Origin of the sequence: Butyrivibrio sp. CB08 (assembly GCF_003625485.1) — a bacterium.
GTDB lineage: Bacteria > Bacillota > Clostridia > Lachnospirales > Lachnospiraceae > Butyrivibrio.
Genome location: NZ_RAIR01000006.1, coordinates 173,015 through 218,349, shown reverse-complemented (window position 1 = coordinate 218,349; position 45,335 = coordinate 173,015). Strand labels below are relative to the sequence as shown.

Here is a 45,335-nt window from a genome sequence, read left to right as displayed (position 1 = left end):
TTAAAAAAAGCCCTAAAACAGGCAGTTTTAGGGAATCCATTCTCGTTACATTGTATTATTGCTTGCCTTCACACGTCAGTTATAGATGGATCATCGATAAGGCTCTGCAAAACGTCAAGTTTCCTTATGGAATGATAGACGTTCATCCGAAGACTCTTTTTATCGCTGACTGACATGGCTTTGTTCTTAAGAAGCCGTGTCATATTAGAATCTATCAGTTCAAAGAGCTCCTCGTCATTTATCTCCCTGGAAAAATCAAGACCTCCTACAACCTCCGCCTTGATCTGGGCCCTGACGCTGTCTACGTTATGCTCCAAGACCAAGTACCCCCTGGCCCTTCTCGATCAGCTCTCTTACATATCTCTTGTAGGAAGCTCCGCCCTTTTCATCCGGGAATAAGCACTTTATGGTCTTACTTAACACATCCTCGTAGCCGTTTTCACAAAGCACCCTGTTGTACTTACCCATCCGATACTGATCTGCGGAATTATTTCTGTTGATGGTGTACAGCACATCGCACATATTAAGTATCTCAAAGAATCCATCAGGATAATCCTTAAGGTCCAGGATCACATATTCATATCCAGCTTCCTCAGCCAAAAGAGCTATCAGATCTCTCACCTTATCTGCTCCCATCTCCTTGATCTGCATGGCAGTTTTTGCTGGTGCAATGTAATCAAGTCCGTATTTTCTGACTTTTATCTTCTCAAGATAGATACAGAACTTATCCCTCTCGCAGTCTGCGTAGTACATCATATCTGAAATATCCTGCAGTGCCTCGCTGTCAAAAGACTTTGTCAGAGCCGAGAAACTTTCAAAGCTGATAAGTATCGCTTTCCCATTTTTGGAAAGCTGCTCCCCCATCTGAACTGCCAGGGTGGTCTGCCCGCTTCCTGAAAGCGGTGTATAAAGTCCGATGACCTTACATACATTTCCCTCATGTTTTATCCCAAGATCAGGAAATCTCTCAGGCCTTTCCATGCAGACCTCCAGGATCTTTTCCAGAACCTTGCCAGCCGGCAGGAACTTGCTCATGTGAAAAAAGCCATCCTCCTGATCCCATCTGGAGGGTCCTTTAAAATCTTCCTCCTCAAGGATCATAACTGATCCGCACCTTTTCCTGATCAGATCTTCACTGTCCTGTATTGCAAGGCTTGAAGCCACTAGAAGAGAAACCTCTTCGCTTTCCAAAAAGCTATTAAATTCTTCCTCCACCGAGAAGGTCTGTATCTCAAAGGCCAGCTTTAAATGCTCCCTTAGATACTCAGAAAGTCTCATAGAATAAATTTCGCTTTGGTCAAAAATGGCAAGAATATTGCCCATCATAGAACACCTCCAATAACGAATAAGACGGATATTAGTGCTGGTACTGCAAAATGAATAGTCTTTTGTTTATTTTTCTTGAGAATGATCACCGCGACTGATATTACACCTGCGATAAGAAATGATACGAGGATACATGAAAGCGTATCGCTTAAAGATAAGAAAGATGCTGCTGACATAAAGAGCTTCACATCTCCGGCTGCAATGCCTTTTAGAAAATAGACTGGAAGCAGGATAAGAAGTGCTGCCCCCATGGCCGACAAAGATTGAAATAACCTGTCAGGCCCCTGAATTATTGATGAGATAACGCCGGTGGCCATAGCTGGAACTACCCAGGCGTTAAATATCCTGTCCTTGAAAAGATCCGTGAACACGGCTCCAGTCAAAAACAATATTAAGATTGCGACTATATAGATCTACCCCTTTCAATAGTGATTGTCGAGCTCGCAAAAAGAATCTAACACGAGGTTTTTTCTTTGTAAACCCCCTTAAATTCTGACAATTTCAAAATCTTAAGAATTAAAATGCCCCTCTTTTTCAACCCAATTTTCCATCCAAAACAATAAAAGAGCGGGAAGTAACTTTTCCCGCTCTTTGCTAATCCGATAATTTCTATTCACAATACTTCTTATTTTTGAAGAAAAATTAATATCTTAAGATTTTCTTAAGCCATCAGTCCTCTGTTCATGGAAACTGCTGTGATATCCTCGTTAAGAGCATATCTTCCGTAGGTAAGACCTGCGTAAACCTTCTGGGTGTTGTCCATGATAGACTCTGACTCGTCATATTTTTCAAGCTCTACATAAGCCTCATGGAGGGACTCAAAGTTCTTTTTCACCTTCCATACTCTGTGGATATTGCCAGTAGCATAGGCTCCAGAGAGCTCTTTCTTAGAGAAGATATAGATCTTGTGTAAGTTTCTTGCCAGCTCATATTCCATATTCAGGGAATGGATCAGTTCGTCGATGCAGTTCTGGGCATTCCTGATACTCTTTTCCGCATCATCTCTCGTACCAACTGCAAATGCATCTATGGCCTCATCAAGATAATCCATTACCATCTCGTACAAAATGGTGATCAGCTGAGTTTTATTGGCCTGAGTGATCTTAAGGGTAAATTCCTGTTTCTTTTCAAGTGTCATAACTTATTCCTCTCTCGAAACGCTCACGTTAACTGCAAATTACTGAAGGAGCTGAAGAACCTGTGATGGTCTTTCATTGGCCTGAGCCATCATTGAGATTCCAGCCTGGGAGAGAACCTGCTGTGTTGAGTAGGTTGTCATCTCCTCTGCCATATCAACGTCCATGATTCTTGAGTAAGCTGCTGTCATGTTCTCAACTGTGATGTCAAGGTTGCTTACTGTGTGCTCAAGTCTGTTCTGATAAGCACCAAGGCTTGATCTGATGGTGCTGATCTTTGTGATGGCGTTCTTTATGCTCTCAATTCCCTCTTGTGCACCAGTAACGTTTGCAAAATCAAGGTTATAAAGTCCGAGAGTAGAAAGTGAGATCTTAGGGATCCTGATATCAAGAGTCTGTCCCTCGTTGGCACCAACCTGCATGGTCATTGCGCCTTTTCCTGTGAGCTCGAGGTTAAGTGTTCCGTTGAAGGTCTCGTCTATCTGAATCTGGATCTCTTTTCCTGTATTGTCCTTAAGTGTTAATATGTCCTCGTTGATAGTAGCCTGCATACCATTTGTCATGTATCTTTCTGTTGTTCCATCAGGGAGAACTCTATTGATCTCGATGCCTGATTCGCTGCCTTCCTCAAAGAAGATACCCTTCTTATCAACACCTGTTGTTCCAATAAGGTTCAGGTACTTAACATCTATTCCTGTGATCTGGTAGGTTCCTGCTGCTACATTGTCAGAGTATGTAAGAACACTGATGTTAGGGTTTGTAACTGCTGTTGCAACGTTCTCTCCTACTGTAGCGTATCCGCGTAGGTCAAATGAACCATCGAGAATGCTCTGGCCATTGAACTGAGTTGTGTTGGCCATTCTCTCAAGCTCCTCTTTAAGCTGTGTAACCTCTGACTGGATCGCTTCTCTGTCGCTGTCAGTAAGGGTTCCAGTGCTGGCCTTGATCGCAAGCTCGTTCATTCTCTGAAGAACCTCATGGATCTCAGACAGACTTCCGTCTGCCACCTGAACGATTGAAATAGCATCGTTTGATGTGTCGTTGGCTACTCCAAGACCTTCGATCTGTGAATTCATTCTTCTGGACATTGCAAGGCCTGAAGGATTGTCCTTGGCATTTGCAATCTTAAGACCACTGGACAGTCTCTGAAGAGACTCTGAAAGAAGCTTGTCATTCTTCTGAAGAGCGTTGTTTGCAATCATCGCAGATACGTTATAATTTACTTTCATGCCTACCTCGTTTCTTTTTGATGTGTGATCACAAAGCCTCAATAAAGGCTTTTGCCATAGTTAAAAGTGTTTTTGTGTCAGTCTGTTTTGCTTGTTCGCCTTCCATGGCTTTGTTAACCACACCTACCGAAGCAGGTACGTTCTGCGCGTTGTAGAGAATCGCGATGTTTTCCTCGCTGACAACTACATCCTGTAGCTTGTCTGAAATTCTCTCACACAGTCTGGTTCTAACAGTTTCCAGATATTCTGACTCCCACTGGTTCTTACCATTGGTGGTTGTGAGCATTCCCTGGATGCTTTCCTCTTCAACAAAGAGTCTTAAGGTCAGCAGTCCGTACTCATCAGTCTGAACACTGGCGTCCATCCTTGATTTCTGACTTTCGTCGCTATTAAGTGTTACGTTCATTGAGACAACCTGTCCATCGATCTCAACCGGCACTTCATAGCTGTCATTCTCTGCATTCTTTGTCATAACAGATATCTGTTTCTGTAAAAGAGCTATCGCCCTGACATCAATGTAGGTGTCATCAGCATTCATTAGCTCTCTAGATAAATTATCGGACATTCTCTCCAAAATCTTTACATAGCCGTCCTGATAATCGTCTTCTGATAGAGAATCCGCAAGAAGATGCCTCTCTTCGAAGTCTTCCGTCTTCTTCCAGATGTTTCCGCTTCTGCGATCTCTCTTTTCCGAGATATAAGCTTCTAAATTGTTGTAAGTAAGCTCGATGCCCGCCTGGGTCATCTCTTTTGCTGCAGGCTCTGCTGCCTTACTGGAAACAGTCTGCCTGATCTCCTGCATCTGCTGCCTTACAAACTCTTTTTCCAGTTCCCCATCTATATCAGCTCTCTTAAGGTCATCAGCGAGCTCTGGCAAAAGAGTATTATCCGTCACTTTAGTCTGCATCAGCTTTTCAGGTTCAAGGTTCTCATATACTGTCTCAGCCTTTGACCTGTAGTACCTGAAGGCTGTTTCTATCTGCTCATCGATCCTTGGTGAGTAGTCTCTTTCTTTTACTGAAAGACCGCCAAAGTCATCATCCACCTTGTAGTCCATGCCTCTTCTTGAGGCCTTCTGATTTCTTGTGGCATTTAAGAGATTTCCTATGGTCATCTCCTGATCAGTCTTTAAAAGAGATCCGATTGCCTGATAGTCACTGGTCTTCAATGTATGGAACAGTCTGTATATACCAATGAAAGATGTTCTCTGCTCCTGTGTGATCTCACCCTTGTGCTCGAGCTTGTATAAGAACTTTGCGTATCTCTCTTCGCTCTTGCCCTTATCCTGCTCTCCTGACTGTGAGTTCTGATCCAGGTTCTGTGAGAGCTCTTCAATAGTCATTGAAAGAGGGTTCTTGCCCTGTCTGATAAGGTCAAATACTGCGCCGGGCTTAAGTCTCTCAAGAGTACTCTGAAGCTTGCTATCCCAGCTTCTTACCTTCTCAAAGTTCTCTTCATTTATCTCCATCCTGTTGTAGCCAAGGATTCTTACTGTTCTTCTGTTTTCATCATTGAGCTCCTGCCCAAGGTCATCGAGGATGTCATCCACATTTCTAAATGCCTTTTTGATGCTGTCCCCAAGGTCTGCTCTTGGAGCAGTCATGAGCTTTTCGTAGCCCTCGCCTGCTGCCTTGAAGCTCGCAATCTTGGCTTCTGCAACCTGGCTGATCTTAAACAGTGATGCATCCTTGAGATCATCAGCCATGGCTCCTACTACGTCCGCAGGGCCATTTGCAATAACTGAAACTCTTGTAAGAGTCATTCTTGCAACGAATCCAGCGTTTGAAGGTTTAACATCTGTTATCTCATCCACAGCTTTTCCTGTTACTTCTTCGCCTGTAGCTGAGAGGATGTTTTTAAGTCTCTCGATAAGATCTTCCATTGGAGCTGTATCAATGGAAAAGCCGCTGTCTAAAAGGGCCTTGTTTGCCTGAACTGTCATCTGAAGTCTTACTTCTTCAAGGTGAAGTCTTGCAGATACAAGTCTCTCGTCGTTTTCTGCAACTGCTGAATAACTTAAAGAAAAGCTTGTTGTAAGGTTTCTTATATTGATAAGTCTTCCTGCTGCTATGGTGTCCTTAATATCGTCATCACTGATGTTTTCTACTTTATCAAGGATCTCTGCTGCCTTCTGAAGGTTGGATGTAGGATCTTCTACATCTCCTTTGATAGCTTTTTTGCCATCAGCTATGGCTGCAGCTGCTGCCTTTGCTCCAAGTTCCTCAGTAATAGGGAAGTTTACACTCTTGATGTTCTTTACAAGCTCAAGGTTCTTTCCTGTAAGAGGGATTCCCTGAGATACCATCCAAAGGGATTCTTCCTTTAAGTTTTTATCCTTAGGGTCAAGACCCTCTTCTTCAATTATCTTTTCTATCTGTGGCTCAAGGGCCTTTGCATCGATGTTCTCTGCCTTCTGTGCGTAGTAGCCGCCTGCCTCCTGGGCATAGAAGCCATTACCAGAGACATTAAGTCCGTTGGTACTGTGCGCTGCAAAGTAGATGTTCTCTATTGTTGGCGCCATGTTATTGAGCACCATGAACTTGACTGCTGCATCATCAAGCTCTTTGATGTCAGCAATCTGCTCATAGGCAAGAGTGGCTGCCTTTGCATTTTCCTGAGTCAGTGGAATGTCATTCTCTTGAAAGCTCTTTTTAAGAGCATTGGCTAAAGAGTCGCTTCCAGTGATCTTTCTTAGCTTATCAATGCTAAGATCATCATTGTATCCGGCAACTACTTCGCCCGACTGAAGAAGAACGCTCTTGATCTTATCAACGATAGTCACAGCTTCTTTGCTGTTAACATCCTTAAGATCAAAACCGTCCTCAAGAGCCTTGCCATAATCCTCCTCGGACATGGTGTTGGCCATAAGTGACATGAAATTGTGCTCCGCGAAAACATCCTTGTTTTCAGCCATTGAGCTGATATCATCTATAGTTCTCTGGTGGTCTGCATAGGCGTTGTTGGTAAAGCCTGTTGCATCAATATCCAGAGCATAGCTGTTATTATTTGTCTGAATCTGCTTTGTCTGTCCTGATACTGCCCTTCCCAAAGCCTCCGTGCTTGAAAGGATCTGATCCCCACTGGTCTTCTGACCAGTAATAGTCTGGAAGTTTATATTCATCATGCGCCTCGCTAAAAAAATAGAAGGTAACGGATCATATCCATCACCTTCTATTTCGGCACGAGGTTATTTTTTCTTTAGCTTAGGAGTCTGGAAGACGAAAACCTCAGCTCCATAGGGCGGCAGATCAAAGGTTATACTGTAATCCTTGTAATCGCAAAGCCCCTTTATGGACTTGATCTTAGGTGGGATATTGCTTCCCGGTCCTCCGAATCTCTCCTCAGCGCTGTCGAGGATATGGGTGTAGGTTCCCTCAAATGGAACTCCTACCATAAAGCCCTTTCTCTCAACAGGTGTCATATTCAAAACAAATAAGATGTTGTCCTTGCCATTAGAAGCACGTCTGTAGAAACTGTAGGTGCTTCGGCCCTTGTCGTCGGCATTGATCCACTCAAATCCGCCCCAATCATTGTCAACTTCGTGAAGAGCCGGATACTTGTTGTAAATCTCAAGAAGATTTCCAACATAGGATTTCATGCCCATGTTAAGGTCGTTGTCTAAGAGGAACCAGTCGAGCTCTCTCTTTTCGCTCCACTCTCTCTCCTGACCAAAGTCCTGTCCCATGAACAGAAGCTTCTTGCCAGAGTGACCAAACATGTATGTGTAGCCAACACGAAGGTTAGCATACTTATCTACCTTATAGCCTGGCATCTTCTCAACCATGGAACACTTAAGATGAACCACCTCATCGTGAGACAGTGGCAGGATATAATTCTCGGAATCATTGTAGCTCATGGCAAAGGTCATCATATAATGAGCTCCCTGCCTGAAGTATGGATCCAGCTTCATATATTCACAGAAGTCATGCATCCATCCCATGTTCCACTTAAAGGTAAAGCCAAGACCGTCATCCTCAGGTTTAGCTGTAACCTTTGGCCATGCTGTTGATTCCTCAGCTATTGTAAGGATCTGAGGATATGTTCCTCTTACTACGCTGTTAAAGTGCTTAAAGAACTCGATTGCATCAAGGTTCTTGTTGTCACCGAATTTATTAGGTACCCACTGGCCGTCCTTCTTGCCATAGTCAAGATAGAGCATAGATGCAACAGCATCAACTCTAAGGCCATCAATGTGGAACTTGCGGATCCAGTAAAGAGCATTGGCGATAAGGAAGTTCTTAACCTCTGGCTTTTCAAGGTTAAAGATCCTTGTTCCCCAGTCTGGGTGCTCGCCCTTTCTTGGGTCTGGATGCTCATAGATACAGGTTCCGTCAAAGGTTGCAAGACCAAACTCGTCTGGGCAGAAGTGAGCTGGTACCCAGTCGAGGATTACTCCGATTCCATTTTTGTGAAGCTTGTTCACAAGATACATGAAGTCCTTAGGCTCTCCGTATCTGGAAGTTGGAGCATAGTATCCTGTTACCTGATAACCCCATGAACCATCGAAAGGATGCTCAGCAATTCCGATGAGCTCGATGTGGGTATATTTCATATCCTTTAAGTACTCGACGATCCTGTCCGCAAACTGTCTGTAGGTGTAGAATCCGTCCTCAGTTCCGTCAGGATGTTTCATCCAGGATCCGATGTGACACTCATAGATTGCTATTGGAAGCTTCTGAACATCCTTGTCCTTTAAGTTGTCGTACCATTTGCTGTCAGTCCATTTAAAGCCTGACAGGTCAGTTGTTCTTGAAGCATTGCCTGGACGAAGCTCAGCAAAGTTTGCATAAGGATCTGCCTTGTAGAGCTTACGTCCATCCTGGGTTGTGATGAGGTACTTATAGAGCTCCCCAATCCCTACTCCAGGAATAAAGAGTGTCCAGATGTTGCCAGTCTTGGTCCTTACCATCTGGTGGGCATTCTCATCCCATCCATTGAAGTCTCCAACTACATGGACATCTGCTGCATTTGGTGCCCAAACAGCAAAGAAATAGCCCTTCTTGCCCTTTTCTTCTGATGGATGTGCGCCAAGTTTATCGTAAATATCGTAGTGTGTTCCCTGACCAAATAGATACTCGTCGTCTTCAGAAATAAATACCTTATGATTCATGTTGCCCCCTGCGTTAAGAAATTTTAATCATGCATAAAGTCTTTTTCTCTTAATATAATCATATCATTTTCGTCGTATCTTTTGTGAACTAATACATCTACAAAATGACCAACAGATCTCTTTTCAGCAAAATAGATAGCGTCGTCCACAATATCTTTTACCTCAGATACTGTTACATCGTGGTCAAGAGTCTGTCTCTCTGAAATTCTTGTGTGAAGAGCAAGGATTCCCAGGTTGTCGATGGAGAATTCCTTCTCAAGGGCGTACTGTCTTGCGTATGCGACAAGAGAGTCGTCATCAAGAGCTTCAATATCAACTCTTACGTTGAAGCTCTGCTTAAGGGAAGGATTCTTATCAAGGAATCTGTCCATATCTTCCTTGGTATCTTCCATAACAAGGACAAGTCCCTTGTTCTCTTCCTGAAGGATCTTAAGAAGTTCGCTGACTGTCTCCTGTGTAAGATCTGCTGCCCTCTGAATGATAAGAGCGCCGTTTGCAAGCTTGTCAAAGATGCCTGCTGTGCTCTTCTTGTTGAGGGTGTTGGCTGTTATCTTTGCAACCTTACCACTGAAGTTGGAATCAGATGCCTGCATGGCTTTGATAAGGCCCTTTGCCAGGTTAACTGTTCCTGCGCCCTCTTCACCTGTAACGATGGCATTTCCAGAGAATGGATCCATGCTGAGGTTGTCGATGGCGTTGATGATCTGTCTTCTTGACTTCTTGTGGTGGATATATGGTCCAAAGAGCTCCTTCTCTTCAGGAGTCATGGTTCTTACACGCTCCTCAAGCTCTCTGTTGCCCATGTGTCTCTTGCCTGATGGCTTCTTAGCTGGCTCTGCAGGTTTCTTGGAAGGTGCTTCTGACTTAGGAGGCTCAGGCTTTTTCTCTTCTTCCTCGTCATCCTCGTCCTCTTCGTCATCCTCGTCTTCATCATCTTCTGACTCAGACTCTTCCTCTGCCTTAGGAGCCTCTTCTGCTGGAGTCTCTTCTGCTGAGGCTTCTTCTGCAGGAGTTTCTGATTCTGTCTCTGCTGCCTCTTCTGGTTCTTCCTTGCCAGATTCTGGCTCTTCTTCAGATGCAGCTTCAGCCTCTGGCTCCTCAGCTTCCTGAACTTCAGGCTCGGCCTCGGGTGCCTGTGCTTCTGGCTCTTCCTGCTCAGAAACAGCCTCTTCTACCTCTTCTACTGGAAGCTCAGTTGTTCCTGCTTCCTCATCATTGAAGAACTCTTCGTCCTCTGGATACTCCTCAGAAGGCTCGATGTTCTCTTTTTCAATAACCTCTGCAACTGCCTGGTTGATAACGTCTTCTCTCTTGACGTTCCAGTTGCCTCTGCCTGATGCCTTCTCGTAGCTTTCCTTCTTGATGGCATCGTTGATGGCTTTTTCTATCTTTTCCTGAAGTCCTGCCTTGGTCTTCTCATCGAAGTCCGCGAACATGTCTCCAGTCTCTTCTGCTACTCTCTTCTTAACTCTGTCAAACTGCTTCTGCTGCTGGTCCTTCTTGAACTGCTCCCAGTTATCAAGGTACTCAGCAATACTGATCTGACCTGTGATCTGCTTCTCAACCTCTGGCTCAGGCTCAACTGCAAGACTTATCTGGCCGTCATACTCCTGGGCAAGCATAGTCTCAAAGTGACTGTGCATCTGATAGTTGGCATTTGGATGGATTACAGCTCCAGGAACCTCATCCTCAAGAGGCTTTTCCTCGTAGACAAAAGGCTGCTTGGTAACAGGAGCGCTCTCTGCTGGCTCCTCTACAGCTTCCTCTTCTGTCTCCTCTGCTTCCTCTTCGGGCTCTTCCTGCTCTGGCTTTTTCTCTTCGCCAAGGATAGGTCCATTTCCGCCGTACTTTATCTCGATGCCCATCTTAGGGTCGGTATCAAAGAAGACTTCCTGCATTCCGCCAACTTCCTCTGAAGGCTCTTTTTCCTCAAAGGTTTCTTCCTCGGGATCGGTATCTTCTGTAAGCTCCTCAGGGATCTCGTCTGTATCCTCGAAGATCTCCTCAGTGATGGGCGCAACTGCCTGCTCAGGCTCTACCTGCTGGGCTACTGGCTGCGCTGGTGCATCTTCAAAAGCCTCGTCCCCAATAACTTCGCGAAGGCTCTGTGCCAGGGACTCCTGAAGGTTAATGGTGTTGTATGTACTAACGTCAACTGAAGGCTCTTTTATCTCGCTGATATGAGGGTAAACGATCTCATCAAAGTCTCTCTCTGCTGGCTCTTCCTGTGCAGGTTCCTCCTGGTTCTCAGGATTGTCCACAGCAAAAGAGACTTCGCCAGGCACAAACTCTCTTGTCTGACCAAGATCCTCTTCTTCATCTTCTGTTGCTTTCTGGGTGTAGGCCGCGATGACATCATCTGTGATAGGAGGCATCTCTTTTGTGGGCTGCTTGATCTCAACAGTTCTTGTCTCGTCCTTGCCCACCTCGTCCTTCTCAGAAACGATGGAAGCATCTACCATTCCGCCATGGCTCTGCTTGTATCTGACGTAGCGGTCCTGCTGCTCTGGAGAAAGTGGCTCGTGAAGGGCCTTGAGCTCCAGCGCCTTCATGACATATCTGCCCTCTCCAAACCACAGGAACATCTCATCACATTCCTCGATGCACTCTGTAGTAAGACCTACTCTATGATAGAGGTAAGCAAGCTCGTAAGCCCACTTCTCTCTGTAGTCGTGCTTTTTAAACTCCTCAAGTACTGCGATCCTCTCTTCAAGGCTGACTTCCTGGGCCTCGTAGAGCTTGTACTGAAGGATATATCTGCCTGTATCCCTTGGAGCGATCCTTACAAATTCCTTGTAGTATTCCACCGCCTGAACAAACTCGCCCATCTTGATGGCAAGCTCGCACAGAGAGTAAACTATTGGCCTTCCAGTGGGATGCCTGTCATAAGCCATCAGAAGGATGTCCTTACTCTCCTGAAGACGTCTGTTTATCTTGTACAGATCACTGATGGTGCACAGGGTTGTAACGTTCCTGACACGCTTCCAGTCTATGGTGTCTGCTATTTTAACCGCTTCGGCATATCTGCCTTCCCCAATCAAAGCTTTTATTTCATCAGCTCGGATTTTATACTCGACCTTATCCAAAATATACTCCTCTTTGGTGCAACAAATACTATATCTAGTGCTAGTTTAACATAGGGCTCTATCTTTGTAAAATATCTGAAAGCTCTGCAAACTGCTCAAGAGTAAGTATTTCTCCCCTTGCTTTTTCATCCACTCCCATTTTAACTAACGCTTCCTGGACCTGATCTCTGGAAACCCCAAGAGAAGGGTTGTTAGAAAGCGAGTTAGACAGCGTTTTCCTCCTCTGGTTAAAAGAGGTCCTGACTATCTCAAACAGATACTTCTCATCCTTAACTGTTACCCTGGGCTCAGTGTATCTCACCAGGTTCACCACCGCAGATCCAACCCCCGGCTGCGGGATAAAGCTGCTTGGTGGAACGTCCATCACGGTGTTGGCCTCTGCGTAATATCCAACTGCCAGTGACAGCGATCCGTAGTCCTTGTTGCCTGGGCCAGCTGCCATTCTGTCCGCCACCTCTTTTTGCACCATGACTGTAATGCTCTCAATCTTGGCGCCGCTCTCAAAGAGCTTCATTATAATAGGTGTCGTAATATAATATGGAAGATTTGCAACGACCTTGATGGGCTTGCCACCATTTTCAGCAACTATGGTGTCCAGATCCACCTTAAGGATATCTTCGTTGATAACTGTGACGTTTCTGTACTCAGACAAGGTATCCGCAAGAACCGGAATAAGGGTCTTGTCTATCTCCACCGCCATGACCTTGCCTGCTGCCTCGCACAGATACTGGGTAAGGCTTCCGATTCCGGGACCTATCTCCAGTACGCAGTCGTTTTCTGTCACTCCTGCTGCCTCAACAATTCCCTCCAGCACGTGACTATCTATAAGGAAGTTTTGTCCAAACTTCTTTTTGGCACTCATGTTGTACTTGGCGAGCACCTCCTTGGTGCGGGCCGCATTTCCTAAATATGCCATACATTCTCCAATCTGTTTATGAAAAAGAGCTTACTTAAGCCTGTACATTTCTCTGGCGTTTCGCTCTGTTATCTCTATAACTTCTTCTTCGCTTATTCCCTTGATCTGCGCCATGGCAGTAACCACATATGGCAGGTTTAAAGAACTGTTGCGCTTTCCTCTATTGGGCTCCGGTGCAAGATACGGACAGTCAGTCTCCAAAATGATCCTCTCAATAGGGATCTCAGAGACCACTTCCTTCATCTTCTTGCCATTCTTAAAGGTAAGAACACCTCCAACTCCGATGTAGAAGCCCATCTTGACACACTCTGCTGCGACCTCTTTGGAATAGGAAAAGCAGTGTACTACGCCTCCAAGCTCACCCGCCTTGTTGTCCCTTAGAATATCCACGGTATCAGCCGCTGCATCCCTTGAGTGGATAACAACTGGAAGTCCTACCTCTCTTGCCAGATCAAGCTGCCTTACAAACCATTTCTTCTGTGTCTCGTGGTCTGGCTCTGGCCAGTAGTAGTCAAGTCCGATCTCTCCAATAGCTACGCACTTGGGGTCACTGCTCATCTGCCTTATCTGATCGAAATTATCGTCACTTAGCTCAGCACTGTCGCTTGGATGCACTCCAACTGCCCCATAAACAAAGTCATATTTATGTGCCAGCTCCAAAGTGGTCTGTGAGGACCTCAAATTGGCGCCTATATTTACTATTGTTCCAATTCCATTCTCCTTCATTGATAAAAGAAGGGAATCTCTGTCTATATCAAACTGCTCGTCATCATAGTGAGCATGGGTATCAAAAATCATGTAAAATCCTCTTGTTTCCTACAAGTTTCCCCATATAATTTACCATAAATCATCCCCGCTGAAAACGCATAGAAACAAGAGATTTAAAAAAAATTGAAAAATTTTTAAAAAAGTGCTTGCATTATTCTTCATGCCGTAGTAAGATATCACTTGTCGTTAAGACACGGCAACAAGCCGCAATAACGAATGCACCGCTAGCTCAGTTGGTAGAGCACCTGACTCTTAATCAGGTTGTCCAGGGTTCGAGACCCTGGCGGTGCACGCCGAGTACTGTTTTCGTGAGTATATCTCATGGGGATGGTACTTTTTCTTTTCGCGTTAAAGTGAGCCACGCAAGATAAAAGAGATAACAAAGTGTCCGTGAGGTGCTTGCACATCTAAGGGCAATTTGTTATCTCTTCTAATTTATGCGGCGAACGCCGCGTAAATGAGGAATGCGCAGCATTCCGAATCTGGCGTGGTGCCGATCTTTGCAATCCGAGTCTGTCGGCACTTCTCATTTACTGTAAACCATGCCGCCAGACTCGAAATTGGCTTCGCCAATTCCTCGTTGTCGCGGCGTTCGCCGTATGAATAAAAAAATAGGTATCAGTTCGTGAGCAAGCTCCCGCTGATACCTATTATTTTATTCGCATGGTTCACTTTGACGCGCACGTCTCCGGATGCTCCAGCATCTCCTGCATTGTGTGCCATCCAAGCACCGCACATTTTACTCTTGCTGGCATGTGAGCCACATCCTGAAGGGCAGCTGCCTCATCAAGAGCCTCAAGGCTCTCCTCATCAGTGATCTCTCCCTTTATCATTCCCATAAAGGTTCCAGCAAGCTTGATAGCCTCATCCTTGTTCTTACCAATGATCTGATCCACCATCATATCCACAGAAGCCTGTGAAATGGCGCATCCAGATCCCTCGTATCCTGCATCTGTGATGACTCCATCTGTAACCTTAAGGCTAAGTGTAATGTCATCTCCGCAGCTTGGGTTAACTCCCCTCATCACAAGATCAGGAGAATCTATGCTCTTTTTATGTACCGGATGAAGGTTGTGTTCATTAACGATTTCTCTGTACAGCTGCTTAAGCTCCATATCCCATTACCTCCCTGACCTTGAAAAGTCTGTCCAAAAATACCTTAACTTCCTCTTCAGTGTTGTAGAAGTACACACTGGCTCTGGCAGTTGATCCTGCACCAATGAACTGCATAAGTGGCTGTGCACAGTGATGTCCTGCCCTTATACATACCTTATCATCATTAAGGACAGAAGCCAAGTCATGAGGATGAACTCCATCCATGGTAAATGTAACTATTCCGCAGTGTTTCTTGGGATCCTTTGATCCGTATATCTTAATATAAGGAAGCTTACTCATTCCCTCCATCAAAAGAGCTGTGAGCTTCTGCTCCTGCTCCTCGATAGCCTCAAATCCGATTTCCTGAATGTACTTAATAGCAGCCTCAAGTCCAACTGCATCTCCGGCGTTTACTGTTCCTGCCTCGAACTTGTGAGGAACCTCAGCGTAGGTCGCATCTTCCCTTGTGACGTACTCGATCATCTCGCCGCCTCTAAGGAATGGCTCCATGTTCTCTAAAAGCTCCATCTTGCCATAAAGCGCTCCTATTCCCATAGGTGCCAGCATCTTGTGTCCTGAAAGGGCAAAAAAGTCGCATCCGATAGCCTGTACATCTACAGCCATATGCGGTGCAGCCTGAGCGCCATCAACAAGTACAACAGCGCCTTTAGAGTGAGCGTACTCCGTGATCTCTTTTACAGGATTAGTAATGCCCATTACGTTTGAAACGTAGCCAATTGCAACGATCTTAGTCTTGTCTGTGATCTTGGATGTGTACTCCTCCCTGGAAATAACACCCTCTTCATCTGGCTCAAGGTAAATGAGCTTTGCGCCATTCTTTTTGGCAACCATCTGCCAGGGAAGCATGTTGCTGTGGTGCTCCATAACAGTGATGACGATCTCGTCGCCCTCTTTAACGTTATCAAGGCCATAGCTGTATGCCACAAGGTTGATGGACTCTGTGGTGTTTCTTGTAAAGATGATCTCCTCAGGAGCCTTGGCACCAATAAAGTCTGCCACTGTCTTTCTTGCGCTCTCGTAGCGCTCTGTTGCCTCCATGCTCCAGTCATACAGACCTCTTAAAGGATTGGCATTGGCTGTTTTGTAAAAGTTCGAAACAGCATCCAGCACCTGCCTTGGTCTCTGGCTGGTAGCAGCATTATCAAAATAAACGTACTCGCCGGAATTTAAGATATCAAAGTCCTGACGGCACTGTGCAAGTGTCTTCATAAGATCTCCTTAAAAAATCATACTATCTGCTGAATATAATACAGAACCAGCTGCTTGATGGCTGGATCTGGGATAAGTCTTGCAACGCTCTCGAGGCGGGCCTTGATCATGATGCGCTTAGCCTCTTCCTCATCAATTCCTCTGCACTGCATGTAGAATAGAAGGTCTTCACCAAGCTGTCCGATAGTAGCTCCGTGTCTTCCTTCCACGTCCTCTTCCTGGCAAAGGATAACTGGCATGGTGCGGTTTACAACATCCTCTGAAAGAAGAAGTGCATCCTCCTGCTCATCGCCAACAGATCCTGAGCTTCCGGTCTTAAAGTCCAGAGTATCTCTAAGAGTCTTCTGGGCTGTTCCCATGAGAACTCCCTTAAACTGCATGGAGGCATCTGTCTTTTTTCCTCTCTGATCAGCCACATAGTTCATATCAAGCTTGTGGTCGTCTCTTGAGAGGTATCCAAGGTTACTGTAAAAGCTAGCTTCTTTCTCGGAAAGGTTGATGTAAGCGCCGTTAAATATCTCTTTTCCTCCAAGCTCTAACGCTGTGAGGTTGATCCTGCCACTCTTTAAGCAGGCTCCGCCAATATCATCAAAGTGAACGAATCCATCTCCAAGGATCTGAACCTTTACAAGGTTGATGGTTGCACCATCTTCAGCAAGGAGTCTGGTGCTGACACCAAGAAATCCGCCTGCCGCTTTCTCAGAAGTGTAAGCCATGACAACTGTAACCTCTGATCCCTTTTTAGCGTGGATGACCTGGCTGTTAATACCGCCAAATCCATCTGTAAGGTCCTGGCGAAGAACGATAGGCTCTTCTACTTTGGCGTCCTCATCTACTGTGTAGACATCGCAGGTTCCACCGATCTCGGAAAAGAGCTTGTCCACATCCGCGCCCATTCCTGTGCGGATTGCCTGGCTCTCGTCCCTTGCTGCTGTCTCGCAGTTGGGGCTTACCATAGTCTCTTTTAAAGAAAGGATCCTGTCCTTATTTGCTCTGAAAACTTCTCCAGCCTCTTCAAAAGGAACATTTTCCTTAAGAGTTACTCCAGCAGGAACTGCCTTGGCCTTTGGAGCGTCCCCAGTCTGTAAATTTATATCTTTTATCTCAAGTCTGCCATCGTTAACATGAAGGAAATTGTAAGTGGTAACTGGCAGAACGTTGACTTTCATGTTTAAATCCTTACTCATCATCTGTCCTCTTATCAGCCATTTCCGCTCATCTCGAGCTTGATCAGGTTGTTCATCTCAACTGCGTATTCAAGTGGAAGCTCCTTGGATACAGGATTAGCAAAGCCGCTTACGATCATGGCCTTGGCATCCTCTTCGCTGATTCCACGTGACATAAGGTAGAAGATAGCCTCATCACTGATCCTTCCGATCTTAGCCTCGTGTCCAACATCTGCATCGCTGGTCCTTATATCCATTCCAGGAATTGTGTCTGCCCTTGAGATGCTGTCCAGCATCAGAGAGTCACAGGATACTGAAGCCTTAGCCTTCTTGGCTGTGCTCTGGATAGTAACGCTACTTCTGTAGGTTCCAATTCCGCCATCCTTGGAAATTGACTTGGTGTTGATAACAGAAGTTGTTCTCTCTCCCTGGTGAACTACCTTGGCGCCTGTATCAAGGTTCTGTCCCTTGCCCGCAAAGGTGATTCCTGTAAACTCCATCTTGGAGCCTGCACCCTTAAGGATTGTCATAGGATACAGGTATGATGTATGGGAGCCAAAAGAGCCTGATACCCATTCCATGATACCGTTCTCCTCAACAAGTGCTCTCTTGGTGTTGAGGTTGTACATGTTTTTGGACCAGTTCTCAATGGTTGAATAACGAAGTCTTGCATTCTTGGCAACGTAAAGCTCAACGCATCCAGCATGGAGGTTAGCTACATTGTACTTAGGAGCTGAGCATCCCTCGATAAAGTGAAGGTCAGCGCCCTCGTCAACAATGATAAGCGTGTGCTCAAACTGTCCTGCGCCTGCAGCGTTTAATCTAAAGTATGACTGAAGAGGGATCTCAACCTTAACGTTCTTTGGAACATAAACGAAGGATCCGCCTGACCATACTGCACCGTGAAGGGCTGCAAACTTGTGGTCTGTAGGAGGAACAAGCTTCATGAAGTGAGACTTTATCATGTCTGCATACTCACTTCTAAGTGCGCTCTCAAGGTCTGTGTAGACAACGCCCTGAGCTGCAACCTCATCCTTAACGTTGTGGTAAACAAGCTCGGAGTCGTACTGGGCTCCAACGCCTGCAAGAGATTCTCTCTCGGCCTGTGGGATTCCAAGTTTCTCGAAGGTGTTCTTGATATCCTCAGGAACGTCCTCCCACTTGCCCTTCATGTCAGACTTATGTCTAACATAGGAAGAGATCTTATCCATATCAAGGCCTTCAATGCTTGGTCCCCAGTTTGGCATCTGGATCTCGTTGTAGAGCTTTAAGCACTCAAGTCTGAAATCCCTCATCCACTCAGGGTCATTCTTTTCCTCGGAAACCTTAAGAACAGTCTCTCTGGTAAGGCCTTCTTCCATTCTGTAGAAGTCTTTTTCGTTTTCTATATCTTTAAAATCGTATAAGCTGTGGTCAATATCTGCCACAATCTGCTTGTTGTCGCTCATATTAATCCTCTTTTAAAAATCTCTCAAAACCATGCTCATTGATCTCATCAACAAGTGTTCCGTCACCAGTGTGAACAATCTCTCCCTTAACAAGGACGTGAGTGTAATCAACGTGAAGTGACTCTAAGATCTTGGTGCTGTGAGTAATAATAAGAAGAGCGCCGTCTTTCTTTTTCTGATACTCCTCGATACCCTTGGATACTGTGCGGACTGCGTCTACATCAAGACCTGAATCAGTCTCATCAAGGATCGCGAACTTAGGGTTCATCATAAGAAGCTGAAGGATCTCAGCCTTCTTTTTCTCACCACCTGAAAAACCTACGTTAAGATCTCTGTCTGCGTAGGACTCATCCATAGAAAGAACTTCCATTGAAGCCTTAAGGGATTTCTGGAACTGAAGAAGCTTAACAGGTGCTCCTGTCAGAGAATGGTAAGCGTTTCTGATAAAACTTCCCATTGAGATACCTGGTACTTCATATGGATTCTGGAAAGATAAGAACATTCCTGCCTTGGCTCTCTTATCAGCAGAAAGATCAGTGACATCTTCTCCTTCAAAGAGGATCTTACCGCCTGTTACGCAGTAGTGTGGGTTTCCCATAAGGGTAAATCCAAGAGTTGATTTACCTGCGCCGTTTGGTCCCATAAGTACATGGGTCTCACCTGGCTTGATATCAAGATTGATATTATGGAGAATAGGAAGTTCATTATCGATAGAAACTGATAAATCCTTTACCTGTAACAAAGACTGCTCTGACATGTGTATTTCCTTTCTTTATAAAAAACATTACTATTAACACGCAAAAACTGGCGCTGCTAACTTTTCCTAGCAACTTGGTAGGAAAATGATAGCACCGCACATTATACTTGTCAATCGGCTTAGATTTTGGCACGTAGCCTTTTTTGCCACAAGCCAAAGAAAAGTTTACCATAAAAGCCCTTGACATACCATATAAAGTTAAGTAAAATAACATCTTGTCAGCACCATGCGGGTGTAGTTCAATGGTAGAACACCAGCCTTCCAAGCTGGATACGTGGGTTCGATTCCCATCACCCGCTTAATGCTTATTTTTTTGCCCATTTTCCAAATGCAAATGATTTGCATTTGCAATTACCAAGGAGGACATTTCAATGGAACTGGTTTTAGATATAGTACTGGATGCAGTCATCGACTCAGTTAAGATACTGCCATTCCTTTTTGTGACATATTTACTTATGGAATATTTGGAGCACAAGACCGCTGAGTTCACAGAGTCTGTTGTCCAGAAGACTGAGCACTTTGGACCTCTCCTTGGAGGCCTTATTGGAGCATTTCCTCAGTGCGGATTTTCAGCTGCAGCTTCAAACCTGTACGCAGGACGTGTCATTACCCTTGGAACTCTGATCGCCATCTACCTTTCAACTTCCGACGAGATGATACCTCTTTTGATATCTGAGCAGTTCCCTGTAGCAACCATGGTGAAGATCCTTGCTCTCAAGGCCTTTGTCGGTATTATCGCTGGTTTTGCCATCGACCTTATTGTTCACGCCCATCACAAAGCAAAGGGCAAGGCCATCGACGACCCTGTCCGCATCAGCGAGCTCTGTGAAAAAGAGCACTGCCACTGCGATGACGACGAGGACACATCATTTAAGGGCATTGCCAAGTCAGCCTTTGTTCATACCTTCCACATTTTCCTGTTTGTACTTGGCCTGACCCTTATCCTCAACACTGCTATCGAGCTCATCGGAGAAGAGCACCTCTCCATGCTCCTTAAGACCAATCCTATCATTAGCCACATCCTTGCTGGCCTTATAGGACTTATTCCAAACTGTGCACCTTCAGTTCTTATAACAACTCTCTACATGGATTCCATGATCACCTTGGGAACCATGATGTCCGGACTTTTTGTTGGTGCAGGTATCGGCCTTCTTGTTCTCTTTAGAGTTAATCCTGAAAAGAAAGAGAACATCAACATCGCAGTTTTACTGTTTGTAATTGGTACTGTAGCAGGAATGATCGTAGATCTTTTAGGAATTTCTTTTTAATTATCTGAGGTAAAAGAGATGAACAGCAAAATCCACGCAAGTTCATTTGATGAAGTTATTGATAAATTTTTTCCGGAAAGCATAAAAAAAACGAGACAGAGAGTAGACATTTTGAAAGTCCTCTGCTCTGCCTCCCAGCCTCTTTCGGCTGCTGAGATCTTTGACATCCTCGGTAAGAGCGATGAAAAAGAAAAATATGCTTTTTCTACTGTTTACAGAAACCTCCTGGCTTTTGAAAAGGCAGGCGTTGTGATAAAGACCGTGCTGTCCACTGAGGACAACGCTGTATATGAGCTCAAAAGAGAGACTCACAAACACTACGCTGTGTGCCTTAACTGCCACACCAAGATTCCGATCAAAGCCTGTCCTCTTCACGATATCGCTGGTGATATCAAGGAATCAATCCCTGACTTCCAGGTTACAGGACATCAGCTTGAGATCTATGGCTACTGCACAAAATGCAGACAGTTAATGGGACAAAACAGCTGATCCCTCTCCGGTAGCAGGGTCGTAAGTAAGCTCAACAGGAGTGTTTTCCTTGCTGATACCCTTTAAGCTGTCGCAGGTAAGAATGTGGTCTGTACCAGCTTCATCAGCAACGATAAACTCCCAGCTACTGCTATCAGCGTAGATATCAAGAGCAGCTCCCATGAGAGTGTATCCGTCACCCAGGAGCACTCCATCGCCAATGAAGTTATCGCTGTAGCTGTCCTGAGTAAGATCATGAAGTACAATCTTTGACAGGTTTAATCCTGTCTTATTTACAAAGTACACTGTCAGTTCAGTGTGCTTTTCTTTTTCTACTTTAACTTCTGTCTCTGTCTTTAACGTATCAGAAAGATTTCCCTGAATGCCCTGGTATTTCTCGGTGAGCTCATTTATCCCAGGAAGGATCTCATCGATCTTTTTATCATTCATCTTGGAAAAGTCCATGGCCTCTATCTGGGCTTCTTTTTCGGAGAGCTCATCAAGAGCGCTCTTCTGGGACTCATCTGTTATATTAAGATAGGTCTCCTCCGCTCCGGTCTTGGCTTCCACAAGAAGATTTCTTGCAGTCTCAGCCTCAGCCAGCTTCTCATCTGAAGGTCCGCAGGCTGTGAACGCAAGCGCCATGGCTGCTATAAGTATTGGTATAAGGATCTTTTTTCTAGTCATTTCTATCTCCAAAATCTTAATCTAACAAGGTCTAATTATACGGGTTCTCGCTGTAATAGTCTAGAAGAAGCCCAACCACATGGCTGTAGCTGGCCTTTCCGCTTGATATTCCGTTGGCCTTAAGGTTCGTATCTATAAAGGTGTCTGCTGCCTTCTTAACCGTTTCCGTGTCAAGGATAGCTCTTTTCTCAACTTCCTCCCAGGCCTCGTCTGTAAGGAACTGGCTGTCGTAGCGAACTCTCTTTGATATTGCCACGTGACTTTTGTATTCCTCTTCAGATACCGACTTGTAGAAGTCATTGTTCACATAGGCCAAAACTCCCAGATATCCACTGTAGTTAAAGATCTCATCCTCAGATTTTACGCACCCAAGAAAGCCCAGGAAATTCGCCTCGTCCTCATAGATGTATCCGTGGGTGTGGGACAGCTCGTGGCACATGGTAAATGGCTTGTTCATGATGTACATCTCTTTGTTGATGTTGGCCTCCATGGAGAAAGGGAAATAGTACCCCTGCATATACTGCTGGCTCATAAACCCTGAAAAAGTCAGCTCCTTGGGGGTAACATAGAATCCTCCAAGCCTGTCATAGCTGCCTTCAAGGTTTTTCATGGATGCTTTTGCCATCTCCTTCATGTCACCTTCGTAGACAACATTTCCCTTTTTATCTCTTGGCATCTCTTCAGCCATTTTATTGCATTTAGTTACCAGGAAGTCCCTTAAGGCTGCAAGCTCCTCAACGGTGTAGTCATCTCTATGGTTTTCAGCCACCGCAACCTGGCTGCAGTGGTACAGGATAAAGCAGTTTAAAGTCATAAGAAGGACCACAAAGGACAGGAATACCGCCATGATTTTGCCAAACACTTTGGAAAAAGAGCTATCTCTTTTCCCAAATGCAGATCTGATGCCGGAAATGAGCCATAATACCAGGTACGCCAAAAGTGCCAGAACAAGCAAGAAGCATACGATCAGCATAATCTCCCCTACGGAAAAGGGCGCTCTGCTGGTTAATCTTCCGTACTTTTCCATGATCACCATGAATATTTTCTTAGTATAAAGATCAGAAAACCCTGTGCTTATCCAGGCTGCCACGTTTAATGCTGCGCTCACACCAAGCATTATGCCCACAAGGAATCCTGTTATGCTAAACTTTTTCACCGATCACGCGCTTTCCACCAAATGCCAAGATAGCCATTGTTCTTAGGATTTGGTACAATTAATTTAGTCATTTCAATTATAAACCACAAGGAGAATGGATATGAAGCTTCTTTTGGCCGATGATGAAAAAGAGCTGTCGAATGCTCTTATCGCGATCCTAAAACACAGCAACTACACTGTTGATGCAGTATATAACGGAACCGATGCTTTGGACTACGCCCTTACGGGGGACTATGACGGAATTATCCTGGACATCATGATGCCTGGTATGGACGGAATGGAGGTCCTAAAAAACATAAGAGCCAAGGGTCTCTCAACTCCAGTACTGTTCCTTACCGCCAAAACTGAGGTCGAGGACAGGATAAAGGGTCTTGACCTAGGTGCTGACGATTATCTTCCAAAGCCCTTTGACATGGGTGAGCTTCTTGCAAGGGTAAGAGCCATGCTGCGTAGAAAAGAGGATTTTGCTCCCGCAGACCTCACCTGCGGAAACCTGACGCTTAACAGATCCGGTTATGAGCTCGTAACTCCAGGTCACGAGAGCATCCACCTCTCCGGAAGAGAATTTCAGATGATGGAGATGCTTATGACTTCTCCCGGAAGGATAATCTCCGTTGATTCCTTCATGGACCGCATCTGGGCTGACGGCGAAGCTGACGTCAATGTTGTCTGGGTTTATATCTCTAGCCTTCGCAAGAAACTATCATCCCTTGAAGCCACCTGCGAGATCAAGGCCTCAAGAGGTGTTGGATACTCAATAAACGAGCTCTCTTCTTAAAAAGAGGAACCTTACATGGTAAATAAACTTCGAAAAAAGTTCGTAATAACCGCTACTTTATCCCTTCTTCTGGTGCTGGCCATAATGATCGCAGTAATAAACCTGGTCAACATATTCCAGATGGTGAATGACGCGGACAATCTTCTTAATATCCTTACAACCAACGACGGATATTTCCCGGGACAGATAAAAGACGACTTTATGCCCCGCGATAACGGTGGACCTCAGGGCTTTGACCGTTCAAGAGATCCCTTCAGAAACCCGGTTGATCCTTTCGCCTTTGACTTTCTTAACAATGCAAGATCCGCTGAAATGCCCTATATGGCCAGATATTTCTGGGTAAGATTTGATCAGTCAGGAACTGTATCTGAGATAAATACCAGAAACATCATCTTCATCTCAGAGGAAAACGCCAGAGAATATGCCACTTCCGTCTATAACAGCGGACGGGAAAAGGGCTTTTATCACTCCTACAGATTTAAGACCGGGAAAAACGCTGATGGCAGCACCATCGTAGTCTTTACGGACCTTAGCTCCCAGATAATAAACGTCTACAAGCTCCTTGGGCAGACACTTCTTATCGGTGCCTTTGCTCTGCTTGCTATGTTCATCCTGGTATTTCTCTTTTCAGGTCAGGCAGTTGCTCCTGTCGTGGAATCCCTTGAAAAACAAAAACGCTTCATCACTGATGCGGGCCACGAACTTAAGACTCCTCTGGCTGTCATCTCAGCAAACGTGGACGTCTTGGAGCTTGAATCAGGAAAGAGCGAGTGGACAGGCAGCATCAAGAACCAGGTCAAGAGGATGAACTCCCTTGTTAAAAACATGCTCACTTTATCCCGCATGGATGAAGAGCGCATGCACGTTGTATTTTCAGACTTTGACATGAGCGCCGCAGTAAAAGAGACTTCTCAGTCCTTCGAAGCCATCGCTGAATCAAAAGACAAGAAGTACCAGATGGATATCGAAGATGGCATCCACTTAACCGGAGACAAAAACTCCATTACCCAGCTGACTTCGCTTCTTTTGGACAACGCCATGAAGTACTCTTCAGATAATGGCAGCATAAATGTATCTCTTTCAAAGAACAAAAACATCGTTCTTGAAGTATCAAACACCTGCGACTGCATTCCGGAAGGGAATCTTGACAGACTCTTTGACAGGTTCTATCGGGCAGATTCTTCAAGAAGCAGAGAAACCGGGGGCTACGGAATAGGCCTTTCTGTAGCAAGAGCCATAGCCAATTCCCACGGCGGCGAGATCACAGCTCTTCGGGACGGCGACCACATGATCCGCTTTGTAGTCACTCTTCCAAAGGTACTTCCAAAGAATCTTCAGAAGGCAAACGGCAAATAACTTAATACATCTCAGAGGAAAAATATTATCGATATATGGTATGATATAGGTAGTAGAAACATCCATTTCAGGAGGTGTTTATGTACAAAATTGGGGACAAGGTTATCATTTTGGATTACAGTGGAAAACCGCTGGATCCAGCAGTAGTTGCTGAAATCGAGGATGTATACGGTCAGGACCGGGTAAGGCTTCATCTTCCTGACAACGCATGCTGTCTCGAGTTCACAGACAAGCTTAAAAAGATCGATGAAGGGCAGTACAAAGACCTTCTTCACAGCGTAAGAAAGAGAGAGAGACCTCTGGCTGTGGATCTTCAGCTTGACATCAGGAAGTTTGCCAGCAAACATCCGCGCAGAAGGAAGGACGAGATTTTCCATGTGTTCAATCAGGACAAACACTATGTGTCCATCTTAAATGCCTACGCTGGCCGTGTTCAGATGTATGGGGAAGAAAATATAAGCGAACGCTTCCTGTACGAGTACAAAGATGCAAAGGCTGGTCTTGTAAGGACCAGATCCTTCTTCCACGAGCTGGATGACACCATCCCTGTTCCGGATTTTAATTCATGACCTCTTTTTGAGAGAGGCAGATGGCAAGCGCCAGGAACAGATATGGGGTAGATATCACCAGATCAAAGGAAACAAAACTGTTAATTAAATAAGACGATAAAATAAGTGCGCTGATAACCCTGGCGTGCTTATTTTTTTGCGCCAGGATCTCTTTTGCCAAAAGAGCTATAAGCAGAATATAGGAAAACAGTCCAAAGAGACCTCTCTCAATAAGAATTGTAAGAGGCGCGCAGTGCGCGTTTGTGAGGATATTCCCACCAAATATGTTTAAAAGGGAATCCGCAGTCTCCAGGTCAGAGTATGCGTAAACGCTATAGCAGTCCTGCCCTGCTCCAAAGAGCATCCTTACAGGGTCCATCCTGCCAAACATATCAATACTCATGCTGTAGATAAGTCCCCTGCCATTTCCCATTTTATAGTCAAAAGAGATAAGGACATAATATGCTGCAGTAAGAAGAAGCAAAGCCACGATAAAACCTGCGATATAGCGATAGGTCTTTTCCAAAAAGCTAAAACCCACGGCCTCAAACAGATGTGAGATACAGAAGATGAAAAACACGAAGGCCATAAGGATAAGTCCCACGTGCATGTTACAGACAGTCAGAGGGAGATTCTCAGTATAGGAATAGCTCTTTTCATAATTCATATAGAGAATGCAGGCACTTTCCATGGACAGGCCAAGGATAAACACAAGTGCCAGATACTTCCTGAAACTTTGCCTCTCTCCAATTGAGAAGAACAACAGGACAACGAAGCTTGCTGCAACCACCAGCGTCGCGCTATCGCTCCCCTGAAGCATAAGTGCCGTAAGTGTCACCAGAACGTATACTGCGCACAGGAAAAACTGCCTGGAAAAGAGGTCTCTTGTATAGCACAGTCCTATCCCAAGGGGGACAAATACAGAGAAATACCCCACAAGCCAGTTGATATTTCCGATGGTTGCAAGAAATGCAGGATCTCTCCCATAGATTTCAAAGGGATAAATTGAAAATCGGTTGGCGATAGACAGGATCGCCTCAAGAAATGGCGTTATCATCACTGCTGCAAGGACATAGCCACTTATCTTTTCGCCGTCATAGAACACATAGAAAAAGAAGACCATAAGAAGGATAGAGACAAGTCCAAATCTCCAACCGGAAAGGCCAAGAAAGCTGATCTTCTTGTCCATTGAATAGATGAAGGTCAGGATATTAGAAAATAGAAATACACATAATCCGTAAGATAGGTGGGATGGGAGCTTATCCGTCTGAATAAACTTCCTGTTCTGGACAAGCAAAAAAAGAAGAGCAAAGAAAAGGCCTATAACCATAAAGGCTATTCCTTTTCTCTCTCCCAGCTGGTAGTACCCACGCTCCATATACAGGGGCAGGACTGCACTTATTATGATCAGATATCCATATTTCAGATACTTAGCCAAAGTCTTTTCTCCCCTACATTGGAAGCATATCTTTTATTGCCGGATTGTCCGGAGTTATCTCATATTCCACGTATTTCTTTGTCCCAGGATGTTTGATGCCATATTTATATGCAGCAAGGCACACATTTTTAATGCCCATTTCTTCAGAAAGGGCTTTGCTGTCAGCTGTACCGTACTTGTCATCACCAAGGATAGGATGGCCAAGACTTGCCAGCTGCACGCGGATCTGGTGAAAGCGCCCTGTTAAAAGGTGCACTCTAAGCAGCGACACTCCGTCATTTTCTGCTACCACCTGATACTCAAGCTTTGCCTCTTTTACATCTCCGCCAATGAGCCTTACCTTTTCCCCGTTTTCAAGGGTAACAGCGCCTTCGTCAAAAGAGTCTTTTACACCTTCAGAGATAACCTGGGCAAGACCAGTATCCTCGCGCCTTATAACGAACCCTGTTACCTCCCCTTCCTTTTCTGGAAAAAGGCCCTGGCAAAGGGCATAGTAATACTTTGTGGCGTTTCTTTTTTTGATCTGGTCAGCCAGGTCTGATGCGGCTTTCTTGTTTTTGGCAAGAACGATGACACCCTCAACAGCCTGATCAAGTCTGTTTATAGTAGCAACATAGGGCGGCAAATTTCTTTGCCGCCCTTTATCAACCTCTCTATTCTTGCGGGCAAGGTAATTCCTTGCTGCGCTTATCAGATCAAGTCTTCCTGCTCTTGCCCCTTCAGTTGCCATTCCAGCAGCCTTGTGGCATACAAGAATGTCCTGATCCTCATATATTACTCTGATAGAACCTAGCATATCACACCTTAAATCTGTAACCTACGCCCCAGATTGTCTCAATGTACTGTGGATTAGAGGTATCATACTCGATCTTCTCACGGATCTTCTTGATATGTACAGTAACTGTAGCGATATCGCCGATGGAATCCATGTTCCAGATCTTTCTAAAGAGCTCTTCCTTGGTAAATACGTGGTTTGGATTCTCTGCAAGGAAAGTAAGAAGATCGAACTCCTTGGTTGTGAAGCTCTTCTCCTGATCGTCTACATAAACTCGTCTTGCAGTCTTGTCGATCTTAAGACCACGGATCTCTACGAAGTCATTGTTCTCATGACCTGATCCAACAAGTCTTGAGTATCTTGCCATGTGAGCCTTAACTCTTGCTACAAGCTCAGATGGGCTGAATGGCTTTGTGATGTAGTCATCAGCACCAAGACCAAGACCTCTGATCTTATCAATGTCATCCTTCTTGGCTGATACCATAAGGATCGGCACGTCTTTCTTTTCCCTGATATGTTTGCAGACTTCGAATCCGTCCATTCCTGGGAGCATAAGATCCAGGATAATAAGATCAAACTCTTCTGCAAGGGCTGTTGCAAGACCTGCGTCTCCAGTGTTCTCAATCTTTACTTCAAAGTCGCTAAGTTCGAGATAATCTTTCTCAAGGTCAGCGATCGCCTCTTCATCCTCAACAATAAGTATTCTGCTCATACACCCTCTCTGCCTTTCATTAAGATTCATGTTCTACCGTAACTGTGTCAGATCCATCTGCATAATCGATAAACTTCCTCAGTACGAAATGCATGCAGGTTCCTTCACCTTCATGGCTGGTAGCCCAGATATATCCGCCATGATCTTCAATGATCTTTTTAACAATGGAAAGACCAATTCCGCTTCCACCCTGCTTGGAGTTTCTGGAGGAGTCTGTCCTGTAGAACCTGTCGAAGATATTTGGAATGTCCTTCTGGGCAATTCCTCTACCGTTGTCCTCAAGCTCTACTCTGACTGAGTCGATCTCATCCAGTATGCGGATATCTATCTCTCCTGTGCCATCATCTCTTCCGAGATACTTAACACTATTGCTCACCACGTTGTTGACAACCCTCTTGATCTGCTCTGGATCAGCAACAATCTGGGTGTCAGGTGTTGTAAGATTCGAATAGTTGAGCTTGATGCCTCTGCTCTCAAGGTCTGCACCAATCTCCTCTATACAATCGCCGAAATAATCAGCTACGTTAAGCTTAACAAAGTTATATGGAATTCTGTTGTTATCAATGCTGGAATACAGTGTAAGCTCATTAATCAGGTTGTTCATATCATTGGCTTTACTGTTAATGATCTTAATGTATTTCATCTGCTTGTCAGGATTGTCCGCAACGCCCTCGATAAGACCCTGTGAATATCCCTTGATGGCAGTGATAGGAGTTTTAAGGTCGTGAGAAATGTTGCTGATAAGCTCTTTGTTCTGCTTTTCCCTCTCGATCTTCTCCTCGGCGGATTCCTTAAGGCGGAGTCTCATGTCCTCATAGTTTCGGTACATGGCTCCGATCTCGCCTTTTTCCTTAACATCTGTTGGAAGGATGTAATCAAAGTTACCATCCTTGATGTGCTGCATGGCCACATTGAGCTCGTCTATAGGTTTAAAGAAACTTCGGCCGATCCACATGGTCAGCAGTACGCTGGTAAGTGCCAATATAAGAATTATAGCTATCGCCATGTAAATAAGGAGATTAGTTGTAAGTGCTGTTCGAATGCTGGAGATAAAGTAAAGACTTCCTCTTGCGCCGTCAGAAAAAACGAAATCTATCTGCCTCACAAGATGCCTTGATGGGGTATAGTAAATTCCCTCTATACCATTACCATAGCCTGGAAGCTCGGCAATGACTGCCTTAGCCCTGTCTCTGTTGGCCACATAATAAATGTCATTACCTTTTTTAACAATGATAAAGGAGTACTTGGAAGCAATCTGTGAATCCAGCTCCTCTAAATACTCTTCCTTTTCCAAAATAAACGGATCAATGAACATATTGATGGCAATTTCTTTTACCAGATCATCAGTCATCTCCGCAAAGGTTCCACCGGGATCAGACACCATTCCATAGTCAACCATGGTAGAGAATTGCTCCACCTGCTGCTGGCGAACAAGATATCGACCCAAAGCCAGGTATGTACCAAAGGATAAGATAAGCGGAATGACTACGATTGCCAATGATGTTATCAAGAGTTTCGTACGGAATCGCATTGTGTCCCCCTAAATCTTATCTAAGTATATCATATTTTCGGTAAAATTTATTAATTTTTCAGAAAAGAAAAGGCGCTGCAACCTATATGCAGCGCCTTTTTGAAGCCTTTAATACTACTATCAGATATTAAGAAGCTTAGCGTACTCAGTAAGTGCTCCCTCTGTCTCGTGAGCAAGAACCTTCTTGGCAAGAACCTTACCAAGCTGAACGCCTTCCTGGTCGAAGCTGTTGATGTTCCATGCAAAGCCCTGGAACATAACCTTGTTCTCGAAGTGTGAAAGAAGTGCACCAAGTGCCTCTGGTGTAAGCTCATCACCGATGATGATGCTTGAAGGACGTCCGCCCTCGAAGTTCTTGTTGAGGTTGTCATCCTCTTTACCGCAGGCAAATGCTACGATCTGAGCTGCAACGTTAGCGCAGAGCTTCTGCTGGCTTGTGCTGCCCTGGATATCTACATCGTTCCTGAGCTGGCTGTTCTTGAAGCCGATGAACTGAAGAGGAATGATGTCTGTGCCCTGGTGAAGGAGCTGGTAGAATGAGTGCTGTCCGTTTGTACCAGGCTCACCAAAGATGATAGGTCCTGTTACATAGTCGATAGGCTCGCCAAATCTGTTAACGCTCTTACCATTTGACTCCATATCCAGCTGCTGAAGGTGAGCTGGGAAGCGGCTAAGTGCCTGTGAGTATGGAAGAACTGCTGTGCTGTCATAGCCAAGTACGTTTCTCTCATAAACACCGATAAGGGCATCGAGCATTGCTGGATTCTTTAAGAGATCTTTTTCTGCTGCAAGCTTATCTTCTGCTGCTGCGCCATCAAGGAATCTTGCGAAGATCTCAGGACCAAATGCAAGAGAAAGAACTGCTCCGCCAACGCCTGATGTTGAAGAATAACGTCCGCCAATGAAGTCATCCATAAAGAATGCCTGAAGGTAGTTGTCACTCTTAGCAAGAGGTGATGTCTCAGAAGTAACTGCGATCATGTGCTTGCTTGCATCAAGACCCTGCTTCTTAAGAGCATCTATTACGAAGGACTCGTTTGTAAGAGTCTCAAGTGTTGTTCCTGACTTAGAAACAAGAATGAATATTGAATGAGCTACGTCGATAGAATTAAGAACTGCTGATGCATCATCTGGATCTACGTTGCTGATGAACTTAGCTTCCATCTTGAAGCATCCGTTCTTCTTAGCCCAGTTCTCAAGAGCAAGGTACATAGCTCTTGGGCCAAGGTCTGATCCGCCAATACCGATCTGAACTACTGTTGTGAACTTCTCACCCTTAGCGTTTGTGATCTCACCAGCGTGAACCTTGTTTGCGAACTCTGCTATCTTCTTCTGCTCGTTTAAATAGAACTCTCTCTTATCCACACCGTCAGCTACGACCTTGTTTCCAAGCTGACCTCTTGTGAGCTGGTGAAGTACAAGACGCTTCTCACCAGTGTTGATAACCTCTCCGTTGTAAAGAGCTTCAAACTTCTCTGAAAGCTCTGCCTCAGTAGCAAGTGCCTTAAGAGCATCTAAGATCTCATCGTTAACTTCCTTAGCAGCGTAGTTGAAAGAAAGGCCTGCTGCCATAGGTACTGAGTACTTCTTAACTCTGTCAGCGCCATTTGTTCCAGCCATCTCTTCTGCAATATCAACGTTAGAGATATTGAAAAGATTCTGGAAAGATTTGAGTGTGTCGAGATTGTTCCAATTTGCCATTATAATAAAACCTCCGTTTATGAAAATAGGAAAACGTTTCCAATTCGCCTTAAAGTGTAGCAGATGTACCTGCTTGTATCAAGCAAATTGAAAAAATATACATCTGAAACAAAAAAAGAATACTCAGGCCTTACTGGTCTGAGTACTCTGTAAATTCCGTATTTATTGGTATTTCTTGATTACTATTCTTGGAGTAAATGCTGAAATAGCAGTTCCAACAGAAGCTATAAGTATGATGATCAGTCCTGGAGTGGTGTTCATCGTCTCTTCTGCAGTAAGAAGTCTCTTGGCTCCAAGCACTTCCTGTTCCTGTTCAGTTTCTGTCTCTGCTGTTACCTGGGTATCATTAGCTGCGTAAACGGCCTTTGATGAAGCCGGTACAAATATAAGCATAGCCGCTATAGCTATAGCAGCGAGAGTTTTCCCTAAAAGTCCCCTCATGTTTTCTTTTTTCATCAGTCTGTTATCCTCAAAACAGGCTTTCCTGCCCATGAATCATTTTCGCTCTTTAGACAGTTTATATTCTACAATACTATTCATCATAAAAATCATCATATTTCTACGCTTTTTTGATTTTCTTTCAAAAAATTATGACTTTGACAAAAGTTATCAATAAAAAAGGCGATGCACCTTAGGTACACCGCCTTATCTTTGCAAAATCATTACAGTGAACTGATCATCTCTTTTACGAGAGCTGCGCAGTCTCTAGCAGCCTTCTCTTCAAATACAGGATAGTCCACAATATCGCTTCCATCAGCCTTATCAGAGATAGCTCTGATGATGACAAATGGGATCTTATTGAGGTAGCAGGCCTGAGCAATTGCAGCGCCTTCCATCTCTGTGCACATTCCGCCCTGCTCATCGATGATGGCCTTCTTAACATCTGGAGATGAGATAAACTGATCTCCGCTACATACTCTGCCCTCGAATACTCCAAGATCAGGAGCAGCCTTTGAAATTGCATTCTTAGCTGCAGCTCTAAGAGCATCGTCTGCAGGGAAAGCATGAACTCCCATCTGAGGAACTTCACCCTTCTTGTATCCAAAAACAGATGCATCCACGTCGTGATAGCAGGCATCAGTTGAAAGAACGATGTCTCCGATGTTGATATTGGCATCAAGTGATCCTGCAACGCCAGTATTGATCACATGGGTTACATTGAACAGATCAACAAGAATCTGAACGCAGATACCTGCATTTACCTTAGCGATACCGCTTCTAACTATTACTACCTCTGTGTTTCCAATGGTTCCCTCGTTGAATTCCATTGAGGCCTTGGTAACAACATTTTTAATGTTCATCTGGCTCTTTAAGGTAGCTACTTCTACCTCCATAGCGCCGATAATACCAATCTTCATGTATGTCTCCTCTTATTCTGGATATACCAGGTGTTTGTCATCGATTCCGTAAAGGGTGTTATCAAGGTATCTCTTTGCAAGATACTTGGCCATTCCAAGGTTCATATCCAGATAATTTCCACAGTCTCTGGCACTTGCTCCAGGAACCTCTCCCTCAAAATCCCTTACGAACTCAAAGAGCTTTGTAATAAGAGGAACTATATCCTTTGAATCAAGCTCTCCTGCAAGAACAACATAGAAACCTGTTCTGCATCCCATAGGTCCAAAATAGATGGTCTTATCCTTGTATTCAGGATCATTTCTAAGGAAAGTAGCTCCCAAATGCTCGATGGTGTGCACCTCTGCAGTATTCATAACAGGTTCCTTGTTGGGAGCAGTCATTCGAAGATCAAAAGTTGTGATGACTTCCTGTCCAACCTTGTCTCTTCTTGATACATAGATACCTGGCTCAAGGTCAATGTGATTAACAGTAAAACTTGCTATTTTCTCCATAAATCCTATTCCTTATCTTTTATTCTCTTGCTGTGTCATGGAAAACATCATAGGAGTTCTTGAGATATCCCTTGATGTTCTCATAATCTCTGTTTGCAATAGCTGTGTAGAGAGTATCCACGATAAAGAGCTGTGCAAATCTTGAGCTTGTGATTCCGCTCTTTTTATCAATCTCAGGAGATGTGGCAAATAATACATGGTCACATCCTGTTGTAAGAGCATTATTTCCAAGCTTTGTAACTGCTATTGTAACAGCTTTTCTCTCTTTTGCAATACTGAATAACTGCATTATCTCAGTGTTCTTAGCATTGTCACAGAAGAAAATCGCAACGTCATCTGAACAGATCTGAGAAACTGTCATGAGGTTCATGTGGTGATCATGATTAAATACCACATTGTAGTGAATTCTAAGGAGCTTACAGTATAAGTCATAGGCAGCCACACTTGCTGTGCCTACTCCAAATACCTGAATCTGCTTGGCTCCAACAATATCTGAAACAGTCTCACTAAATGTGCCTGCGTCAAACAGTCTGTATGTGGTCTGTACTGCCTGTACGCTGGTTGCACAAATGTTATCTGCGATGGACTGAAGAGATGTATATTCATTCACATCTTTAAAGGCAATCTTTGGACCGCCTTTATCTGTCTGCTCTAACGTAGTATTAGCTTCTGCATAATATGCATTTTTAAGATCTTTAAGGCCTGTGTATCCGATTGCCTGGGCAAATCTGGTCCACGCTGCCTGAGTTGTTCCAGAAAGAGTTGCCAGTTCTTTTATAGGATGCTGAAACAGAGCATCCTTGTGTTCAAGGACGTAGTCTGCTACAAGCCGCTCTGATGTAGGAAGAGAGTCATAATGGCTCTTTATCTTTTCACTAACAATATTCATGAAATGCACCCTCCATTGGTTTTCGTACTATGGACAATACCCCTATGCCCATGTAAATATTATAACTCCATTTAACTCACATAATGAAATAAATTTTCAAACAATTGATAAGTCTTTTATTAAATAATTCTAAAACTAACGGAATTTAGTTACCAAATATGTTATGCTTAATGAAGGCAGCAATCCAAAATGTGTATTTATGCACAGCGCGCTAAGCGCAAGAAAGGAGACTTGTACTATGAAATGGGTTTGTCAGGTTTGCGGTTACGTTCATGAGGGTGATCAGCCCCCTGAGGCTTGTCCTGTATGTAAGGCACCAGCTGAGAAATTCACCAAGCAGGAGGGTGAGATGGTTTGGGCAGCTGAGCACGTTGTTGGCGTTGCTAAGGGTGTTCCTGAAGACATCATTGAAGACCTTCGCCAGAACTTCACAGCAGAGTGCACAGAAGTTGGTATGTATCTCGCAATGAGCCGTCAGGCATACAGAGAGGGTTATCCAGAGATTGGCGATTACTATGCTAAGGCAGGCTGGGAAGAGGCTGAGCATGCTGCTAAGTTCGCTGAGCTCCTTGGAGAAGTTCTTACAGATTCAACCAAGAAGAATCTTCAGATGCGTGTAGATGCTGAGAATGGCGCTACAGCTGGAAAGACAGATCTCGCTAAGAGAGCTAAAGCTCTTGATCTTGATGCTATCCATGACACAGTTCATGAAATGGCTCGTGATGAAGCAAGACACGGCAAAGCTTTTGCAGGTCTTCTTAAGAGATATTTCGGATAATTATAAGATAAAAAAATAAGGCGTTGCACAAGACGATGTGCAGCGCCTTTTCTATGCTGTGTATTAAACTTCTCAACTGTTCATTGCCTGCTCGATAGCGTATGAAAGCTGATCAGGACAGGATGTGTTCTTAAATCCGCATTTTATTCCGCGAAGCTTACTAATTGCATCCTCTGCCTTCATGCCTTCAACCAGCTTGCTGATTCCCTGAAGGTTTCCGTTACATCCGTTAGTGAACTTGACGTTTCTTACAATTCCATCAACCACATCAAGGTCTATCTGTGTGGAACAGGTTCCTTTTGTCTTATATATCATTGTTTTTACTCCAATTTTACTGAATTTCTTCGCAGATGATCTTGACAATGGTGTCAGTTGCACTGTGAAGATTACTCTTGCTCATGGCTTCCACGAACTTTTCCCTGTTGTTATAGAGCTCATCAATTGTCTCTACAAGGATATCCTCATCAAGGTCGTCGTTGTCGATAACCATTGAAAAGCCCTGCTGCTCAAAACTTCTGGCATTAAGCATCTGGTCTCCGCGACTTGACTTGGTTGAAAGCGGGATCAGGATGTTTGGCTTTTTAAGAGCTAAAAGCTCACAGATTGAGTTGGCTCCTGCTCTTGAAACAACCATGTCCGCCATGGCAAATATATCTTTTAACTCGTTCTTAACGTATTCAAACTGCTTGTATCCTGGAACAGAGAGCTTAAGGTTGTCCATCTTCTCTTTTCCACAGATATGTACCACGTTGAAATGAGGAAGAAGTCTTGGAAGTGCGTACCTTACTGTCTCGTTAACTGACTGTGCACCAAGGCTTCCACCAATTACCATAAGGATTGGCTTGTCATCTTCAAATCCGCAGAGCTTCTTGCCTGCTTCCCTTGAGCCCATTCCAAGCTCTTCTCTTATTGGTGTTCCTGTAAGTACTGCCTTCTCTGCTGGAAGTATCCTCATTGTCTCTGGGAAGTTGCAGCAGATCTTCCTTGCGCCCGTCATGCTGAGCTTGTTGGCAAGACCCGGGGTCATATCTGACTCATGAACAATGTATGGGATCTTTAAAAAGCTTGCTGCTCTTACAACTGGAACGCTTACATATCCGCCCTTTGAGAAAATAATGTCTGGATTTATCTTCTTAAGGAGCTTCCTCGCCTCGGAAAATCCCTTCATAACCCTGAAAGGATCTGAGAAATTCTTGGGATCAAAGTATCTCCTGAGCTTACCTGTGGCTATTCCAAAGTATGGAATATTGTAGTCCTCAATAAGCCTCTTCTCGATTCCGTTGTAGGATCCAATATAGTAAATTTCAAATCCCGCGTTCTTGAGGGCTGGGATCAGGGCGATGTTAGGTGTTACATGTCCTGCGCTTCCGCCGCCTGTAAGAACAATTTTCTTTGTAGCTGTTTCGCTCACGTTTATTACCTTCTTTGTAACTTTAATTGCAGTTTAATATAATATAACATTTTTTAGTTTATGTAAAAAGAGCTATTCCCACTCGTTTGCGTAGTTCAAAAGGTCATTGTCCTCGTAGTATCCGATGAGCTCATTCTGCACTTTATCTGAAAATGCCTTTACCTTATCCAGCTCTTCCTCGTAGTTGTCCATGGTAAGCTCATACTCCCCGGCAAGGATATGGTCCAGCATCCTCTTGTTGATCTCAGGTGAGAAATGAATGGTATCCATGTAGTTATCAAGGTTTGTGATGACTTCTTCCTCAGACTGGAAGCAGAAAACCCGCGCGTTTTCATGGCCAAGGAGGGCCTTTGTCATCTCTTTTTCACAGTGGATCACAGCATCTGTTTCGCCAGCTCTGTAGCTCATATCCCACCACAGCATTGAGTATGATGGATAGAAAAAGATGAACTGGGTCTCCGGGTGAGCTTCCACCTCAGAAACAAGCAGGTCAATGTTATCTGAAAGCTGCTCATCGTAGACAGATTCGTCCATCATATCTGTTACTTCCCTGGACCTATGATACAGTCCAAGGGCCATCTCTGGTCCAAAGCTCTTCCACTTGGCCCAGTTGTAGGACAGATTCTCATCATAGTCTCCCATAAAAGAGTTTGCCACCTGATATGGGATCTTCTCAAACAGTACATCCTTGTTGAACAGATACTCTATATCGTTAAAAGGATTGTTGTCGTAAAGATACATGGGACAGCCTGTTGATTCATAGGTCGTAACCGCCTGCTGGCTAAGGGAGGAAGGGTCGATGTTATAAAACACATACTTAATGTCGTGGTCCTTGAATGCTGCATCCATGAGATAGCACAGATCCGCTGTAGCGCCATAGGACCTTATGGCCTTGATGGATGTTACGCCGTAAGCATCGTTGTACCATGAATTGTCGTTGTTCTCCATTACTGAAGATCCAACGATAAGAGCGTCGTAGTCAAAATGCTTTAATGTTCCAATGCACTGATACTCCTTGTCATTAAGGACCGCCTTAAGACCAAACCATGGCTTGTGGTAGTGGTAAAAGGGGTCGAAAACAAACACTATCCCAGCTATCAGCACTAAAAGTGCCAGGATAATGGCAAATAGCCGTTTTATGAAATTGGAAGCCGTGTTTTCTTTTGCCATATTAAACTCTCATCAGTACTGGAAATAGATAAATGTGCTCACGTTAGAAAGAGAAATAAAGGACCATACAAAAACTATCGCAAGGCCAAGAGCTGTCTTTGTACTAAACTTTGTGGTCTCTAGTATTTCCCTGGTGTTCTTTCTTGTCATGATAAATCCGCTGACAGCAAGGAGAACGATCATGGTGATAAGGTAAGCCATGTTCTCACCGCCAGGCAGTCCCCCACGTAAAAAGAGCTGTCTCAAAATATAGTTCTCTCCGATCTCAAGCTTGGATGCGGTCCTGAAAATGAATCCCGGATAAGTCCAGTAGAATGCTCTCTTAAACATGGCAATAGCATAAGCCATATCCTGAGATCTGAAGAAAATAAGAGAAATCACAAACATAAGAAATGTCAGGGCGTTGGAAAGAGCTCTTGGTATCATCAAAAGAGGCTTTTCCCTGAGAAGATACCTTGGCTTCTTTGCAGAATTCTCAGCATCTACAGATGGCTTAACTCCAACGATTCCAAGGTCATCCCACACTACAAGAAGTCCCTGCATAAGGCCCCAGCAGATATATGTCCAGCCTGCGCCGTGCCATAAACCGCTAAGAACAAATACGATAAGGACGTTGATCACAGTTCTTGCTTTCCCTTTTCTGCTGCCTCCAAAAGGGATGTAAACGTACTTGATAAAGAACCTGGAGAGAGTCATGTGCCATCTCTGCCACAGCTCTTTTGAGGTTGCAGCCTTGTATGGGGAATTGAAATTGACTGGAAGTTCATAGCCAAGCATAAGGCTCACACCACCAGCCATGTCACAGTATCCTGAAAAATCAAGGTAGATCTGGAAGGTATAAGCCAGCATTACCATGATAACTGTCAGAGTATCCAGCGAATAGGTGTTCATAAAGCCGTAGTTTACTGCTTTTGCAAGGGTGTCAGCAAGAATTGCTTTTTTGCCAAGTCCGATGATAAAGCTCATAAGGCCCTTGGTGAAGCGCTCAGTGTCAAAGCGCCTAAGGCTCTTTTGTCTGAACTGATCTATCATCTCCTTGTGGAATGCGATGGGACCCTGGATCAGCTTAGGGAAGTAAGCTGTATAGAGGATATACTCAAGGAATGAGTAGTCTTTGGCCTCTCCATTTGCTCTGTCCACAATAAAAGAGATCTGACCAAAGGTAAAAAAGCTGATACCGATGGGCATAAGGATCTCTTTGGTAAAAGAGTCTGCACCTGTCACGGCGCTTACATTGTCCATGAAAAATCCAAGATATTTGTAGTAGAAAAGAAGTGAAAGATTAAAGAGTACGCCTATCACCTTTACGGCCTTAGCTGATCCAGGCGCTTTGTCTATCACAAGACTAAGAGCGTAGTTAACAGCAATGCTCACAAGCAGGATCACCAGGAATGAGATTCCAAAGGTGTAATAGTAGTACAGCGACATTCCTGTCAGAAAAATATCTGCCAGGATATACTTTTTTGACCTGTTCAGAAGATGCCAGACCACCAGGAGAATTGGCAAAAACAGGAGTATAAAATTAAAGGAATTAAAACCCATTATCCGTCTCCACGTTTAAAACTCGAAAAGAGTATATCATAATTTGTTAGTGATAGTAAAAAATGTTAATATATATTTAAATTTACAGGAAGAATAGGGACTTTTTCATGAGTAAGAAAAATACATTTCTAAAACTCGGTATATTTACCGCTCTCTTTGGCGGTGTTTATGCCTTCTCAGATTACATCTATAAGATTTCAACAAAACCCCATGAACATCATGGTGCAAACGACTTTGACCCGGCTATCACTGAGGGTCGCAGGTTTGTCAGAAATCACGTTTCAAGACAGGATGTGTTCATTGAAGCTATTGATCAGATAAGGCTCCATGCAAGCTACATTCCTGCAGCAGATGAGTCTCACAACTACGTGATCCTTATCCACGGCATCTGGGATAACCACGAATCCAACGGTATTTACGCCAAGCACTATCTTGAAAAAGGCTTTAACTGTCTTCTTCCAGATCTTAGGGGCTTTGGAGAGAGCGAAGGAGACTACATTGGCTATGGTCTCGATGACAGGCTCGACATCATGGAGTGGATCTACTGGTTGATCAAAAAGGACAAGGAGGCTAAGATAATCCTCCACGGAATGTCCATGGGCGCTGCCACAACGCTTCTTACTACAGGCGAGCACCTTCCGGAAAATGTAAAGGGCGCCATCGCAGACAGCTCCTACTCAACACTTCGCGAGCAGTTTGCTGCAACCTACAAGAGCTTCCCTGGATCTTTCCTTCCAACACCAATTGCTCTTGCAGTTTCCCGCGCTATCATCTATCTTCGCGCAGGCTATGATATCAACGATGTCACTCCAATCAAGGCTGTGGAAAAATCTGAGACACCAACTCTCTTTATCCATGGCGATGATGACAGATTTATTGATCCTCACATGTGTTCAAGGCTGTATGAAGCAGCTAGCTGCAAGAAGCAGTACTGCATGATCCTTGGCGCAGCCCACATTGAAGGAGTAGTTAAAGATCCAACCAACTACTGGCTTAAGGTGGACAGCTTTATAAACAAGATTCTCTAAAAAACAGGGCTGAGATATCCTAATATCTCAGCCTTTTTATTTTGACAGATTATTTAAGTATCAGACCAACCGGGCAGTGATCGGAACCAAGAGCATCTGCATAGATCTTAGCATCCTCCACATTTTTCATATAGCTTTCTGATACTACAAAGTAGTCGATGCGCCAGCCTGCGTTCTTGGCTCTTGAATTAAAGCGGTAGGACCACCATGAGTATGCACCCTCAAGATCAGGATAGAAATGACGGAAGCTGTCTACAAGGCCTGCTCCTACCACGTTGTCAAACTTGGCACGCTCCTCATCTGTAAATCCCGCATGTCCTCTGTTTGGCTTGGGATTCTTAAGGTCTATCTCTTTATGGGCTACGTTCAGGTCGCCGCAATATATCACTGGCTTTTTCTTTTCAAGGTTTTTGATAAATGCAAGAAAATCGTCTTCCCAGACCTGACGGTACTCAAGTCTTGATAAGTCCTCTTTCGCATTGGGAACATATACAGTTACCAGGTAGTACTGCGGATATTCTGCAGTGATGACTCTTCCCTCATGGTCGTGCTCTTCAATTCCCATTCCATAGGACACGGAAAGTGGTTTTTCTTTTGTAAAAAGAGCTGTTCCTGAGTATCCCTTTTTCTCTGCGTAGTTCCAGTACTGCTCAAAGCCTGGAAGGTCCATTTCTATCTGACCTTCCTGAAGCTTGGTCTCCTGAAGGCAGATCACATCAGGGTCTTCTTTTTTCATGAACTCATCAAAGCAGCCCTTGGAAACACAGGCTCTGAGTCCATTTACATTCCATGAAACAAGCTTTTTTGCCATTATAAATTACCTTTTATTCTCTTTAAGTTCTCGTCTGTTTCCTTGAGCATCTCACGAAGTGAGAGATTCTCTTCATGACTGAATTCGCAGACTGAGTACTGAAGGTGGTTGATATATCTTCCCGGATCATTAAGAAGCTTGGCGTTCTGACTCTGCATCTCTTCTCTAAGGGACTCAGCTCTTCCCTCTTCGTCCTCGATCATGATCACAGCAAACTCATCGCCTCTAATCCTTCCGTAGATACAGCCGTCAAATACTTCTTCAAGAATCTGAGCTACTCTCTTAACCGCTCTGTCGCCCTCTTCGTGACCAAACATCGTGTTGATCTGCTTAAGGGATTCCATGTGGATGTAGGTAACTACAGCATATTTGCCATCTACGAACTTCTCTTTCAGAAGGTCATAAGCCTTGGCGAAGAAGCCTCTTCTGTTAAGACCTCCTGTAAGATAATCCTGATCTCCAATGTGATCAAGAACTGAGTCGTCTCTTGCAAGCTCTTCCTGAACTTCATAGAGCTCTTCTGTGGTCTTCTCAAGCTCTCTCTCTATCTGTGAAAGCCTTGATACTCCGGTAATAAGGCTAACCAGGTTATCAAAATAGTAATCTACCACAACGCCTTCAATATACTCTGAGATCACAAGGCCTATCTGGTTTTCACCAACGAACAGATCTCCAAGGACGAAGGTATTTCTCTTCCCCTTTGAGAAAGTTGAGATGATCTTGTCTGTATCTAAGCGCATGTCTCCATCAGAGAAACTAACTTCCTGACCGCCAATAACAGCGCTCTTTATGTAGATCTCCTCAGGTTTTTCCCATGGATACTTGGTTGTATTTCTGATTTTCTTGTCATAGAGCAGCACTCCGCTGTTCTTGATACCGTTCTTAAGTCCGATGCCAGTAAAGATCTCATAGGCTTTATCTGTCTCATACTTCTTGTGGAAAAGAAGATAGCTTACTTCAGACAAAACTGAGAGCATTACTGACTCAGGCACTTCTTCAAATGAGAAGGTCTGAGGTGCTTCTGCTGGTGGGATTACCTGGTTCTTAACATAAAATACTGCATCGCATACAGCCTCATAGCCAAGCTGCATGGACTTTTCCTGAACATCACCAACCGGATTGACGCATGGGTATCCCTCCTGCTCTGTCAGTGTAAGCACAGGTATACCCTCAAACTTTTTAAGGAATGCTTCCCTCTTTAGGATCGTTGATTTTGAGCCGATTCTCTCGATGTCGATAATAAGCGCATCAAAGTCTGATGATCTGGCATAATCAAAGAGCGCACTATACTGGTAATCAAAGGGCTTATCGCCGCTCTTGTCATCTGACAGGATATACTTACCTGGCAGGATGACCAGGGTAATGTCTTTGTCCCTGGCGGCTTTATCAGCACCTATGATAAGATTTTTTACTTCCTTGTCTTCAAATTCTGTTACAAGAAGTCCTATGTTCATAAGATTTCCACCCCACAAGAATGTTAAAAAAGCTTATGACTCTTCTTCAACGTTTTCAGCAATATCGTCGATGTTATCGATGTCTTTTTCACCGTCAGAGATCTTCTCTCTTACCTTGGCAATCTTGGCTACGGTTACGCCCTTATCAAGGTTGATCATCTTAACACCTGATGTAACTCTTCCGTGAACGGAGATGTCGCTCATTCTGAGCTGGATGATGATTCCTGCGTTGGTGATCATCATGATCTCGTTCTCGTCGTTTACTGCCTTAACGCCTACTACATTTCCAGTCTTTTCTGTTATCTTGTAACATCTGACACCCTTACCACCTCTGAACTGGCTGTGGAATTCTGTCAGATCTGTTCTCTTTCCATATCCGTTCTCAGATACGATAAGAAGGGAATCTCCCTGAGTATCGATCTGCATTCCAACGATCTCGTCTGTATCATCAAGCATCATTCCGCGAACACCGATTGATGATCTGCCTGTTGAACGTACATCAGACTCATCGAAGTGGATACACATACCATTCTTGGTTACAAGGAATATTTCAGAATTTTTCTTTACAGTCTTAACCTCGATAAGCTCATCATCATCACGAAGGCTTATAGCTGCAAGTCCTGTCTTTCTTACATTTGAGAAGTCTGTGATAGGAGTCTTCTTAACTGTTCCCTTCTTGGTAACCATGAAAAGAGATTTCTCCTCATCCTCAAATCCTGTAACAGGGATCATGGCTGAGATCTTCTCTCCTGGTGCCAGCTGAAGAAGGTTTACAATTGCCATTCCGCGGGATGTTCTTGATGCCTCAGGAATCTGGTAAGCCTTAAGTCTGTACACTCTTCCTGTGTTTGTAAAGAACATTACGTAGTTATGGGTTGTGGTCATAAGGATATCTTCCACGAAGTCGTTCTCAATTGTTGTGATACCCTTGATTCCCTTACCACCGCGGTTCTGGGATTTGAAATTGTCAATTGACATTCTCTTGATGTATCCAAGATCTGTCATGGCAATTACAGTGTTTACGTTAGGGATGAGGTCCTCCATATCAATATCAGAGTCGTCATGGCCTATCTGTGACTTTCTGTCATCGCCGTATTTATCAGAGATCTCGATGATCTCTTTTCTGATAACTCCAAGAAGGAGCTTTCTATCTGCAAGGATAGCCTTGAGTTCTTCAATCTTCTTGAGGAGTTCAGCGTGCTCCTGTTCAAGCTTGTCTCTCTCCAAACCGGTGAGAGTACGAAGTCTCATATCAACAATAGCCTGGGCCTGAACATCGGAAAGTCCAAATCTTCCCATCAACTGCTCTTTTGCTATAGCTACTGTCTCGGATCCTCTGATGATCTTGATAACTTCGTCGATATTATCAAGGGCAATGAGCAGACCCTCTAAGATGTGGTTTCTCTCTTCTGCCTTGTTGAGGTCGTACTTGGTTCTTCTGGTAACAACCTCTTCCTGGTGCTTGATATAATGAGTGAGCATCTCAGTAATGCTCATAACCTTTGGCTGGTTATTTACAAGAGCCAGCATGATGATTCCGAAGGAATCCTGCATCTGTGTGTGCTTGTAAAGCTTGTTGAGCATGATGTTAGGGTTAACATCGCTTCTAAGCTCAATAACAACACGCATACCTTCTCTGTCTGACTCATCTCTAAGAGCTGTGATGCCATCAAGCTTTTTAAGCTTAACAAGCTCAGCGATCTTAGCGATCATGTTTGCCTTGTTTACAAGGTATGGAAGCTCGGTAACAACAATTCTGTTCTTACCACCGCTCATAGGCTCGATATCTGTAACGGCTCTTACAACTACCTTACCACGACCGGTTCTGTATGCCTCTTCAGCACCTCTTGTGCCAAGGATGATACCACCAGTTGGGAAGTCTGGAGCCTTGATGATATCAAGGATCTCTTCGATCTCTGTCTCTCTGTCTTCAACAACTCTGTTGTCGATCATCTTAACAACAGCATTAACAACCTCACGAAGGTTGTGAGGAGGTATATTTGTTGCCATTCCTACCGCAATACCGGTTGTACCATTAACCAGAAGGTTTGGATAACGGCTTGGGAGTACTGAAGGCTCTTTTTCTGTCTCATCAAAGTTTGGAACGAAGTCTACTGTATCTTTTCCGATATCAGCGATCATCTCCATAGAGATCTTGGTAAGTCTTGCCTCTGTGTATCGCATGGCAGCTGCGCCATCTCCGTCCACAGAACCAAAGTTACCATGTCCGTCTACAAGACAATATCTCATGGACCATGGCTGAGCCATGTTTACCAATGAACCGTAAATTGAGCTGTCACCATGAGGGTGATATTTACCCATTGTATCGCCGACGATACGGGCGCACTTACGATGTGGCTTGTCCGGACCGTTGTTAAGTTCGATCATTGAGTACAGGATTCTTCTCTGTACTGGCTTAAGACCGTCTCTTACATCAGGAAGCGCACGGGATGCGATTACGCTCATAGCATAATCGATATAGTCTGCTTCCATGGTCTTTTGGAGATCGACTTCCTTTATTCTGTCAGTGGTTGTCTTGTCAAAGACGTCATCTGACAGATCATTGTTGTTGATGTTGTTGTTATCAGCCATCTTATTACCTCAATTCTATGGATTTTATCAATCCTTAAATATCAAGATTCTTAACGAACTTAGCGTTCTTTTCAATGAACTCTCTTCTTGGTTCAACCTTGTCACCCATGAGAGTTGTAAATGTG

The 45,335-nt window shown here is 44.3% G+C and carries 41 protein-coding genes and 2 tRNA genes (1 of these 43 cut by a window edge); 9 read left to right on the top strand and 34 right to left on the bottom strand.

The window, feature by feature from the left end; genetic code table 11:
• Positions 1-68 precede the first annotated feature (68 nt).
• From D6855_RS12135 to D6855_RS12090, 10 genes are all read right to left on the bottom strand, one after another.
• The gene (locus tag D6855_RS12135) at positions 69-317 is read right to left on the bottom strand and encodes a hypothetical protein (protein ID WP_120741450.1); all 249 of its coding nucleotides are present in this window, start codon (positions 315-317) and stop codon (positions 69-71) included.
• On the bottom strand, positions 307-1,326 hold the full coding sequence (locus D6855_RS12130) for a hypothetical protein (protein WP_120741448.1): 1,020 nt from the start codon (positions 1,324-1,326) through the stop codon (positions 307-309). The genes D6855_RS12135 and D6855_RS12130 overlap by 11 nt, the downstream gene beginning before the upstream one ends.
• Positions 1,323-1,715, bottom strand: coding sequence for a prepilin peptidase (locus D6855_RS12125; RefSeq protein ID WP_256372314.1), 393 nt, complete (start codon positions 1,713-1,715; stop codon positions 1,323-1,325). The genes D6855_RS12130 and D6855_RS12125 overlap by 4 nt, the downstream gene beginning before the upstream one ends.
• A 272-nt stretch (positions 1,716-1,987) precedes the next feature.
• Positions 1,988-2,464 (bottom strand): flagellar export chaperone FliS, encoded by a 477-nt coding sequence (locus D6855_RS12120; protein ID WP_120741444.1) that lies wholly within the window; start codon positions 2,462-2,464, stop codon positions 1,988-1,990.
• A gap of 39 nt (positions 2,465-2,503) precedes the next feature.
• Positions 2,504-3,691, bottom strand: coding sequence for a flagellin N-terminal helical domain-containing protein (locus D6855_RS12115; RefSeq protein WP_120741442.1), 1,188 nt, complete (start codon positions 3,689-3,691; stop codon positions 2,504-2,506).
• Between the two features lie 28 nt (positions 3,692-3,719).
• Complete coding sequence (locus D6855_RS12110) at positions 3,720-6,815, bottom strand: DUF6240 domain-containing protein (RefSeq protein ID WP_147368143.1); 3,096 nt, start codon at positions 6,813-6,815, stop codon at positions 3,720-3,722.
• Between the two features lie 63 nt (positions 6,816-6,878).
• Complete coding sequence (gene glgB / locus D6855_RS12105; RefSeq protein ID WP_120741438.1) at positions 6,879-8,801, bottom strand: 1,4-alpha-glucan branching protein GlgB; 1,923 nt, start codon at positions 8,799-8,801, stop codon at positions 6,879-6,881.
• A 23-nt stretch (positions 8,802-8,824) separates the two neighbouring features.
• A complete protein-coding gene (locus D6855_RS12100; protein ID WP_120741436.1) occupies positions 8,825-11,887 on the bottom strand; it encodes a tetratricopeptide repeat protein in 3,063 nt (1,020 codons plus the stop codon).
• 58 nt (positions 11,888-11,945) lie between these two features.
• The gene (rsmA, locus tag D6855_RS12095; protein WP_120741433.1) at positions 11,946-12,803 is read right to left on the bottom strand and encodes a 16S rRNA (adenine(1518)-N(6)/adenine(1519)-N(6))-dimethyltransferase RsmA; all 858 of its coding nucleotides are present in this window, start codon (positions 12,801-12,803) and stop codon (positions 11,946-11,948) included.
• A 30-nt stretch (positions 12,804-12,833) separates the two neighbouring features.
• Positions 12,834-13,601, bottom strand: coding sequence for a TatD family hydrolase (locus D6855_RS12090; RefSeq protein ID WP_120741431.1), 768 nt, complete (start codon positions 13,599-13,601; stop codon positions 12,834-12,836).
• Between the two features lie 188 nt (positions 13,602-13,789).
• Between D6855_RS12090 and D6855_RS12085 the strand changes: the two genes are divergently transcribed.
• Positions 13,790-13,862 (top strand) — tRNA-Lys (locus D6855_RS12085).
• A 377-nt stretch (positions 13,863-14,239) separates the two neighbouring features.
• Here D6855_RS12085 and sufU read toward each other — a convergent pair.
• The 5 genes from sufU to sufC are packed head-to-tail and all read right to left on the bottom strand — an operon-like array spanning position 14,240 to position 19,267.
• Positions 14,240-14,686 carry a Fe-S cluster assembly sulfur transfer protein SufU gene (gene sufU / locus D6855_RS12080; protein ID WP_120741429.1) on the bottom strand — a complete coding sequence of 149 codons (447 nt, stop codon included), beginning with the start codon at positions 14,684-14,686 and terminating at the stop codon, positions 14,240-14,242.
• Positions 14,676-15,896: an aminotransferase class V-fold PLP-dependent enzyme gene (locus D6855_RS12075; RefSeq protein WP_120741427.1), complete on the bottom strand. Its 1,221-nt coding sequence runs from the start codon at positions 15,894-15,896 to the stop codon at positions 14,676-14,678. Before D6855_RS12075 ends, sufU begins: the two co-directional genes overlap by 11 nt.
• Before the next feature lie 17 nt (positions 15,897-15,913).
• On the bottom strand, positions 15,914-17,083 hold the full coding sequence (locus D6855_RS12070) for a SufB/SufD family protein (RefSeq protein ID WP_158589519.1): 1,170 nt from the start codon (positions 17,081-17,083) through the stop codon (positions 15,914-15,916).
• A gap of 14 nt (positions 17,084-17,097) precedes the next feature.
• Positions 17,098-18,510, bottom strand: coding sequence for a Fe-S cluster assembly protein SufB (gene sufB, locus D6855_RS12065; RefSeq protein ID WP_120741423.1), 1,413 nt, complete (start codon positions 18,508-18,510; stop codon positions 17,098-17,100).
• A 1-nt stretch (position 18,511) separates the two neighbouring features.
• Positions 18,512-19,267: a Fe-S cluster assembly ATPase SufC gene (gene sufC, locus D6855_RS12060; protein ID WP_120741421.1), complete on the bottom strand. Its 756-nt coding sequence runs from the start codon at positions 19,265-19,267 to the stop codon at positions 18,512-18,514.
• 228 nt (positions 19,268-19,495) lie between these two features.
• Here sufC and D6855_RS12055 point away from each other — a divergent pair.
• From D6855_RS12055 to D6855_RS12045, 3 genes are all read left to right on the top strand, one after another.
• A tRNA-Gly gene (locus tag D6855_RS12055) sits at positions 19,496-19,566 on the top strand.
• A 72-nt stretch (positions 19,567-19,638) separates the two neighbouring features.
• Positions 19,639-20,535 (top strand): putative manganese transporter, encoded by an 897-nt coding sequence (locus D6855_RS12050; protein WP_120741419.1) that lies wholly within the window; start codon positions 19,639-19,641, stop codon positions 20,533-20,535.
• Positions 20,536-20,553: 18 nt separating this feature from the next.
• On the top strand, positions 20,554-21,024 hold the full coding sequence (locus D6855_RS12045) for a Fur family transcriptional regulator (protein ID WP_120741417.1): 471 nt from the start codon (positions 20,554-20,556) through the stop codon (positions 21,022-21,024).
• Here the strand turns inward: D6855_RS12045 and D6855_RS12040 are convergent.
• Entirely contained in the window at positions 21,004-21,690 is a 687-nt protein-coding gene (locus D6855_RS12040) for a hypothetical protein (RefSeq protein WP_120741415.1), read from the bottom strand. The two genes, D6855_RS12045 and D6855_RS12040, sit on opposite strands and share 21 nt — an antisense overlap.
• 31 nt (positions 21,691-21,721) lie before the next feature.
• Complete coding sequence (locus D6855_RS12035; RefSeq protein ID WP_120741413.1) at positions 21,722-22,846, bottom strand: DUF3810 domain-containing protein; 1,125 nt, start codon at positions 22,844-22,846, stop codon at positions 21,722-21,724.
• A 100-nt stretch (positions 22,847-22,946) separates the two neighbouring features.
• On the opposite strand from D6855_RS12035, the gene D6855_RS12030 reads away from it, so the two are divergent.
• The 3 genes from D6855_RS12030 to D6855_RS12020 all read left to right on the top strand — a co-directional run bounded on the left by D6855_RS12030 (position 22,947) and on the right by D6855_RS12020 (position 25,549).
• Positions 22,947-23,624, top strand: a complete 678-nt coding sequence (locus tag D6855_RS12030) for a response regulator transcription factor (RefSeq protein WP_199712447.1) — start codon at positions 22,947-22,949, stop codon at positions 23,622-23,624.
• 15 nt (positions 23,625-23,639) lie between these two features.
• A complete protein-coding gene (locus D6855_RS12025; RefSeq protein ID WP_120741408.1) occupies positions 23,640-24,980 on the top strand; it encodes a sensor histidine kinase in 1,341 nt (446 codons plus the stop codon).
• An 80-nt stretch (positions 24,981-25,060) separates the two neighbouring features.
• Positions 25,061-25,549, top strand: a complete 489-nt coding sequence (locus tag D6855_RS12020; protein WP_120741407.1) for a hypothetical protein — start codon at positions 25,061-25,063, stop codon at positions 25,547-25,549.
• Here the strand turns inward: D6855_RS12020 and D6855_RS12015 are convergent.
• The 9 genes from D6855_RS12015 to D6855_RS11975 form a co-directional block, all read right to left on the bottom strand.
• On the bottom strand, positions 25,539-26,966 hold the full coding sequence (locus D6855_RS12015; RefSeq protein ID WP_120741405.1) for an O-antigen ligase family protein: 1,428 nt from the start codon (positions 26,964-26,966) through the stop codon (positions 25,539-25,541). The two genes, D6855_RS12020 and D6855_RS12015, sit on opposite strands and share 11 nt — an antisense overlap.
• Positions 26,967-26,979: 13 nt before the next feature.
• Complete coding sequence (locus D6855_RS12010; RefSeq protein WP_120741403.1) at positions 26,980-27,762, bottom strand: RluA family pseudouridine synthase; 783 nt, start codon at positions 27,760-27,762, stop codon at positions 26,980-26,982.
• A 1-nt stretch (position 27,763) separates the two neighbouring features.
• Complete coding sequence (locus D6855_RS12005; protein WP_120741401.1) at positions 27,764-28,453, bottom strand: response regulator transcription factor; 690 nt, start codon at positions 28,451-28,453, stop codon at positions 27,764-27,766.
• 19 nt (positions 28,454-28,472) lie between these two features.
• On the bottom strand, positions 28,473-29,984 hold the full coding sequence (locus D6855_RS12000) for a sensor histidine kinase (RefSeq protein ID WP_120741399.1): 1,512 nt from the start codon (positions 29,982-29,984) through the stop codon (positions 28,473-28,475).
• Between the two features lie 120 nt (positions 29,985-30,104).
• Positions 30,105-31,685 carry a glucose-6-phosphate isomerase gene (locus D6855_RS11995; protein WP_120741392.1) on the bottom strand — a complete coding sequence of 527 codons (1,581 nt, stop codon included), beginning with the start codon at positions 31,683-31,685 and terminating at the stop codon, positions 30,105-30,107.
• A 162-nt stretch (positions 31,686-31,847) separates the two neighbouring features.
• The gene (locus tag D6855_RS11990) at positions 31,848-32,141 is read right to left on the bottom strand and encodes a hypothetical protein (protein WP_147368142.1); all 294 of its coding nucleotides are present in this window, start codon (positions 32,139-32,141) and stop codon (positions 31,848-31,850) included.
• A 206-nt stretch (positions 32,142-32,347) separates the two neighbouring features.
• Positions 32,348-33,043 (bottom strand): 5'-methylthioadenosine/adenosylhomocysteine nucleosidase, encoded by a 696-nt coding sequence (locus D6855_RS11985; protein ID WP_120741388.1) that lies wholly within the window; start codon positions 33,041-33,043, stop codon positions 32,348-32,350.
• 12 nt (positions 33,044-33,055) lie between these two features.
• The gene (locus D6855_RS11980) at positions 33,056-33,535 is read right to left on the bottom strand and encodes an S-ribosylhomocysteine lyase (RefSeq protein ID WP_120741386.1); all 480 of its coding nucleotides are present in this window, start codon (positions 33,533-33,535) and stop codon (positions 33,056-33,058) included.
• Positions 33,536-33,554: 19 nt separating this feature from the next.
• A complete protein-coding gene (locus D6855_RS11975; RefSeq protein WP_120741384.1) occupies positions 33,555-34,424 on the bottom strand; it encodes a MurR/RpiR family transcriptional regulator in 870 nt (289 codons plus the stop codon).
• 238 nt (positions 34,425-34,662) lie between these two features.
• On the opposite strand from D6855_RS11975, the gene D6855_RS11970 reads away from it, so the two are divergent.
• Positions 34,663-35,202, top strand: coding sequence for an NADH peroxidase (locus D6855_RS11970; protein ID WP_120741382.1), 540 nt, complete (start codon positions 34,663-34,665; stop codon positions 35,200-35,202).
• 72 nt (positions 35,203-35,274) lie between these two features.
• Here D6855_RS11970 and D6855_RS11965 read toward each other — a convergent pair whose 3' ends face one another.
• From D6855_RS11965 to D6855_RS11950, 4 genes are all read right to left on the bottom strand, one after another.
• Positions 35,275-35,517 carry a TIGR03905 family TSCPD domain-containing protein gene (locus tag D6855_RS11965; protein WP_120741380.1) on the bottom strand — a complete coding sequence of 81 codons (243 nt, stop codon included), beginning with the start codon at positions 35,515-35,517 and terminating at the stop codon, positions 35,275-35,277.
• Between the two features lie 16 nt (positions 35,518-35,533).
• Positions 35,534-36,613, bottom strand: coding sequence for an undecaprenyldiphospho-muramoylpentapeptide beta-N-acetylglucosaminyltransferase (locus D6855_RS11960; RefSeq protein WP_120741378.1), 1,080 nt, complete (start codon positions 36,611-36,613; stop codon positions 35,534-35,536).
• A gap of 72 nt (positions 36,614-36,685) precedes the next feature.
• Positions 36,686-37,783 carry an SGNH/GDSL hydrolase family protein gene (locus D6855_RS11955; RefSeq protein WP_120741376.1) on the bottom strand — a complete coding sequence of 366 codons (1,098 nt, stop codon included), beginning with the start codon at positions 37,781-37,783 and terminating at the stop codon, positions 36,686-36,688.
• Positions 37,784-37,795: 12 nt separating this feature from the next.
• Positions 37,796-39,325 carry an MBOAT family O-acyltransferase gene (locus D6855_RS11950; RefSeq protein WP_120741374.1) on the bottom strand — a complete coding sequence of 510 codons (1,530 nt, stop codon included), beginning with the start codon at positions 39,323-39,325 and terminating at the stop codon, positions 37,796-37,798.
• Positions 39,326-39,432: 107 nt separating this feature from the next.
• Here D6855_RS11950 and D6855_RS11945 point away from each other — a divergent pair, with 107 nt between their 5' ends.
• Positions 39,433-40,353 (top strand): alpha/beta hydrolase, encoded by a 921-nt coding sequence (locus D6855_RS11945; protein ID WP_120741372.1) that lies wholly within the window; start codon positions 39,433-39,435, stop codon positions 40,351-40,353.
• A 49-nt stretch (positions 40,354-40,402) separates the two neighbouring features.
• Here D6855_RS11945 and D6855_RS11940 read toward each other — a convergent pair whose 3' ends face one another.
• The 4 genes in view from D6855_RS11940 to gyrB are tightly spaced (at most 34 nt apart) and all read right to left on the bottom strand, a layout consistent with a single transcriptional unit that may run on beyond the window.
• On the bottom strand, positions 40,403-41,164 hold the full coding sequence (locus tag D6855_RS11940; protein WP_120741370.1) for an exodeoxyribonuclease III: 762 nt from the start codon (positions 41,162-41,164) through the stop codon (positions 40,403-40,405).
• Entirely contained in the window at positions 41,164-42,618 is a 1,455-nt protein-coding gene (locus D6855_RS11935) for a GGDEF domain-containing protein (protein WP_120741368.1), read from the bottom strand. Before D6855_RS11935 ends, D6855_RS11940 begins: the two co-directional genes overlap by 1 nt.
• A gap of 33 nt (positions 42,619-42,651) precedes the next feature.
• Positions 42,652-45,210, bottom strand: a complete 2,559-nt coding sequence (gene gyrA, locus D6855_RS11930) for a DNA gyrase subunit A (RefSeq protein ID WP_256372312.1) — start codon at positions 45,208-45,210, stop codon at positions 42,652-42,654.
• A gap of 34 nt (positions 45,211-45,244) precedes the next feature.
• Positions 45,245-45,335, bottom strand: the end of a protein-coding gene (gyrB, locus tag D6855_RS11925; RefSeq protein WP_120741366.1) for a DNA topoisomerase (ATP-hydrolyzing) subunit B. It continues 1,847 nt past the right edge of the window; 91 of the gene's 1,938 nt are visible here — the last part of the coding sequence; its start codon lies off the right edge, out of view; the stop codon is at positions 45,245-45,247.

Bases quoted from the DNA above. Each gene is read 5' to 3' on its own strand.
- D6855_RS12025 (WP_120741408.1), top strand. From the start codon at position 23,640: ATGGTAAATAAACTTCGAAAAAAGTTCGTAATAACCGCTACTTTATCC.
- D6855_RS12110 (WP_147368143.1), bottom strand. From the start codon at position 6,815: ATGATGAATATAAACTTCCAGACTATTACTGGTCAGAAGACCAGTGGG.
- sufC (WP_120741421.1), bottom strand. From the start codon at position 19,267: ATGTCAGAGCAGTCTTTGTTACAGGTAAAGGATTTATCAGTTTCTATC.
- D6855_RS11935 (WP_120741368.1), bottom strand. From the start codon at position 42,618: ATGAACATAGGACTTCTTGTAACAGAATTTGAAGACAAGGAAGTAAAA.
- D6855_RS12090 (WP_120741431.1), bottom strand. From the start codon at position 13,601: ATGATTTTTGATACCCATGCTCACTATGATGACGAGCAGTTTGATATA.
- gyrA (WP_256372312.1), bottom strand. From the start codon at position 45,210: ATGGCTGATAACAACAACATCAACAACAATGATCTGTCAGATGACGTC.
- D6855_RS12120 (WP_120741444.1), bottom strand. From the start codon at position 2,464: ATGACACTTGAAAAGAAACAGGAATTTACCCTTAAGATCACTCAGGCC.
- D6855_RS11940 (WP_120741370.1), bottom strand. From the start codon at position 41,164: ATGGCAAAAAAGCTTGTTTCATGGAATGTAAATGGACTCAGAGCCTGT.
- D6855_RS11945 (WP_120741372.1), top strand. From the start codon at position 39,433: ATGAGTAAGAAAAATACATTTCTAAAACTCGGTATATTTACCGCTCTC.
- D6855_RS12070 (WP_158589519.1), bottom strand. From the start codon at position 17,083: ATGAGTAAGGATTTAAACATGAAAGTCAACGTTCTGCCAGTTACCACT.
- D6855_RS12040 (WP_120741415.1), bottom strand. From the start codon at position 21,690: ATGACTAGAAAAAAGATCCTTATACCAATACTTATAGCAGCCATGGCG.
- D6855_RS12130 (WP_120741448.1), bottom strand. From the start codon at position 1,326: ATGATGGGCAATATTCTTGCCATTTTTGACCAAAGCGAAATTTATTCT.
- rsmA (WP_120741433.1), bottom strand. From the start codon at position 12,803: ATGGCATATTTAGGAAATGCGGCCCGCACCAAGGAGGTGCTCGCCAAG.
- D6855_RS12010 (WP_120741403.1), bottom strand. From the start codon at position 27,762: ATGCTAGGTTCTATCAGAGTAATATATGAGGATCAGGACATTCTTGTA.
- D6855_RS12115 (WP_120741442.1), bottom strand. From the start codon at position 3,691: ATGAAAGTAAATTATAACGTATCTGCGATGATTGCAAACAACGCTCTT.
- D6855_RS11985 (WP_120741388.1), bottom strand. From the start codon at position 33,043: ATGAAGATTGGTATTATCGGCGCTATGGAGGTAGAAGTAGCTACCTTA.
- D6855_RS12050 (WP_120741419.1), top strand. From the start codon at position 19,639: ATGGAACTGGTTTTAGATATAGTACTGGATGCAGTCATCGACTCAGTT.
- D6855_RS12000 (WP_120741399.1), bottom strand. From the start codon at position 29,984: ATGCGATTCCGTACGAAACTCTTGATAACATCATTGGCAATCGTAGTC.
- D6855_RS12030 (WP_199712447.1), top strand. From the start codon at position 22,947: ATGAAGCTTCTTTTGGCCGATGATGAAAAAGAGCTGTCGAATGCTCTT.
- D6855_RS11970 (WP_120741382.1), top strand. From the start codon at position 34,663: ATGAAATGGGTTTGTCAGGTTTGCGGTTACGTTCATGAGGGTGATCAG.
- sufB (WP_120741423.1), bottom strand. From the start codon at position 18,510: ATGAGCGACAACAAGCAGATTGTGGCAGATATTGACCACAGCTTATAC.
- D6855_RS11995 (WP_120741392.1), bottom strand. From the start codon at position 31,685: ATGGCAAATTGGAACAATCTCGACACACTCAAATCTTTCCAGAATCTT.
- D6855_RS11955 (WP_120741376.1), bottom strand. From the start codon at position 37,783: ATGGCAAAAGAAAACACGGCTTCCAATTTCATAAAACGGCTATTTGCC.
- D6855_RS12045 (WP_120741417.1), top strand. From the start codon at position 20,554: ATGAACAGCAAAATCCACGCAAGTTCATTTGATGAAGTTATTGATAAA.
- D6855_RS11990 (WP_147368142.1), bottom strand. From the start codon at position 32,141: ATGAAAAAAGAAAACATGAGGGGACTTTTAGGGAAAACTCTCGCTGCT.
- sufU (WP_120741429.1), bottom strand. From the start codon at position 14,686: ATGGAGCTTAAGCAGCTGTACAGAGAAATCGTTAATGAACACAACCTT.
- D6855_RS11980 (WP_120741386.1), bottom strand. From the start codon at position 33,535: ATGGAGAAAATAGCAAGTTTTACTGTTAATCACATTGACCTTGAGCCA.
- D6855_RS12020 (WP_120741407.1), top strand. From the start codon at position 25,061: ATGTACAAAATTGGGGACAAGGTTATCATTTTGGATTACAGTGGAAAA.
- D6855_RS11950 (WP_120741374.1), bottom strand. From the start codon at position 39,325: ATGGGTTTTAATTCCTTTAATTTTATACTCCTGTTTTTGCCAATTCTC.
- D6855_RS11965 (WP_120741380.1), bottom strand. From the start codon at position 35,517: ATGATATATAAGACAAAAGGAACCTGTTCCACACAGATAGACCTTGAT.
- D6855_RS11975 (WP_120741384.1), bottom strand. From the start codon at position 34,424: ATGAATATTGTTAGTGAAAAGATAAAGAGCCATTATGACTCTCTTCCT.
- glgB (WP_120741438.1), bottom strand. From the start codon at position 8,801: ATGAATCATAAGGTATTTATTTCTGAAGACGACGAGTATCTATTTGGT.
- D6855_RS12005 (WP_120741401.1), bottom strand. From the start codon at position 28,453: ATGAGCAGAATACTTATTGTTGAGGATGAAGAGGCGATCGCTGACCTT.
- D6855_RS12075 (WP_120741427.1), bottom strand. From the start codon at position 15,896: ATGAAGACACTTGCACAGTGCCGTCAGGACTTTGATATCTTAAATTCC.